Annotated in this window: 54 protein-coding genes (2 of these 54 only partly in view); 33 read left to right on the forward strand and 21 right to left on the reverse strand. The window is 73.1% G+C overall.

The genetic code is table 11. The annotated features are described in order from the left end of the window. Positions 1-315 carry the 3' end of a fatty acyl-CoA synthetase gene (locus NLX94_RS05850; RefSeq protein WP_254381508.1) on the forward strand. The gene continues 1197 nt to the left of window position 1, outside the view, so only the last 315 of its 1512 coding nucleotides appear in the window; the start codon falls outside the window, past its left edge; the stop codon is at positions 313-315. Positions 316-343: 28 nt separating this feature from the next. Here the strand turns inward: NLX94_RS05850 and NLX94_RS05855 are convergent, their stop codons facing one another. The 4 genes from NLX94_RS05855 to NLX94_RS05870 all read right to left on the reverse strand — a co-directional run bounded on the left by NLX94_RS05855 (position 344) and on the right by NLX94_RS05870 (position 5004). After that, a complete protein-coding gene (locus tag NLX94_RS05855; RefSeq protein WP_254381509.1) occupies positions 344-868 on the reverse strand; it encodes a GNAT family N-acetyltransferase in 525 nt (174 codons plus the stop codon). A gap of 74 nt (positions 869-942) precedes the next feature. Then, entirely contained in the window at positions 943-1767 is an 825-nt protein-coding gene (locus NLX94_RS05860; protein WP_254381510.1) for a YhjD/YihY/BrkB family envelope integrity protein, read from the reverse strand. Between the two features lie 115 nt (positions 1768-1882). After that, positions 1883-3193, reverse strand: a complete 1311-nt coding sequence (paaK, locus tag NLX94_RS05865) for a phenylacetate--CoA ligase PaaK (protein WP_254381511.1) — start codon at positions 3191-3193, stop codon at positions 1883-1885. 182 nt (positions 3194-3375) lie between these two features. Next, on the reverse strand, positions 3376-5004 hold the full coding sequence (locus tag NLX94_RS05870; protein ID WP_254381512.1) for an acyl-CoA synthetase: 1629 nt from the start codon (positions 5002-5004) through the stop codon (positions 3376-3378). Positions 5005-5178: 174 nt separating this feature from the next. Between NLX94_RS05870 and NLX94_RS05875 the strand changes: the two genes are divergently transcribed. The 9 genes from NLX94_RS05875 to NLX94_RS05915 all read left to right on the forward strand — a co-directional run bounded on the left by NLX94_RS05875 (position 5179) and on the right by NLX94_RS05915 (position 14610). Continuing rightward, complete coding sequence (locus tag NLX94_RS05875; RefSeq protein ID WP_254381513.1) at positions 5179-5979, forward strand: crotonase/enoyl-CoA hydratase family protein; 801 nt, start codon at positions 5179-5181, stop codon at positions 5977-5979. Positions 5980-6238: 259 nt separating this feature from the next. Continuing rightward, positions 6239-7201, forward strand: coding sequence for an OB-fold nucleic acid binding domain-containing protein (locus tag NLX94_RS05880; protein ID WP_254381514.1), 963 nt, complete (start codon positions 6239-6241; stop codon positions 7199-7201). Next, on the forward strand, positions 7201-8259 hold the full coding sequence (locus NLX94_RS05885; protein WP_254381515.1) for a thiolase domain-containing protein: 1059 nt from the start codon (positions 7201-7203) through the stop codon (positions 8257-8259). Before NLX94_RS05880 ends, NLX94_RS05885 begins: the two co-directional genes overlap by 1 nt. After that, positions 8256-9440, forward strand: a complete 1185-nt coding sequence (locus NLX94_RS05890) for a thiolase domain-containing protein (RefSeq protein ID WP_254381516.1) — start codon at positions 8256-8258, stop codon at positions 9438-9440. The genes NLX94_RS05885 and NLX94_RS05890 overlap by 4 nt, the downstream gene beginning before the upstream one ends. A 141-nt stretch (positions 9441-9581) precedes the next feature. Continuing rightward, complete coding sequence (locus NLX94_RS05895; RefSeq protein ID WP_302168932.1) at positions 9582-9809, forward strand: DUF397 domain-containing protein; 228 nt, start codon at positions 9582-9584, stop codon at positions 9807-9809. A 137-nt stretch (positions 9810-9946) separates the two neighbouring features. After that, positions 9947-10441 (forward strand): hypothetical protein, encoded by a 495-nt coding sequence (locus NLX94_RS05900; RefSeq protein WP_254381518.1) that lies wholly within the window; start codon positions 9947-9949, stop codon positions 10439-10441. 63 nt (positions 10442-10504) lie between these two features. After that, the gene (locus tag NLX94_RS05905; protein WP_254381519.1) at positions 10505-10921 is read left to right on the forward strand and encodes an ACT domain-containing protein; all 417 of its coding nucleotides are present in this window, start codon (positions 10505-10507) and stop codon (positions 10919-10921) included. Positions 10922-11058: 137 nt separating this feature from the next. After that, positions 11059-13773 carry an AAA family ATPase gene (locus NLX94_RS05910; RefSeq protein WP_254381520.1) on the forward strand — a complete coding sequence of 905 codons (2715 nt, stop codon included), beginning with the start codon at positions 11059-11061 and terminating at the stop codon, positions 13771-13773. A 336-nt stretch (positions 13774-14109) separates the two neighbouring features. Next, the gene (locus tag NLX94_RS05915; protein ID WP_150520950.1) at positions 14110-14610 is read left to right on the forward strand and encodes a hypothetical protein; all 501 of its coding nucleotides are present in this window, start codon (positions 14110-14112) and stop codon (positions 14608-14610) included. Between the two features lie 4 nt (positions 14611-14614). Here the strand turns inward: NLX94_RS05915 and kstD are convergent, their stop codons facing one another. The 3 genes from kstD to NLX94_RS05930 all read right to left on the reverse strand — a co-directional run bounded on the left by kstD (position 14615) and on the right by NLX94_RS05930 (position 18055). Then, the gene (gene kstD, locus NLX94_RS05920) at positions 14615-16411 is read right to left on the reverse strand and encodes a 3-oxosteroid 1-dehydrogenase (protein WP_302168844.1); all 1797 of its coding nucleotides are present in this window, start codon (positions 16409-16411) and stop codon (positions 14615-14617) included. Positions 16412-16614: 203 nt separating this feature from the next. Beyond that, a complete protein-coding gene (locus tag NLX94_RS05925; RefSeq protein ID WP_254381521.1) occupies positions 16615-16803 on the reverse strand; it encodes a hypothetical protein in 189 nt (62 codons plus the stop codon). A gap of 127 nt (positions 16804-16930) precedes the next feature. Further along, a complete protein-coding gene (locus NLX94_RS05930) occupies positions 16931-18055 on the reverse strand; it encodes an aminoglycoside phosphotransferase family protein (protein WP_254381522.1) in 1125 nt (374 codons plus the stop codon). Positions 18056-18285: 230 nt separating this feature from the next. Between NLX94_RS05930 and NLX94_RS05935 the strand changes: the two genes are divergently transcribed. Next, positions 18286-19767 carry a hypothetical protein gene (locus NLX94_RS05935; RefSeq protein WP_254381523.1) on the forward strand — a complete coding sequence of 494 codons (1482 nt, stop codon included), beginning with the start codon at positions 18286-18288 and terminating at the stop codon, positions 19765-19767. A 116-nt stretch (positions 19768-19883) separates the two neighbouring features. On the opposite strand, the gene NLX94_RS05940 is transcribed toward NLX94_RS05935, so the two are convergent. Further along, on the reverse strand, positions 19884-21311 hold the full coding sequence (locus NLX94_RS05940) for a PP2C family protein-serine/threonine phosphatase (protein WP_254381524.1): 1428 nt from the start codon (positions 21309-21311) through the stop codon (positions 19884-19886). Between the two features lie 255 nt (positions 21312-21566). After that, entirely contained in the window at positions 21567-21815 is a 249-nt protein-coding gene (locus NLX94_RS05945; RefSeq protein WP_254381525.1) for an SCO4226 family nickel-binding protein, read from the reverse strand. Positions 21816-22139: 324 nt separating this feature from the next. Between NLX94_RS05945 and NLX94_RS05950 the strand changes: the two genes are divergently transcribed. The 3 genes from NLX94_RS05950 to NLX94_RS05960 all read left to right on the forward strand — a co-directional run bounded on the left by NLX94_RS05950 (position 22140) and on the right by NLX94_RS05960 (position 26931). Then, the gene (locus tag NLX94_RS05950) at positions 22140-24398 is read left to right on the forward strand and encodes a xanthine dehydrogenase family protein molybdopterin-binding subunit (RefSeq protein WP_254381526.1); all 2259 of its coding nucleotides are present in this window, start codon (positions 22140-22142) and stop codon (positions 24396-24398) included. Between the two features lie 21 nt (positions 24399-24419). Continuing rightward, positions 24420-24890: a (2Fe-2S)-binding protein gene (locus tag NLX94_RS05955; protein WP_254381527.1), complete on the forward strand. Its 471-nt coding sequence runs from the start codon at positions 24420-24422 to the stop codon at positions 24888-24890. A 67-nt stretch (positions 24891-24957) separates the two neighbouring features. Continuing rightward, a complete protein-coding gene (locus NLX94_RS05960) occupies positions 24958-26931 on the forward strand; it encodes an APC family permease (protein WP_254381528.1) in 1974 nt (657 codons plus the stop codon). On the opposite strand, the gene NLX94_RS05965 is transcribed toward NLX94_RS05960, so the two are convergent. Then, positions 26816-28072: a helix-turn-helix domain-containing protein gene (locus tag NLX94_RS05965; RefSeq protein WP_254381529.1), complete on the reverse strand. Its 1257-nt coding sequence runs from the start codon at positions 28070-28072 to the stop codon at positions 26816-26818. The genes NLX94_RS05960 and NLX94_RS05965 overlap by 116 nt on opposite strands. 155 nt (positions 28073-28227) lie before the next feature. On the opposite strand from NLX94_RS05965, the gene NLX94_RS05970 reads away from it, so the two are divergent. The 10 genes from NLX94_RS05970 to NLX94_RS06015 all read left to right on the forward strand — a co-directional run bounded on the left by NLX94_RS05970 (position 28228) and on the right by NLX94_RS06015 (position 37647). Continuing rightward, a complete protein-coding gene (locus tag NLX94_RS05970; RefSeq protein ID WP_254381530.1) occupies positions 28228-28803 on the forward strand; it encodes a TetR/AcrR family transcriptional regulator in 576 nt (191 codons plus the stop codon). A 135-nt stretch (positions 28804-28938) separates the two neighbouring features. Continuing rightward, the gene (locus tag NLX94_RS05975) at positions 28939-29583 is read left to right on the forward strand and encodes a DUF6461 domain-containing protein (RefSeq protein ID WP_254381531.1); all 645 of its coding nucleotides are present in this window, start codon (positions 28939-28941) and stop codon (positions 29581-29583) included. A gap of 70 nt (positions 29584-29653) precedes the next feature. Next, positions 29654-30607, forward strand: coding sequence for a DUF4304 domain-containing protein (locus NLX94_RS05980; RefSeq protein ID WP_254381532.1), 954 nt, complete (start codon positions 29654-29656; stop codon positions 30605-30607). A gap of 116 nt (positions 30608-30723) precedes the next feature. Beyond that, positions 30724-31032 carry a helix-turn-helix domain-containing protein gene (locus NLX94_RS39290; RefSeq protein ID WP_308402384.1) on the forward strand — a complete coding sequence of 103 codons (309 nt, stop codon included), beginning with the start codon at positions 30724-30726 and terminating at the stop codon, positions 31030-31032. 175 nt (positions 31033-31207) lie between these two features. Then, positions 31208-31606: a hypothetical protein gene (locus NLX94_RS05990; protein WP_254381533.1), complete on the forward strand. Its 399-nt coding sequence runs from the start codon at positions 31208-31210 to the stop codon at positions 31604-31606. Further along, positions 31603-32382, forward strand: a complete 780-nt coding sequence (locus NLX94_RS05995) for a transcriptional regulator (protein WP_254381534.1) — start codon at positions 31603-31605, stop codon at positions 32380-32382. The genes NLX94_RS05990 and NLX94_RS05995 overlap by 4 nt, the downstream gene beginning before the upstream one ends. A 71-nt stretch (positions 32383-32453) precedes the next feature. Beyond that, a complete protein-coding gene (locus NLX94_RS06000) occupies positions 32454-32870 on the forward strand; it encodes a roadblock/LC7 domain-containing protein (protein WP_254381535.1) in 417 nt (138 codons plus the stop codon). A gap of 68 nt (positions 32871-32938) precedes the next feature. Further along, positions 32939-33316 carry a hypothetical protein gene (locus NLX94_RS06005; protein WP_254381536.1) on the forward strand — a complete coding sequence of 126 codons (378 nt, stop codon included), beginning with the start codon at positions 32939-32941 and terminating at the stop codon, positions 33314-33316. Positions 33317-33478: 162 nt separating this feature from the next. Beyond that, positions 33479-37042, forward strand: coding sequence for a bifunctional glycosyltransferase family 2 protein/CDP-glycerol:glycerophosphate glycerophosphotransferase (locus tag NLX94_RS06010; RefSeq protein WP_302168845.1), 3564 nt, complete (start codon positions 33479-33481; stop codon positions 37040-37042). 122 nt (positions 37043-37164) lie between these two features. Next, positions 37165-37647, forward strand: coding sequence for a VOC family protein (locus NLX94_RS06015; protein WP_254381538.1), 483 nt, complete (start codon positions 37165-37167; stop codon positions 37645-37647). A 15-nt stretch (positions 37648-37662) separates the two neighbouring features. Here the strand turns inward: NLX94_RS06015 and NLX94_RS06020 are convergent, their stop codons facing one another. Then, entirely contained in the window at positions 37663-38403 is a 741-nt protein-coding gene (locus tag NLX94_RS06020; RefSeq protein ID WP_254381539.1) for a Sir2 family NAD-dependent protein deacetylase, read from the reverse strand. 61 nt (positions 38404-38464) lie between these two features. Between NLX94_RS06020 and NLX94_RS06025 the strand changes: the two genes are divergently transcribed. Continuing rightward, positions 38465-39343: an ATP-grasp domain-containing protein gene (locus NLX94_RS06025; RefSeq protein WP_254381540.1), complete on the forward strand. Its 879-nt coding sequence runs from the start codon at positions 38465-38467 to the stop codon at positions 39341-39343. Between the two features lie 51 nt (positions 39344-39394). Continuing rightward, complete coding sequence (locus NLX94_RS06030; protein WP_374683919.1) at positions 39395-40255, forward strand: GNAT family N-acetyltransferase; 861 nt, start codon at positions 39395-39397, stop codon at positions 40253-40255. A gap of 30 nt (positions 40256-40285) precedes the next feature. Here the strand turns inward: NLX94_RS06030 and NLX94_RS06035 are convergent, their stop codons facing one another. The 3 genes from NLX94_RS06035 to NLX94_RS06045 form a co-directional block, all read right to left on the reverse strand. Then, positions 40286-40729 (reverse strand): subtilase-type protease inhibitor, encoded by a 444-nt coding sequence (locus tag NLX94_RS06035; RefSeq protein ID WP_254381542.1) that lies wholly within the window; start codon positions 40727-40729, stop codon positions 40286-40288. Positions 40730-40914: 185 nt separating this feature from the next. Further along, complete coding sequence (locus NLX94_RS06040; protein WP_254381543.1) at positions 40915-41373, reverse strand: cyclic nucleotide-binding domain-containing protein; 459 nt, start codon at positions 41371-41373, stop codon at positions 40915-40917. A gap of 110 nt (positions 41374-41483) precedes the next feature. Then, positions 41484-41786 carry a hypothetical protein gene (locus tag NLX94_RS06045; protein ID WP_254381544.1) on the reverse strand — a complete coding sequence of 101 codons (303 nt, stop codon included), beginning with the start codon at positions 41784-41786 and terminating at the stop codon, positions 41484-41486. 369 nt (positions 41787-42155) lie between these two features. On the opposite strand from NLX94_RS06045, the gene NLX94_RS06050 reads away from it, so the two are divergent. Continuing rightward, positions 42156-44885 carry a LamG-like jellyroll fold domain-containing protein gene (locus NLX94_RS06050; protein WP_254381545.1) on the forward strand — a complete coding sequence of 910 codons (2730 nt, stop codon included), beginning with the start codon at positions 42156-42158 and terminating at the stop codon, positions 44883-44885. 88 nt (positions 44886-44973) lie between these two features. Here NLX94_RS06050 and NLX94_RS06055 read toward each other — a convergent pair whose 3' ends face one another. Further along, positions 44974-45300, reverse strand: coding sequence for a helix-turn-helix transcriptional regulator (locus tag NLX94_RS06055; protein ID WP_254381546.1), 327 nt, complete (start codon positions 45298-45300; stop codon positions 44974-44976). 65 nt (positions 45301-45365) lie between these two features. Here NLX94_RS06055 and NLX94_RS06060 point away from each other — a divergent pair, with 65 nt between their 5' ends. Then, positions 45366-47408: a heavy metal translocating P-type ATPase gene (locus NLX94_RS06060; protein ID WP_254381547.1), complete on the forward strand. Its 2043-nt coding sequence runs from the start codon at positions 45366-45368 to the stop codon at positions 47406-47408. On the opposite strand, the gene NLX94_RS06065 is transcribed toward NLX94_RS06060, so the two are convergent. Then, entirely contained in the window at positions 47363-47824 is a 462-nt protein-coding gene (locus tag NLX94_RS06065; protein WP_254381548.1) for a DUF3224 domain-containing protein, read from the reverse strand. The two genes, NLX94_RS06060 and NLX94_RS06065, sit on opposite strands and share 46 nt — an antisense overlap. A 103-nt stretch (positions 47825-47927) precedes the next feature. Between NLX94_RS06065 and NLX94_RS06070 the strand changes: the two genes are divergently transcribed. Then, positions 47928-48917, forward strand: coding sequence for a YafY family protein (locus NLX94_RS06070; protein WP_254381549.1), 990 nt, complete (start codon positions 47928-47930; stop codon positions 48915-48917). Between the two features lie 30 nt (positions 48918-48947). Here the strand turns inward: NLX94_RS06070 and NLX94_RS06075 are convergent, their stop codons facing one another. Beyond that, complete coding sequence (locus NLX94_RS06075; protein ID WP_254381550.1) at positions 48948-49418, reverse strand: hypothetical protein; 471 nt, start codon at positions 49416-49418, stop codon at positions 48948-48950. A gap of 119 nt (positions 49419-49537) precedes the next feature. Here NLX94_RS06075 and NLX94_RS06080 point away from each other — a divergent pair, with 119 nt between their 5' ends. Further along, positions 49538-49855: a hypothetical protein gene (locus tag NLX94_RS06080; protein ID WP_254381551.1), complete on the forward strand. Its 318-nt coding sequence runs from the start codon at positions 49538-49540 to the stop codon at positions 49853-49855. Here NLX94_RS06080 and NLX94_RS06085 read toward each other — a convergent pair. The 3 genes from NLX94_RS06085 to NLX94_RS06095 all read right to left on the reverse strand — a co-directional run bounded on the left by NLX94_RS06085 (position 49822) and on the right by NLX94_RS06095 (position 51866). Then, positions 49822-50367, reverse strand: a complete 546-nt coding sequence (locus NLX94_RS06085) for an adenylate kinase (protein ID WP_254381552.1) — start codon at positions 50365-50367, stop codon at positions 49822-49824. The genes NLX94_RS06080 and NLX94_RS06085 overlap by 34 nt on opposite strands. A gap of 53 nt (positions 50368-50420) precedes the next feature. Continuing rightward, positions 50421-51257 carry a MerR family transcriptional regulator gene (locus tag NLX94_RS06090; protein WP_254381553.1) on the reverse strand — a complete coding sequence of 279 codons (837 nt, stop codon included), beginning with the start codon at positions 51255-51257 and terminating at the stop codon, positions 50421-50423. Between the two features lie 117 nt (positions 51258-51374). Then, on the reverse strand, positions 51375-51866 hold the full coding sequence (locus NLX94_RS06095) for a hypothetical protein (protein ID WP_254381554.1): 492 nt from the start codon (positions 51864-51866) through the stop codon (positions 51375-51377). Between the two features lie 394 nt (positions 51867-52260). Here NLX94_RS06095 and NLX94_RS06100 point away from each other — a divergent pair, with 394 nt between their 5' ends. From NLX94_RS06100 to NLX94_RS06110, 3 genes are all read left to right on the forward strand, one after another. After that, positions 52261-53625 (forward strand): MFS transporter, encoded by a 1365-nt coding sequence (locus tag NLX94_RS06100; protein ID WP_254381555.1) that lies wholly within the window; start codon positions 52261-52263, stop codon positions 53623-53625. Between the two features lie 384 nt (positions 53626-54009). Beyond that, positions 54010-54816 (forward strand): peptidoglycan-binding protein, encoded by an 807-nt coding sequence (locus tag NLX94_RS38830; RefSeq protein WP_308402385.1) that lies wholly within the window; start codon positions 54010-54012, stop codon positions 54814-54816. A 75-nt stretch (positions 54817-54891) separates the two neighbouring features. Further along, positions 54892-55422: an AAA family ATPase gene (locus NLX94_RS06110; RefSeq protein WP_254381557.1), complete on the forward strand. Its 531-nt coding sequence runs from the start codon at positions 54892-54894 to the stop codon at positions 55420-55422. Between the two features lie 74 nt (positions 55423-55496). On the opposite strand, the gene NLX94_RS06115 is transcribed toward NLX94_RS06110, so the two are convergent. Further along, a protein-coding gene (locus NLX94_RS06115) for an SDR family NAD(P)-dependent oxidoreductase (protein WP_254381558.1) crosses the window boundary here: on the reverse strand, positions 55497-55969 show its 3' portion. It continues 271 nt past the right edge of the window; only the last 473 of its 744 coding nucleotides appear in the window; the start codon falls outside the window, past its right edge; its stop codon occupies positions 55497-55499.

A 55969-nucleotide genomic window follows, 5' to 3' on the forward strand; every position in this document is an offset into this window, starting at 1 on the left:
CGGGTGAAGGACGTCATCAACTCGGGCGGCGTACTGGTCGCCTCACGGCAGGTCGAGGACGTGCTGTACACCCACCCGGGCGTGGCCGAGGCGGCGGTGGTCGGCCTGCCGGACGAACGGTGGATCGAGGCCGTCACGGCGGTGGTGGTCCCGCGCGACGGGGTCACGGAGGCGGAACTCCTGGCCTACGCCCGCGAGAAGCTGGCCCACTTCAAGGCCCCGAAGCGGATCCTCTTCGTCGACGCCCTGCCCCGCAACGCGAGCGGCAAGATCCTCAAGCGCACCCTGCGGGACCGCTTCTCGTCACCGGCCTGAACGGGAAGCGGCCCCGGCCCCGGCGGGTTCAGCGGAGCTCGTCCGACAGCAGCCCCATGGTGAACATGTCGTACCAGCGGCCGTCCCGGCGGAAGACCTGGCGCAGGCGGCCCTCCTCGACGAAGCCGACCTTCTCGTAGGCCTTGCGCGCGCCGTGGTTCTCGGTGACCACGGTCAGCGTCACCTTGTGCAGGCGCATGTCCTCGAACCCGTAGCGGCAGATCGTGCGCACCGCGTCGGTGGCGTAGCCGCGGCCCCAGTACTCCTTCTCGCCCAGGTAGATGTCGAGCTCCGCGATGCCCTTCTCGGGCTCCGCGTCGTGCAGCGTCACCAGCCCGATGAGCTTCCCGTCCGCGAGCGCCTCGATGCCGAGGAGCAGGTCTTCGTAGGAATTGCGCGGGCGGTCGGCCAGCCACGTCCGGACGCGCTCCACCGTCTGGGGGTGCTGGTCGTCCATCCACCGCATGACCTCGGGGTCGTGGTTCCAGCGCCACAGGGCCTCGGCGTCCTCGGGGCCCATGGCCCGCAGTTTCACCAGTTCTCCGAGCGCCATGCCCACCACACCTCAGGTTCATCTCGTGATCGTTTCGCGAACTGTGCAGTGGTACCACGGCGGGGATCGCACACTCAATCGAGTTCCGCGAGCTCCGTGGCCCGGAGGCGGCGCAGGACCAGGTGTTCGTGGAAGAGCCGGCCGACCAGAGCGCCGCCGTAGACCACGAAGCCGACGCCGACCAGCCAGGACTGGACGACCAGGAGGGTGCCGAAGGGCCCGTAGGTCACGGCATTGGAGGCGATCAGCGGGGAGAACACCAGCTGGGAGAAGATCCGCAGTCCGAGGAGCCCCAGGCTGGTGCACGCGGCCCCCGGCAGCAGGGCCCGCCAGCGGACCCGCCCGCCGAGCAGGATCCGCTGGGAGGTCCAGAAGAACAGGCAGGTGCCGATGAGGTCGCCGGTGGTGCCGAGGACCGTGCCGACGGCGTCGTTCGAGGGGGCCGGGATGACGACCAGCAGGCCGAGGTAGCAGACCAGCAGGGCGAGCCAGACGACGTGCCGCCACATGGTGTGCCAGCGGGCCGTCGGCAGGTCCCAGACCTTCTCGTACCCGGTCTGCACGGCGGAGCCGAAGGTCAGGCCGAAGACCGCGAGCGCGGCCAGACCGAAGGCGGTGGTGCGCTCCAGCGCCAGGTCCGCGGCGCCGAACAGCATCTCCACCCGCTCCCGGGAGAACCGCGTCACCCCGAGGGCCTGGCCGAGCCAGCGGCCGAAGCCCGAACCGCTGCCCGGCGCGGCGGCCGCGACGACGACGAGCAGCGGCACCAGGGTGAGGAAGCCGAGGGCGGCGAAGCCCATGGCCCGGTGCATCAGCTCCATCTCCCGCCCACGGCTCCACGCCAGCCCGGCCTGGGAGGCCTGGAGCCGGTCGTGGATCCGCCGGTAGGTCGAGGTCACGCCTCTCTCCCTACCCGGCGGGACCCGCGCCTTCCCGGCAGGCCCCCCGAGTGGGCCCGAAGGGGTGGATCCGGCGGCGGTCCGGCCCTCCGTCGGGGGCGCTCGAGGCTCCGGCTCAGGCCTCCCGGAGGTCGACCACCCGCTTGATCTTGCCGACCGACCGCTCCAGGGTCTCCGGATCCACCACCTCCACCGCGACCGAGACGCCGATCCCCTCCTTGACGGCCCGCACCACCGAGGCCGCCGCGGCCTCCCGCTGTCCGGCATCGCTCTCGCGGCGCGCCTCCACCCGTACCGTCAGCGCGTCCAGCCGTCCTTCCCTGGTCAGCCGGAGCTGGAAGTGCGGAGCCAGGGCCGGGGTCCGCAGGAGCACTTCCTCGATCTGGGTGGGGTAGAGGTTCACCCCGCGCAGGATGATCATGTCGTCGCTGCGGCCGGTGATCTTCTCCATCCGGCGGAAGGCCGGCCTCACGGTGCCGGGAAGCAGCCGGGTCAGGTCCCGGGTGCGGTAGCGGATGACGGGCATCGCCTCCTTGGTGAGCGAGGTGAAGACCAGCTCCCCGGGCTCGCCCTCCGGCAGCACCGCGCCCGTCAGCGGGTCGACCACCTCCGGGTAGAAGTGGTCCTCCCATATGTGGAGCCCGTCCTGGGTCTCGGCGAACTCCTGTGCGACACCCGGGCCCATCACCTCCGAGAGCCCGTATATGTCCACCGCCTTGATGTCCAGCCGCTCCTCGATCTCGCGGCGCATCTCCTCCGTCCACGGCTCGGCGCCGAAGATCCCCGTACGGAGGGACGTGGCGCGGGGGTCGATGCCCTGGCGCTCCATTTCGTCCAGCAGGGTCAGCATGTAGGAGGGGGTCACCATGATGACCTCAGGCCGGAAGTCCTCGATCAGCCGGACCTGGCGGTCCGTCATCCCGCCCGAGGCGGGCACGACCGTACAGCCCAGGCGCTCCGCGCCGTAGTGCGCACCCAGGCCGCCGGTGAACAGGCCGTACCCGTAGGCGATGTGGACGATCTGGCCGGGCCGGCCGCCCGCCGCGCGGATCGAGCGGGCGACCACATCCGCCCAGGTCGACAAGTCCCCGTCGGTGTACCCGACGACCGTCGGGCGGCCCGTCGTCCCGCTGGAGGCGTGGATGCGGCGGACTTCGGAGCGCGGCACGGCGAACATCCCGAAGGGGTACTGGTCGCGCAGATCGGACTTGGTGGTGAAGGGGAACAGGGCGAGATCGGAGAGGGAGCGGCAGTCGTCGGGATGCAGACCGGCCTTGTCGAAGGCCTGCCGGTAGAAGGGCACCCGCTCGTACGCCCGGCGCAAGGTCGCCCGCAGCCGGGTCAGCTGGAGCGCCGCCAGCTCGTCCCGGCCCAGCCGCTCGCCCTCGTCCGCACCGCCGTCGTGGCCTTGTGTGTACGTACTCATGCCGCCCACCCCTTGTCCGACCCTTGTCCCAATCAACCCGACCGATCATTCGGTAGATTGCCGGACCCGGGCGGTCAAATCAATTACTCGAACGGGTGATCGTTTGTCGGCATGGCGTCGGACACGCCCGCGGGCCGGGACCCCGAGGGGTGCCGGCCCGCAGTCGTGCGTGGGGAGCGGGGTCAGCCCGCGTCCGCCTCCGTGGCCACCGACTTCGCCCACCGGTAGTCCGCCTTGCCGCTCGGGGAGCGCTGGATGGCGGGGGCGATGACGAGCTGGCGCGGGATCTTGTAGCCCGCCAGCTTGGTGCGGCAGTGGGCCTGTATCTCGTCCAGGGTCGGATCGGCGGCGCCCTCGCGGATCTGGACCACCGCCGCCACGTGGTTGCCCCACTTCGGGTCCGCGACCCCGGCGACCAGGGCGTCGTAGACGTCCGGGTGGGACTTCAGCGCCTGCTCGACCTCCTCCGGGTACACCTTCTCGCCGCCCGTGTTGATGCACTGGGAGCCTCGGCCGAGGACGGTGACGATGCCCTGCTCGTCCACGGTCGCCATGTCGCCGAGCAGCACCCACCGCTCGGAGCCCTTCTGGAAGAAGGTTTCGGCGGTCTTGGCGGGGTCGTTGTAGTAGCCCAGGGGGACGTACCCGCGCTGCGCGAGCCGTCCCGGCTCGCCGACCGGCACCGGCTCGTGGGTCACCGGGTCCACCACCTGCGTGCGCTCGTTGACCTCCAGCCGGAAACCCTTCTCCGGACCGGAGTCGTTCGTGGCGCGGCCGTTCGAGCCGGACTCGGACGAGCCGAAGTTGTTCAGGAGCAGCACGTTCGGCACGAGCGCCTGGAACTCGGCGCGCACCGTCTCCGACATGATCGCGCCGGAGGAGGAGACGCTGAAGAGGGAGGACAGGTCGGTGCCCTTCAGGGGCCCGTTGAGGGCGTCGATGAGCGGCCGCAGCATGGCGTCGCCCACCAGCGAGACGCTGGAGACCTTCTCCTTCTCGATCGTGCGCAGCACCTCCTCGGGCGCGTACTTGCGGTGGATGACCACCCGCTGCCCGTAGTTGAAGGCGATGAAGGACGTCAGCGTGGACGTGCCGTGCATCAGCGGAGGCGCGGGGAAGAAGGTGAGCCCGGCGCCCTTCGACGCGACCCGCTCCGCCAGCTCCTCGGGGCGCTTCACCGGTTCGCCGGTCGGTTCGCCGCCGAAGAGGCCGGCGAAGAAGAGGTCCTCGGCGCGCCACATGACGCCCTTGGGCATGCCGGTCGTACCGCCGGTGTAGATGATGAACAGGTCGTCGGGGGAGCGGGGCGGGAATCCGCGGCCGGGGGAACCGGAGGCCTCGGCGTCCGTGTACGCGACCGGCGCGATCGAGGGCTCCGGGGCGCCCTCGGGCGTCGCCCCGACGCGGATCAGGTGGCGGAGCTTCGTCGTCTGGGGGAGGGCCGCCGCGACCCGTTCGGTGAACTCGCCCTCGAATACGAGTGCGGCGAGGTCGGCGTCGTTGTAGAGGTAGACGAGCTCCTCCTCCACGTACCGGTAGTTGACGTTCACCGGCACCAGGCGGGCCTTCAGGCAGGCGATGACGGTCTGGAGGTACTCGACGCCGTTGTAGAGGTGCAGGCCCAGGTGCTCACCGGCCTTCAGGCCGCTGTCCAGCAGGTGGTGCGCGATACGGTTCGCCGCCGCGTCCAGCTCCGCGTACGTCAGGCGGCGCTCGGCGCCGGTCCCGGGGTGGTCCACGTACACGAGGGCCTCGCGGTCCGGGACCACGTCAACGACCGACTCGAACAGGTCGGCAATGTTGTACTCCACCGGTCCTCCTGACCCAGAAAATCCCATGGCTGGTCTGCTCGGCGGTCATTAGAGCGTCGCCAACCCCAACAAGGAAGGGGACCGTCCAAGAAATCTGACTGGGTGTCAGAAAACTATTGAACTGCACCCGCCCCTACTGCAACCTGTTCTAGGTCTTGAGACGGGAGGACGGCAATGGGTGGGACAGAACACCTGACCGTGGAACGCCACGGCGCCACGCTGGTGCTCACCATGAACAGGCCCGAGGCGAAGAACGCGCTCTCGCTGCCGCTGCTGGTGGGGCTGTACGACGGCTGGCTGGAGGCCGACGCGGACGACACGATCCGCTCCGTGGTGCTGACGGGGGCCGGCGGGGACTTCTGCGCCGGCATGGACCTGAAGGCGCTGGCCGGCAAGGGCATGGCGGGCGACCAGTACCGGGACCGGCTCAAGGCCGACCCCGACCTGCACTGGAAGGCGATGCTGCGCCACCACCGGCCGCGCAAGCCCGTCATCGCGGCGGTGGAGGGCTACTGCGTCGCCGGCGGCACGGAGATCCTCCAGGGGACCGACATCCGGGTCGCGGGGGAGGGGGCCACCTTCGGGCTGTTCGAGGTCAAACGGGGGCTCTTCCCGATCGGCGGCTCGACGGTACGGCTCCCGCGGCAGATTCCGCGGACGCACGCACTGGAGATGCTGCTGACGGGGCGGCCCTACACGGCCGAGGAAGCGGCGCGGATCGGGCTCGTCGGGCGGGTGGTACCGGCCGGGACGGCGCGGGACGCTGCGCTGGAGATCGCGGAGCGGATCAACGCGTGCGGGCCGCTGGCGGTGGAGGCGGTGAAGGCCTCCGTCTACGAGGCGGCCGAGCTGACGGAGTCGGAGGGGCTGGCGGCGGAGCTGCTGCGCGGGTGGCCGATCTTCGACACCGCCGACGCGAAGGAGGGGGCGCGGGCTTTCGCGGAGAAGCGGCCCGCGCTGTATCGGCGGGAGTAGTCCGCTCTGCCGGCCCTTGGCCGTGCCCTTGCCCTTGCCGGGGGTGCCGGACCGCGGGCGGGTGCGGCGCCGTTGCCGGGGACCAGTCCCCGGACCCCTGCGCCTCAAACGCCGGCGGGGCTGAATTTTGCCCGGCGGCGCCGGATTTGCGCGGCGGGGCTTCGTTTTCGGGGCTCCGCCCCGGACCCCTGCGCCTCAAACGCCGGCGGGGCTGAATTTGCCCGACCGTTCCCGGAACCCACACATCGGAGACCCACCCATGACAGCCGCGTCGCCACCCGAGATCCTCCGTGCACCCCTTGTCGTCGAGTTCCCCTTCACCCGCTCCCTCGGCCCCGTGCAGAGCGCCTTCCTCACCGGGCTGCGCGAAGGGGTCGTGCTCGGGGTCACGACCTCCGACGGCAAGGTGATGGTGCCGCCCGTCGAGTACGACCCCGTGACCGCCGAGGAGGTGCGGGACCTGGTCGAGGTCGGGACGACCGGGACCGTCACCACCTGGGCCTGGAACGGCTCGCCGCGCCCCAACCAGCCCCTCGCCACGCCCTTCGCCTGGGTCCTCGTCCGCCTCGACGGTGCCGACACCGCCATCCTGCACGCCCTCGACGCCCCCGGGCCCGAGGCCGTCGCCACCGGGATGCGGGTGCGCGTGCGGTGGGCCGGGGAGCGGATCGGGGCCATCACCGACATCGCCTGCTTCGAGCCCGCCGGGGAGGCGGACTCCGAGGCGCAGGCGAGCCCGCACAGCGGGGAGTTCGCGGACGCCGTCACCGGGATCATCGCCGAGGCCCGCCTGGACTACACGTACAGCCCCGGCCGCGCGCAGACCGCGTACATCGCCGGACTCTCCGAGCAGAAGACCATCGGCGAGCGCTGCCCCTCCTGCCAGAAGGTGTACGTGCCCCCGCGCGGCGCCTGCCCCACCTGCGGGGTGGCGACGACCGACCGGGTAGAGGTCGGGCCGGCGGGCACCGTCACCACCTACTGCATCGTCAACATCAAGGCCAAGAACCTCGACATCGAGGTGCCGTACGTGTACGCGCACATCGCCCTCGACGGCGCCGGGCTCGCCCTCCACGGCCGGATCGGCGGAATCCCGTACGACCAGGTGCGGATGGGGCTGCGCGTGGAACCGGTCTGGACCGAAGGCGGGCGCTACCCCGACCACTACCGCCCCACCGGAGAGCCGGACGCGGACTACGACGTGTACAAGGAGCTCATCTGATGGCCCGATACGCCCGTGAGGTCGCGGTGGTCGCCTTCGCGCAGAGCGACCACCTGCGCCGCACCGACGAGCTCAGCGAAGTCGAGATGGTCATGCCGGTCCTGCACCAGGTGCTGGCCGCCACCGGCCTGAAGGCGGGGGAGATCGGCTTCACCTGCTCCGGATCCAGCGACTACCTCGCAGGCCGGGCCTTCTCCTTCACCATGACCCTCGACGGCGTCGGAGCCTGGCCGCCCATCTCCGAATCGCACGTGGAGATGGACGGCGCCTGGGCCCTCTACGAGGCCTGGGTCAAGATCCAGACCGGCGAGGCCGACACCGCCCTCGTCTACTCCTACGGGAAGTCCTCCCCGGGGTCGGTACGCGACGTGCTGACCCGCCAGCTCGACCCGTACTACCTCGCTCCGCTCTGGCCCGACTCGGTGGCCCTGGCCGCCCTCCAGGCCCAGGCGCTCATCGACGCGGGGGAGACCGACGAAGCCGGGCTCGCCGCGATCGGCGCCCGCAGCCGGGCCTCCGCGAGCGCCAACCCGCACGCCCAGCTCCGCGGCGCCGTCCCGCAGGGCGAGTACCAGGTCGCCCCGCTGCGCACCGGGGACTGCCCGCCCATCGGCGACGGCGCGGCCGCCGTCATCCTGGCCGCCGGGGACGTGGCCCGCCGGCTGTGCGAGCGGCCCGCCTGGATCACCGGCATCGACCACCGCATCGAGGCCCACAGCCTCGGGCTGCGCGACCTCACCGACTCCCCGTCGACCCGGATCGCCGCCGAGCACGCGGGCGTGTTCGAGTCCCCGGTGGACACCGCCGAACTGCACGCCTCCTTCTCCTCCCAGGAGGTCGTGCTGCGCAAGGCCCTCGGACTCGGCGCGGACGTCGCCGTCAACCCCTCCGGCGGAGCGCTCGCCGCCAACCCGATGATGGCCGCCGGCCTGATCCGGATCGGCGAGGCGGCCGCCCGCATCCACCGCGGCGAGTCCGACCGGGCCGTCGCGCACGCCACCTCCGGCCCCTGCCTCCAGCAGAACCTGGTCGCCGTCCTGGAAGGGGACCGAGCATGAGCACCTCCGCCGCGACGGGCAAGGAGCCGGTGGCCATCGTCGGCATCGGCCAGACCAAGCACGTGGCCGCCCGCCACGACGTCTCCATCGCCGGACTGGTGCGCGAGGCGGCGGCCCGCGCGCTGGCGGACGCCGAGCTGACCTGGGCGGACATCGACGCGGTCGTCATCGGCAAGGCCCCCGACTTCTTCGAGGGCGTGATGATGCCGGAGCTGTACCTCGCGGACGCCCTCGGCGCCGTCGGCAAGCCCATGCTCCGCGTGCACACGGCCGGTTCGGTGGGCGGCTCCACGGCGCTGGTCGCCTCCAACCTGGTCGCCGCCCGGGTCCACCGCACCGTGCTGACCCTCGCCTTCGAGAAGCAGTCCGAGTCCAACGCCATGTGGGGGCTCTCGCTGCCCGTCCCCTTCCAGCAGCCGCTGCTGGCCGGGGCCGGCGGGTTCTTCGCCCCGCACGTGCGCGCGTACATGCGGCGCACCGGCGCCCCCGACACGGTGGGCTCGCTCGTCGCGTACAAGGACCGGCGCAACGCGCTGAAGAACCCGTACGCCCACCTGCACGAGCACGACATCACCCTGGAGAAGGTCCAGGCGTCCCCGATGCTGTGGGACCCGATCCGGTACTCCGAGACCTGCCCGTCCTCCGACGGCGCCTGCGCCATGATCCTCACCGACCGTGCGGGCGCGGCCCGTTCGCCGAAGCCGCCGGCCTGGGTGCACGGCGGGGCGATGCGCAGCGAGCCGACCCTCTTCGCAGGGAAGGACTTCGTGTCCCCGCAGGCGGGCAAGGACTGCGCGGCCGACGTCTACCGGCAGGCCGGGGTCACCGATCCGCGCCGGGAGATCGACGCCGTGGAGATGTACGTGCCGTTCTCCTGGTACGAGCCGATGTGGCTGGAGAACCTCGGGTTCGCCGAGGAGGGCGAGGGCTGGAAGCTCACCGAGGCCGGCGTCACCGAACTCGACGGGGACCTGCCCGTCAACCCGTCGGGCGGCGTCCTGTCCACCAACCCCATCGGAGCCTCCGGGATGATCCGCTTCGCGGAAGCGGCGCTCCAGGTGCGCGGTCAGGCGGGGGAGCACCAAGTTCCGGACGCCCGGCGGGCGATGGGACACGCATACGGCGGCGGGGCGCAGTTCTTCGCGATGTGGCTGGTGGGAGCGGAGCAGCCGGGCTCCTGAACGAAAACCGGATTCCGGGCGGAGTGCCGCACCGGCCACGAGTGACCCACCGTGGCCTGTGCGGCACGGCGTGCGATGGCTAACCTGGCCCCGGGACGACGAACCGGGAGTACCGGGAGGAGCACGCACGTGGCAGAGAGCATGACTTCGAAGGCGCCGGCCGGCTGGGGAAAGCCGGACCTCGACCTGACCGAGGCGGACTGGCAGTCGAGCAGCCGGGGAGCGGGTGACGTCCAGATCGCCTTCGTGGAGGGGTTCATCGCGATGCGCAACGGTGACCGCCCCGAAAGCCCCTCGCTGATCTTCGCGCCGGACGAGTGGCGCAAGTTCGTCCTGGGCGCACGGGGCGGGGAGTTCGACCTCACGTAGCGGAGCGGCGGAGCGGAGGAACGCGGCGCACCACCGGGCGCGGAGCCGCCGGCCCGGTGGGGAGCCCGTAATCCCCTTGCCGGCCCCGGAGGGTCCCGGCATCATGGCCGCCATGACGATCACCCGTCGAAAGGGCGATGCCGCGTAGACGGCCCGGCGCGCTGCGCGCCGAACGAGGAACGTACGAGGACCGCCGGCCGCCCGCCTGGGCGCGGGCACTCCCGCCCGTGGACCGGCTGTCACCCGAAGCCGCCGCGGCCGTGCACTGGGCCCGGCCCGGACGGGCCGGTGAGATCGCCGGCCTGCTGGCCCGGTACCGCGTCTTCCTGAGCCGCCCCGGCCGCCACCTGTACCTGTCCCCCTCCCCGTGCCTCGACTGCCCGGGGTGCTCCTTCGCCGACGTCGCCACCGTCCGCGACGAACTGCGCGACCACCACCGGCTGCTGCCGCCGGTCGCCCGTGAAGCCCTGTGCCGCGTGCTGCGCGGCCTGGACGAGGAGTTCCACCGCCGCACGATCGAGGACCTCCGCCCACCGGACTCCCGATGGGCGTGGCACGGCCGCCCGCTCGCCTGGTGGCACCGGCGGCTGCGCGAGGAGGAGCCGGAGCCCGACCGGTCCGAGTACTGGTGACGACGGAGGCGCCGGCCCGGGGTGTCGGACCGGCCGCGGTCCGACCCCGGGTACGGTGGCGGCGTGAGCGGAGAAAACGACCTGCAGAAGCTGCTGAGCGGAATGCGGCCCGAGCTGAACGACGGGCTGTACGTGTTCTGCACCATCCCCGGAGACACCGACCCGGAGGCCCTCGCCGGGCTCACCCCCGTCGCCTCCGTCCTGGAACCGGAAGGGCTCACCCTCGTACTGAGCCAGGAGGACGCCGACGAGGCCGGTCTCCCCTACGAGTACACCGCCGGTTGGATCACCCTGCGCGTCCACTCCTCCCTCGACGCCGTCGGCCTGACCGCCGCCTTCGCCACCGAACTCGGCGCACACGGCCTGAGCTGCAACGTCATCGCCGGGTACCACCACGACCATCTCTTCGTGGACGCCGCCCGGGCCGCCGAGGCCGTGGCCGTCCTGGAAGCGCTCGCGGCCCGCTCGGCGCCGGGCTGAGCCCCCGGGGCGTGCGGCGGCGCATACACCAGCCGGAGGCACCCGAAGGAAGATCAGCTTTATTTGCCGCACCGGGCTTCCCGGGCGCGTGCGCGGGCGTACGCTGAACCCCCGAACAGGCCTGGGGGGTACCAGCCATGACGGAACGCCGGACCCGCAAGCGGCGCACGATGTTCGAACGAGACACGGAGCTCACCGCCGTCGACGAAGCCCTGGACCAGCTCACGGACCCGGGCCCCGACGCCGGTGGAGCCCTGCTCGCCTTCTCCGGACCCGCCGGCCTCGGCAAGACCACGCTCCTCGGCGAAGTCCGCCGCCGCGCCCACGCCAAGGCCTGCACCGTCCTCGCGGCCCGCGGCGGCGAACAGGAGCAGAGCCAGCCCTTCCACGTCGCCCGCCAGCTCATCCAGCCCCAACTGGCCGGCACCTCCGACGCGGAACTGCGCGAGGCCCTCGGCAGCTGGTACTCCATCGTCGGCCCCGCCCTCGGCCTCTGCGCGGCCGAACAGGGCGCCCCGCCCGACCCCCAGGGCCTGCGCGACGGACTGGACTGGGTCCTCACGCACCTCGTCGTGCAGCGCGCCCCCGTCGCCCTCGTCCTCGACGACGCCCACTGGGCCGACCCCGAATCGCTCTCCTGGCTCGCCGCCTTCGCCCCGCGCGCCGAACACCTCCCGCTCCTCCTCGTCGTCGCCTACCGCCCCGACGAACTGCCCGCGCACGCCGAGGCCTTCCGTACGCTGCCCGGCCGCGCGGGACACCGCCCGCTGACCCTCGCACCGCTCACCGCCGAAGCCGTCTCCGGGCTGGTCCGCGAAGCCGTCGGCGAACACGCCGACGAGGCCTTCTGCCGCGAGGCCTGGGCCGTCACCACCGGAAACCCCTTCGAAGCCGTCGAGCTCACCGCGAAGGTCCGCGACAAGGGCCTCGCCCCCGTCGAAGCCAGCGCCCCGCTCCTGCGCGACCTCGCCGCCGCCCAGCGCGGCAGCGGCCTCGTCGCCCGCCTGCACAGCCTCGGCCCCTCCACCGTCCGCTTCGCCTGGGCCTGCGCCGTCCTCGGCACCGACATCCCCAGGGACCTCGCCGCCCGCGTCGCCGGACTCGGCACCGAGGAGGCCGTCGACGCCACCCGGAGGCTGCGCGACGCCCGCATCCTGTCGGCAGCCGCCGAGGAAACGGCCGCCGACGAAGCCGACGAGGCCGGGCTGGAGTTCGTACACCCCCTCATCGCCACCGCCATATACCGCGCGATCCCCGACGCCCTGCGCGTCGCCCTGCACGGAAAGGCCGCCGCGGCCGTCGTCGACGCGGGACTCGGGCCCTCCGCCGCGGCCCGGCACCTGCTGGAGACCCACCCCGAGAACGACCCCTGGGTGGTGCGCACCCTGCGCGAGGCCGCCGGCGAGAACCTCCGGGCCGGCGCCCCCGAAGCCGCCCGCCGCCAGCTCGCACGCGCCCTGCGCGAACCCCCGGACTTCGACGAACGGGCGGCCGTCCTGTACGAACTGGGCTGCGCCTCCCTGCTCACCGAGCCCGCCAACACCGTCAACCACCTGCGCGCCGCCCTCGCAGAACCCTTCGAGGACCCGGCGCTGCGCCAGGGCATCGTCATCCGGCTGGCCCAGGTCCTCTCGCACAGCGACCGGCTCGCCGCGGCCTCGGAATGCCTCGCCCGGGAGATCCCGCACACCCAGGACGTACGCGGCCGGCTGCGGCTGCAGTCCGAGCAGTTCATGTGGGACGCCTTCAACGCCGCCGAGCCGGACTCCCCGGCGCGCTCCAGGCGGCTCGCGAAGCTCGCCGACCGGCTGAGCGGGCGGGACCTCACCGAGCGGTACGTCATCGGGCTGCGCGCCTGGGACGCCTGCCTGCGCGGGGAACCGGTCGACGTGGTCCTCCACCACGCCGGGCGGGTCCTGGAGACCGAGTTCAGCTGGGCCTACGAGGACCGGGGCTTCGAGGTCCCGGTGCTCGTCGCCATGGTGCACATGTACGCCGACCGGCCGGAGCGGGCCGAGGAGCTCTTCGAGGCGGGCACCGCCGAATTCGAGCGGCAGGGCTGGCGCGGGGCGCACCTGTCCTTCGCCTACAGCCTGCGCGCCTACATCCGCTACCGCAGGGGACGGCTCGCCGAGGCGGAGGAGCTGGCGCGGGCCGGACTGCGGCTCGCCGAGCGCGTCGGGCGGCGCACGCCCGTGCACTGGTACGCCATCGCGATCCTCGTCACCACGCTGCTGGCGCGGGGCCGGGCCGACGAGGCCTGGGAGCTGGCCCGGGAACACGAGTACGGGGAGCCCTTCCCCTCGGCGGTCGTCTTCCCCGACTCCCAGACCGTCTACGCGGAGCTGCTGCTGGCCCGCGGCCAGGCCAAGGCCGCCGCGGCGGAGCTGGAGGCGGTGGACCGGCGGCTGACCCCCCGGGGCATCCAGAACCCCTCCTGGTGCCCCTGGCGGCTCCACCTGGCCCGCGCGGTGGCCGGGGAGGACCCGGCGCGGGCGCGGGAGCTGGCGGAGGAGGCGGTACGCCGGGCCCGTGCCTTCGGGGCCGCGTCCGGGATCGGGCAGGCGCTGAGGGTAGCCGCGGAGGTGGCTGCGCCGCGGGACAGGGCGGCCCTCCTGGAGGAGGCGGTGCAGGTCCTGTCGGCTTCGCCGGCGGCCTACGAGCTGGCGCTCGCGCTGGCCGCGCTGGGTGAGGAGCGGGGGGATGCGGAGCTCCTGCTCCGGGCGGTGGCCGGGGCCCGTGCCTGTGGGGCGGACGGGCTGGTGGCCAGGGCCGCGGCGGCCCTGCACGTCCTCGGCGGAACCCTGCCGCGCGGCACCGTCGCCGACCAGGATCCGGCCCCGGCCCGCTGACCGGCCCGGGCCGGCGGGGCCGTGCGTGCCCGGGCGGGGCCCTGCGGGGCGAAGTCCCCTACCCGCCCTTCCACCGTTCCCGGGGCTCCGCCCCGGACCCCGCGCCTCAAACGCCGGCGGGGCTGGAGTTTGCCGCTGCGCCTCAAACTCCAGCCCGCCCGGCGTTTGAGGGCAGGGGCGCGCAGCGCACGTACGGGTCCGGGCGGAGCCCGGGGAACGGGCGAAGGGCGGGTAGGGGACTTCGCCCCGCGCAGCGGCGGCCCGCGCAGCGGGTTCGGGGGCGGCGGGATGAGGGGGCAGGGCCGCGGGACGCGGTGGGGCACGTACCATGGCGGCATGTCCTTCCTCCGCCGCCACCGCGCCGCCACACCCGCCGGCCCGGACTTCGATGTCCTGGCCATGGACCCGGGGGACTGGCCGGGCAATCTCGGGGCCGGGCTGCTGCCCGCGCCCGACGGCAGCTGCCAGGGTGTCTTCCTCCGCTACGACCTGTTCGGCGGACGCGGCCCCGCGATGATCATCGGAAACCTCCCCGAGGGTTCCCCCGCCCGCGACCTCTCCGAGGGGCAGGTCCCCTTCGAGGTGGCCCAGCTCCTCGACGCCCTCGAGAACGACGAGGACGTCGAGGTCACCGGTGCCGAGGACTGCCCCGTCATGCAGGGCGACAACCTCCTCATCGTCCGGAAGATCAAGCTCTCCGAGAGCCGGATCAGCTGCGTGCAGTTCGACCGCAGTGACAACGTGCTGGTCACCATCGCGAGCTGGGACCGGCCGATCACCGACGACCTGTACGCGCTGCTGAAGCCGCTCCCGGCCGAGCTCTTCCAGCAGGGCTAGACCGTCACGCGTCCGCGATGTCGTTCGCGGCCACGTACCCGAACGTCATCGCGGGGCCGATCGTCGATCCGGCCCCCGCGTAGCTGTGCCCCATCACGGCCGCACTCGCGTTGCCCGCCGCCCACAGGCCCCGGATCACGGACCCGTCCGCGCGCAGGGCGCGGGCCCGCGCGTCCGTGACGATGCCGCCCTTCGTGCCCAGGTCGCCCGGCACGATCTTGAAGGCGTAGAACGGCGGCGCCCAGATCGGGGCCAGGCAGGAGTTCGGGGTCACTCCCGGGTCCGTGTAGTAGTGGTCGTAGGCGGTGTCGCCCCGGTGGAAGTCGGTGTCGGTGCCGTTCCACGCCTGGGCGTTGAACCGGTTGAGGGTGGAGCGCAGGGCGGCCGCGGGCACCCCGATCTGGTTGGCGAGGGCGTCCCAGGTCCATGCCTTCTTCGCCGCGCCCGCCTGGTACCAGGAGTCGGGGAAGACGATCGTCGGCAGGACGTCCTTGAACAGGTACTTGTTGCGGTAGTTCTGGTCCACGATCAGCCAGGCCGGGATGTGCGAGCCCACCGCGCCGCGGTCCTTCTCGTACATCACGTGCACCACATCGCTGTACGGGGCCGCCTCGTTGACGAAACGGGCGCCCTTCGCGTTGACCATCAGGCCGCCGGGCAGGGTCCGTTCGGCCAGGCAGAAGTACGGTTCGCCGGGGAGCGGGATCGACGGGCCCCACCAGGCGTCGTCCATCAGCGCCAGTGCCGCACCGGCCCGTTCGCCCGCCCGGATCCCGTCGCCCGTGTTCTCCTTCGCGCCGACCGACCACTGGGTGCCGACCGGCTGCTGCTGGTACTGGGCCCGCATCTGCGCGTTGTGCTCGAAGCCGCCGGAGCCGATGACCACACCCTTGCGGGCCCGCACCACGCCCCGTACGCCCGCCTTCTCCACCACGACGCCGGTGACCGCGCCGCCCTCCTGGACCAGGTCGACGAGCGGACTGTTCAGCCACACCGGCACCCCGGCCTGGAGCAGGCCGGCCCGCAGGCCGGCCGCCAGGGCCTGGCCCATGGTCAGCGGCTTCTGCCCGCACAGCGCGGCCGCCGTGCCGCGGGCCAGGCATTCGGTGGACACCGCGAGGCCCTTGGCGTTCACCGCGGCCAGGTTGAGCCACTTGTAGTCCTGGCTGAAGACCACCATGCCGGCGGGCACGGGCATGTACGCCGGGTTGAGGTTGGCCAGTTCGGCGCCGAGGATGTTCCCGTCGATCTGGTCCGGCTCGATGGAGCGGCCGTTGGGGAGCCCGCCGGGGAGGTTCGGGTAGTAGTCGCTGTAGCCGTCCATGAAGCGGAACCGCAGCGGGCTGCTGGCCATCACGAAGTCCAGCATCCGGGGCCCGTTGGCGAGGAAGGCCGCCTGCCGGTCCGCGGAGGAGCCGTTGCCGACGACGGCCGACAGGTACTGCGCCGCCTTCGCCGGGGTGTCCGGCACGCCCGCGCCCAGGATCACCGAGTTGTTGGGCAGCCAGATCCCGGCCCCGGACCGGGCGGCGGAACCGCCGAAGGTGGGGGCCTTCTCGATCACGAGCACGCTCAGGCCCCGCTTGGCCGCGGTGAGCGCGGCGGTCATTCCGGCGGCTCCGGAGCCGACCACGACGACGTCGTACTCGCCGAGCGAGGGTTCACCGGCCGCGTGCGCCGAGGCGGACGGCAGCACGGTGGCCGCCAGCGCTCCGGCTCCGGCCCCGGCGAGCACCGTCCGGCGGGAGGGGAGAACATCGCTTGGGTCGGGACTCGCTGAGGAGGCGGTTCTCGCGGTCATGGGCAGGCTCCAGCGGAGAGGGGAGTGAGGGGACGGCTCCAGCATTCTGATGCTGAGTCAGAAAAGGTCTTCGGGGGATCATGTGAAGTCAAGGCATACGCGCCAGTCGCACCTCCGGGGCGGACATGGGAAATCCCGTGGTGTACGCACCGGATGTGCGCACCACGGGATTTCGGGGTCCGGGCCGCCCGGCCCGGGTCATGTCACCGGTTGGGCGTGAAGTCCGCCGCGAGCACGGTTGCGTCCCCGCCGCCCACCGGCGCGGAGTTGGCGTACGGAGTGGGCCCCGCGATCACCTGCGCGGATTCCTCCGCCGCCATCGCCGTTGCGGTACCGGCCACCACGAGCCCTGCCGTCAGGGCGACGGCGGCCGCCAGATTGCGTATGCGCATGTTCTGCTCCCCTGTTCACTCCGGCGTGCGCCGGATCGCACACCAGTGTGCGACATGCCGCAGCCCCGCGGCCGGACGGGCCGCGGGGCTACGGGACCCCGGGGTGGCGGAACCCCGGGTGGCGCGGTCAGCGCGTGCCCACCGCCGCCCGGACCGCCCTGCGGGCCATGCCCGCGTCGTCGTGCAGGCGGCGCAGCAGCAGGCGCTGCTCCTCGCCCGAGGACAGTGCGCCCGCCGGGAGTGCCTGGGCCGGGGCGGTCGCCAGCATCGAGCGCTGCACGGCCGTCTCCGACATCCGGATCTCCCGGGTCAGCACCAGCATCAGGTTGACCAGGAACGCGTCCCGTGCGGCCGGTCCGGCCGCCTGCGCCAGGCGGCTGATCTGGGCCCGCGCGGCCGGGGCGTCGCCCAGTACCGTCCACAGGGTGGCCAGGTCGTAGCCCGGCCGGTACCAGCCCGCGTGCTCCCAGTCGAGGAGGACGGGACCCGTCGGGGACAGCAGCAGGTTCGACAGCAGCGCGTCGCCGTGGTTGAACTGCCAGGGGTTGCCCGACATCTTCACGCCGTGCAGCAGCTTCTGCAGATCGCCGAAGTCACGGTCGGTCAGCAGGCCCAGCTGGTAGTCCCGGGCGATCCGCCGGTCGTAGTCCAGCGGCCGCCCGAACAGCTCGTCGGCGGGCCGCCAGCCGTTCACCTGGCGCACCGCTCCGAGCGCCGCCCGCAGGTCGGCCCGCGGCGGGGCCTCCACGGGGTGCCGCTGGAGCGCGGCGACCCGGCCGGCCATCCGCTCCACGATCAGTACGCAGTTCTCCGGGTCGGCGGCGATCAGCCGCGGCACCCGGACCTGCGGGCGGTGCCGGACGAACGTCCGGTACGTCGCTATTTCGTGCCGGTACCGCTCGCGCCACTCGGGCGAGTGATCCAGTAAAACCTTCGCGACGGCCGTCATCCGTCCGGTGGTTCCCACCAGCAGGACCGACCGGCCGCTGCGGCGCAGTACCTGGACCGGCGCGAACTCCGGACAGATGCGCTGCACGGAGGCGAGTGCGGTGCGCAACTGCGCCCCCTGCGGGCCCGACAGGTCGATTCTCCCGCTGAGCGGCTGCGATCCGGTACCCGGCATCCGCCGGGCCCGTACGGCGCCCTGCGACGGGACCCCGGGCCGGCCGGGTTCGAGGTAGGGGCCGCCGCCCGCGGGGAGCGTGCGGTGCGGCCGGACCGGGGCGGACACGGAGGACGTGGCTGCGTACATGGCGTTACGGATCCCTTCGTGCGCCGACGAGTTGCGTACGCCGCCCCGCCGGATCCCGTGCATCACCCTGGGGAGTTCCGCCGGTGACCGGGTCGGGGAGGCGCATTCCTACCTGACACCCGGGCGTGGGTGGCGGACCACATTGCGTGCCCTGGCGAACCCTGGCGAATAGTCGCTCGGCATCTGACGGGGGGTTACTGTCAACTCAGCCGAGAACCTGGGGGCTTGACGTGAGCAAAGGTCCAAACACCCGTCTGAACGACCTGTTCGGCCTGGCCGGCTGGTCCAAGGGCGAACTGGCGAGGATGGTCAACCGGCAGGCGGCCTCGATGGGCCACCACCAGCTGGCCACCGACACCTCGCGGGTGCGGCGCTGGATCGACATGGGGGAGACCCCGCGCGAACCGGTGCCCACGGTACTGGCAGCACTGTTCACCGAGCGGCTCGGTCGTGTCGTGACCATCGAGGACCTCGGGTTCGTACGACAACGGCGCACCGCCAAACAGCAACCGGACGGGGAGCAGGAGAACCCCGACGGAATGCCCTGGGCGCCGGAACGCACAGCCGCGGTCCTCACCGAATTCACGGGAATGGACCTCATGCTCAACCGTCGCGGTCTGATGAGCGCGGGTGCCGCGCTCACCGCCGGCTCTGCCCTCAGCAACGCCATGCACGACTGGCTCCACACCGACCCCGCCCGGGCGAAGGACGCGCAGCGCCACGGGGACGCCTTCCAGGCCGACTCCGCGGGCTACGACCGCTACGAGGCGGCGCCCATCGGCTCCCAGGAGATCGAGGCGCTGGAGCGCTCGGTGGAGGTCTTCCGGGCCTGGGACGCCTCCAGAGGCGGCGGCCTCCAGCGCAAGGCCGTGGTCGGGCAGCTCAACGAGGTCGGCGGCATGCTCGCGTACCACCACCCCGACCACCTCCAGCGCAGGCTGTGGGGGGTGGCGGCCAACCTGGCGGTCCTGGCGGGCTGGATGTCCCACGACGTGGGCCTGGAGCCCACCGCGCAGAAGTACTTCGTCATCGCCGCGCACGCGGCCCGCGAGGGCGGCGACCGGCCGCGCGCGGGGGAGGCGCTGTCCCGCGCGGCCCGCCAGATGGTCCACCTGGGCAAGCCGAACGAGGCCCTCGACCTGATGAAGCTGGCCCAGTCCGGCTCCGGCGAGCAGACCCTGCCCCGCACCCGCGCCATGCTCCACACCATCGAGGCCTGGGCCCAGGCCGCCCTGGGCAAGGGGCAGGCCATGCGCCGCACCCTGGGCGAGGCCGAGGACCTGTTCGTGTCCACCTCGGGGGACGTGCCGCCGCCGTCCTGGATGCAGCACTTCGACGAGGCCGATCTGCACGGCATGCAGGCGCTGGCCTTCCGTACGCTCGCCGACCACGATCCCTCGGCGGCGACCGTCGCGCAGCAGCACGCGAAGGAGGCGCTGCGGCTGCGGAGCGCGGGCCACGAGCGCTCGAAGATCTTCGACTACATCTCCATGGCCTCCGCCTGCTTCATCGCCGACGACCCGGAGCAGGCCGACCGCTACGCCCGCCTGGCGCTGGTCTCGATGAACGAGACCTCCTCGCACCGGACATGGGACCGGCTGCGCGAGATGTACCGGCTGACCGGTCAGTACTCCGGGTTCGCCGGCATCGAGGAGCTCCGGGAGGAGATCAAGCTGGCCCTCCCGAACAGCCCCGCGGCGCGGACGGTCTGAGACGGTGCCGCCGGCTGCCGTTCCCGGTCCGAGGACGAGAAGGGCCGCGCCTTCCGGCGCGGCCCCGAGTCCCTGTCCCTGAGTCCCTGTCCCCGTCCCTGCGGAGCGTCGGCGGCCTAGGAGCCGATACGGGCCACCAGGACGCAGGCGTCGTCCTCGCGCTCACCCTCGCCGAACTCCCCGATCACCAGGCGCACGCAGTCCTGCGCGGACCGGGCGGCGGAGAAGTGCGGTGCCAGGGCCAGCAGTCGTTCGGTTCCGTCGGCCTTGCTGAACTCGATGCTGCGCGGGGTCAGTCCGTCGGTGTGCAGGACGAGGACGTCGCCCACCTCCAGCCGCTCCTCCGCCTGGCCGTACGCGGCTCCGGAGGTCGCTCCCAGCAGGACGCCCTCGGGCGGCAGCAGCGAGCGGCCCTGTCCGTGCCGGAACAGCAGCGGGGCGGGGTGGCCGGCCTGCGCCCAGGAGAGCACCTGGCGCGCGGGGTCGTAGCGGCAGCACACCGCGGATCCCAGCGCGGGCTGGACGGAGGTCTCCAGGAGCTGGTTCAGCCAGCCCATCAGCGGGCCCGGTTCGATGCCGGCCATGGCCATTCCGCGCAGGGCGCCGAGCATCATCGCCATGCCGGAGGTCGCGGTCACCCCGTGGCCGGTGAGGTCACCCACCGTCAGCATCGAGTGTCCGTCGGGGAGTTCGAGCGCGTCGTACCAGTCGCCGCCGATGAGCGCGCTGGTCGCCGAGGGCAGATAGTGCGCCGCGACGTCCAGCGCCCCGGTGATGTCGTGCGGGAACCGCAGGGAGCCGCGCCACGGGGGGAGCACGGCCTCCTGCAGCTCGACCGCCAGCCGGCGCTCGGTCTGCGCGATCTCCTGCCGGCGCTGCAGCGAGTCCCTGGACTCGCGCACCGCCCGCTGGCTCCGGCGCAGTTCACTCACGTCCCGCAGCACGGCCCACATCGAGGCCGTGCAGCCGTCGGAGTCGAGTACCGGCTCGCCCCTCATGTGCAGCGTCCGGACCCGGCCGTCGGCCCGGACGATGCGGAACTCGCCGTCTATCGGCTTGCCGTCCACCAGACAGGCCGTCACCATCGCCGTCAGCAGCGGCTGGTCCTCGGAGAAGAGGGTGGATCCCAGTTCGTCGAGGGGCAGCGCGCCGGCCTCGGGGGAGCGGCCGAAGATCTGGAAGAGTTCGTCGGACCAACTGACCTCGTCCGTCAGCAGGTTCCACTCGGCACTGCCGACCCTGGTCTGCTGGGCCTCGGCCCCCGTCTCGGGGGCGGCCTGCGGCAGCACGGCCGATTCGGGCGAGGCGGGCGGCAGCCCTTCCTTGAGCTGGCCGAGGTGTGCGCGGAGGTCGTCGAGGTGGTGGACCGCGAGATCGCACAGTGCGCGCTGCCAGCGGCCCTGCGCGTCGTCGTCGTCGACCACGGTGTCGCGGCGGACGGCGTCGACTTCTCCCCGGAGCTGCCGGGTCTGAGAGATCAGCGCGTCCACCGACCCTGGCTCGGGGGGCTGCGCGGGGCGGTCCGCGTACAGGTGGGACGGCATCTGAACTCCGATACAGGCGCGGCACGGCCAAGTCTGGGGAGGGACCGGTTCTGAAGGAAGGGCCGGTAACGACTGTTGCACAGCCGGCGACGGCCTGTAAGGCGTTTGGCAACATCTGCGGCGGACTTGCACCGGGCATATGCCTGAGGCCTTCCGGGCCTCCTGGAGTGTGCGAACGAATCCGGTCAGCCCGCGCCGAGGGGCCGGCGGGCGAACCCCGCCGGCCCTTGCCGTCACCGGGCCCTCACCGGGCCGTCAGACGGTGAGCGGTACCGGGTGTATCTCGCTGGCGGGGTGCCCCGTGCGCTCGTGGATGCGCTGGACCGCCTCCGCCGAGGGTGCCTCGGAGAGGCAGTAGACGGTGCCGGACGCGGGGTCGGCCCAGGCGCGCTCGAAGTGCACCCGCTCTTCCTTCTCGATGGCCAGGTCGGCGTTGTGGGCGGCCTTCAACTGGTCCGCCGTGATGCCGGTCATGCCGTAGTGGACGTCCATGAACTTCGTCACTGCCGCACACCTCCTCCATCTGCTCGGTGCGACACAGCCGTGCTCCTTCCATCGTCCGCCCGCGGCCGGAAACCGGCCTTCCGGACGAGGGCGGTCGATCGTACGGCCGAGGTGTACGAGGCCCTCCCCCCGCCGGACCGGCGAAGTTCGGGCCGGACCCGGATCAACACGGCGATGCAGCCGTCCCCCGAACGAGGGACGCCGCACCCCGGACTTCCCCGCCCCCGGACTTCCCCCCGCACCCCCGAATGGCTACTCTACGTGCCGGTAATGAGCCGGGGAGGCTCGATCGTGCAGGCCGCGCAGGGTTGGGGACACGAAGACATGACCGGGCAGAGCCACGCGCCGACCGAGGAGCAGGGTCACGCGCCGACCGAAGGGCAGAGCCGGCGCTCCTTCCTCACCTTCCTGGTGGCCGCTCCGACGCTCGCCCTGGTCACCCGCGCCGGAGCCGACGTCCTCGCCCCGCAGCCCGCGCACGCCGTGATCCCGACCCTGCCCGCCCCCGCCGACCTGGTGGACCTCGGCGACCTGTTCATCCTGGCGGGCGCCCCCACCTCCGCGCTGCTCGCGCTCGTCGTGGAGGCCGACGGAACGATCCGCTTCCGGCTGCCGCGCGAGGAGGTGGGCCAGGGGCTCACCACCGCCGTGGCGATGCTCGTCGCCGAGGAACTGGACGCCCCGCTGGCCGCCGTACGGGTCGAACTGGACGACGCGCGCCCCGAGCTGCTGTTCAATCAGCTCACCGGATCCTCCAACTCCATCCGCTCCCTCTACGGTCCGGTACGCCAGTGCGCCGCCACCGCCCGGGCCCGGCTGGTCGCGGCCGCCGCCGTGCGCTGGAGCCTCCCGGCGTCCACCCTGACCACGGCGAACGGCGCCGTCCGCGCCCCCGACGGCCGCACCGCGGGATACGGCTCGCTCGCCGCGGCCGCCGCCGATCCCGCCCTGATCGTCCTGGGCGCCGGCCCGAAGCCTGCGGCGAAGCACACCCTGGTCGGCAAACCCACCAGCCGGATCGACGCCCGCGCCATGGTCACCGGGGCCCAGCGCTACACCCTCGACCTGGACGTGCCCGGGGCCAAGCCCTGCGTGGTCCGCCGCCCGCCCACGCTCGGCGGCAGCGTCCGCTCCGTCGCCAACCTCGCCGCCGTCCGGGCGATGCCCGGGGTCCTGCACGTGGTCACCGTCGCCACCGGGGTCGCCGTCGTCGCCGAGACCTTCGGCCAGGCCCTCGACGCCAAGGCCGCCCTCCAGGTCACCTGGGGCCCGGGCCCGGCCGACCAGCTCTCCGACGCAGCTGTCCGTACGAAGCTGCGCGCCGCCACCCCGCCGCTGCTCGTGCCGCCGCTGCTCACCCCGCACGTGGACGCCGAGTTCGACTTCGCCTTCGTCAGCCACGCCCCGATGGAGACCAACTCGGCCGTCGCCGACGTGCGCGAGGACCGCGCCGAGATCTGGTCCGGGCTCAAGTCGCCGATCGTGGCCCGCGAGACGATCGCCGCCGACCTCGGGCTGCCCCTCGACAAGGTCACCGTCCACGTGGTGCAGGCCGGCGGCTCCTTCGGCCGGCGGCTCTTCTTCGACGCAGCCCTGGAAGCGGCCCGGATCTCCAAGGCCTGCCGCCGCCCGGTCCGGCTGATGTGGACCCGGGTGGACGACACCCGGCACGGCCGGATGCGCCCGGCCACCCACCACAAGATCCGGGCGACGCACCTGCTGGGCGAGGTGCTCAGCTTCGAACACCGGGTCGCCGCCGCGGAGACCGACTTCCGCCACGGGCTCGGCGAGATCATCACCGCCACCGCCGCCAGCCTCCCGCTCGGCATCGGCAACGCCACCCTCGCGCAGACCCTGTTCCTCACCACGATCAAGTCCCCGTACCACTTCGGGCTCACCACCCAGACGCTCTCCGAGGTCCCGACCGGGGTGCCCACCGGGTCCTGGCGCTCGGTGTACTCGGCGAACACCCGCGGGGCCGAGGAGATCGTGGTCGACGAGCTGGCCGCGGCGACGGGCCGGGACCCGTACCGGTTCCGCCGCACCTTCCTGAAGACGGCCGCCCAGCGCGCCGTGCTCGACAAGGCGGCCACCGAGGGGGAGTGGGGCCGGGCCATGCCGGCCGGCTGCGCGCAGGGCATCGCCTTCCACGAGGAGTACAAGTCCCGGACGGCCTGCCTGGTCGAGATCGACACCCGGGATCCGGAGCACATCCGCGTCACGAAGGCGGTCATCGCCGTCGACGTCGGCCTGCCCGTCAACCCGCGCGGTCTGGAGGCCCAGATGATCGGCGCCCTGACCGACGCGATCTCCACCACGCTGAGGGCCGGCCTGCACCTGGACAAGGGGCTCCCGCTGGAGGGCAGTTACAGCCAGTTCCACTGGGCCCAGCAGCGCGACACCCCGAAGGACGTACGCGTCTTCGTGCTCCCGGCGACCGGCACCGAGCCGGGCGGGGCCGGCGAGCTGGGCGTGCCCGCCGCCGTGGGGGCGATCGCCAACGCCTACGCCCGGGCCACCGGCACCAAGCCGCGCACCTTCCCCCTCGACTTCGACGTCGACTTCACCCCCTACCCGCGCTAGTCCGCCTCCAGGAGCCGAGCCGTGCCCTCGCACACCTTCATCGTCAACGGGCAGAGCGTCACCGTGGACGCGCCCGACGACCTGCCCCTGCTGTGGGTGCTCCGCGACATGCTGGGCGTGCGCGGCCCGAAGTACGGCTGCGGGGTGGACGTCTGCAAGGCCTGCACCAGCCACCTCGACGGGGTGGACGTCCGCCCGTGCGTGGTGCCGGTCTCCGCGTGCGCGGGGAGGACGGTGACCACGATCGAGGGGCTGGCCGACGGCGAGGTCCTGCACCCGGTGCAGGAGGCCTGGCTCGAACAGGACGTCGCCCAGTGCGGCTTCTGCCAGCCCGGCCAGATCATGGCGGCCGTCGCCCTGCTGAAGAGGACGAGCACGCCCACGGACGAGGACATCGACGCGATCGCCAACATCTGCCGCTGCGGAACGTACTTCCGGATCCGGGAGGCCATCCGCAGCGCGGCGGCGAAGATGGCAGCGCTGAACATCTAGGGCCTTCACTCCATGACACAGGGTTTATGTGGGACGAAACGACACGGTTTTGGCTGATCATGCCTGAATGAGGCGTATCAATGCGAAACGTGTGCTGGTCGGCGAACCGCTCGACACCGCGCGCCTGGGCGAGACCCTGCTGCCCAAACGGCTGGCGCTCCCGATCTTCTGCAGCGACCCGCTCTCCTCCGTGGCCTACGCCACCGAGGAGATCCTGCTCATCCTCGCCCTCGGCGGGGTCGCGCTGCTCCACCTCGCCTGGTACGCGGCCGCCGCCATCGTGTTCCTGCTCGTGGTCGTCGTCGCCTCCTACCGGCAGACCTGCTACGCCTACCCGGGCGGCGGCGGCGCCTACATGGTCAGCTCCAAGAACCTCGGCCAGACCGCCGCCCTCACCGCCGCGAGCGCCCTGCTGGTCGACTACGTCATGACCGTCGCCGTCTCCGTGGTCTCCGGCGTCTCCGCCATCACCTCGGCGATCCCCTCTCTCTCCGACCACGAAGTCCCCCTGTCGGTGGGTTTCGTGGTGCTGCTGACCCTCATGAACCTGCGCGGGGTGCGGGAATCGGGCCGGGTCTTCGCCGTCCCCACCTACGGCTTCGTCCTCGTCATCTACCTGATGTTCGCGGTGGCCGCCTACCGGCTCGCGACCGGCGACACCATCCGCGCCGAATCCGCCGAGCTGCCGATCATCGCCGAGGGCAACTACACCGGCCTCGCCATGGTGCTCCTCGCGCTCCGGGCCTTCGCCTCCGGCTGCACAGCGCTCACCGGCGTCGAGGCGATCAGCAACGGCGTCCCCGCATTCCAGAAGCCGAAGAGCAGGAACGCGGCCACCACCCTCGCCGCGATGGGCGCGCTCGCCGTCACCATGTTCGCCGGGATCACCTACCTCGCCATGAACTACGAGGTCCACGTGGCGGCGGACCCGACCGAGCTGGGCCTGGCCCCCGGAACCCCGATGTCCACCGCGCTCGCCCAGATCGGCCGGGCCACCTTCGGCGACTGGCACGTCCTCTTCTACCTGCTCCAGGCCGTCACGGCCGGCGTGCTGATCCTCGCCGCGAACACCGCCTTCAACGGCTTCCCGATGCTCGCCTCGATCCTGGCCAAGGACCGCTACGTACCGCGCCAGCTCTTCAACCGCGGGGACCGGCTCGTCTACTCCAACGGCGTGGTCCTGCTGGCCCTCGCCGCCATCGCCCTGATCATCGCCTTCGACGCCCAGCTGACCCGCCTCATCCAGCTCTACATCATCGGCGTCTTCGTCTCCTTCACCCTCTCCCAGGCCGGCATGGTCAAGCACTGGAAGACGGAGCTCGCCGCCCCGGAGACCCGCAAGGAGGAGCGGATCCACATCCACCGCCGGCTCGCCATCAACGCGGTCGGCGCCGTGATGACCTCCGTGGTCCTGGTCATCGTCCTCATCACCAAGTTCACCCACGGTGCCTGGCTCGTCGTCATCGCCATGCCGGTGCTCTTCCTCGGGATGAAGGGCGTGCGCCGCCACTACGACACGGTGGCCCGGGAGGTCGCCGTCGCCCCCGGGGTCCGCCCCCGCAAGCCCGCCCGCCACCACGTCGTCGTCCTCGTCGCCGCTGTCCACGCTCCGACCCTCAAGGCCCTGGGCTTCGCCATGGGGCTGCGCCCCGACACCCTCACGGCCGTCTCGGTCGCCGCCGACGAGGAGGACGCGAACCGGCTGCGCGAAGCCTGGGCGGAGCACGACCCGGGCGTTCCGCTCAAGGTGCTGCACTCCCCGTACCGCGAGGTGGTCGGGCCGGTGCTGGCCCACGTGCAGGAGCTGGCGGCCGCCGAGGGCACGGACATGCTCTCCGTGGTCATCCCGGAGTACGTGGTGGGGCACTGGTGGGAACAGCCCCTGCACAACCAGAACGCCCTGCGCCTCAAGGCCCGCCTGCTGTTCACGCCCGGGGTCGCGGTGATCGACGTGCCGTACCTCCTGGAGTCCGCGAAGTCCGGGAAGCCGGGGAAGGGGGACCCGCAGGAGGAGGCGTGGACGGGGCCGGGCGCTGGGTGACCGCCGTGTGGGCCAGCGCCAGCTCCACGACGTGGGCGGGATCGGCCAGGGAGCGGCCGGTGAGCGCCTCCAGGCGGCGCAGCCGGTTCGAGACGGTGTTGCGGTGGCAGTAGAGGCGTTCGGCGGCGAAGGTGGTCGAGCCCCGGCAGGTCAGCCACGTGCCCAGGGTGGTCAGCAGCACCCCGCGGTCCTCCGGGGCCAGGGCCAGGACCGGACCCAGCACGACCTCGCGCAGCCGGGCGGCGAGTTCGGGCTCGGCCGCCACCAGCGCCGCCGGGAGCCGCTCGTCCAGCAGGGCGGTGTGCGGACCGCCGGCTCCCGGAGCAGCCCGCAGCGCGAGGAGGGCCAGCCGGCGGGCCCCGGCCAGCTCCCCCGGGGTCTCCACCACCGGGCTCACCCCGGCGCGTAACCCCAGGGGTTCGAGCAGCTCGGTCACGGAGGCGAGCGGCAGCCCGCCCAGCTCCACGAGACCGGTCTCCCCGTCGGCCCGGATCCGCCACAGCACGCGCGGGGCGCCGCCGGCCGGGGCCGCCCGGGCGCCGTCCCCGGAGTCGAGGACCACCACGGCGAACCGGCCGCGCTCCGGCAGCCCGAGCCGCCGCGCCGACTCCGCCGACGCGCCCTCCGGACCGCCGCCGTCGAACAGGGAGTCGAGCAGGGCTCCCCGCAGCTCCCGCTCGCGGTCGCCGCGCACGGCCGCGGCCCGGCGGTAGGCCTCGGCCGTGGCGTCCGCCATCCGGTCGACCACGTCCCACAGTGCGGGCGCCCCGGGCAGCAGCCGCGGCAGCGCCGCCCGGTCGTGCGCCGCGACGGCCTCGGTCAGGACCTGCCACAGCAGCCTCCCGCAGAGCCGGTGGACGCGCAGCAGGGAGTCGAGCGGTAGTCCCTGCCGGGCGCGGAGCTCCCCGTCGGCGCGTGCCTCGCCGAGCTCGGGCGGCAGGCCGCGGGCCGTGCGCAGCAGCCCGTCGACGTCCTGGCGGAGCAGGTGGTGGACCCGCTCGCGCAGGGAGGCCCGGCCGAGCAGGGCCACGTAGACGGCACAGGCCGGGTCCTCGGCCGGTGACCGGTCGGCGAGCCGCTCGGCGGCCACGGCGAGCCGGCGGTCCAGGTCCTCGCGTATCTCCCCGATGATCCGCTCCATGACGGGCAGGGTGGCACGTCGGAGGGGGTGCTGGGGAGGGCCCCGACGAAGCGGTGTCCGCTAGCGTGTCCGAAGCACTGCACGTGCAGTGCATATGCGGCGGTCATACCGGCAGTCGCGTCCACCCGTCGCGTCCACACGGTCAGGGACCACCCATGCGCCAGAACCCGGAGCGCCGCGCCGCGCTGCTCGACGCCGCCATCGAAGTCCTCGCCCGCGAGGGTTCGCGGGGGCTGACCCTGCGCGCGGTGGACGCGGAGGCCGGGGTTCCCACCGGCACCGCCTCCAACTACTTCGCCCACCGCACCCAGCTCCTCACGCAGATCCTGCACCGCACCCGCGAGCGGCTGACCCCCGATCCCGCGGACCTGACCGGCCCGTTCGACACGAAGGTGCTGCTGCGCCGGCTCCTGGAGCGCATGCGCCGCGAGCGCAGCGTCCACACCGCCATGCTGGAACTGCGCCTGGAGGCCACCCGGCGCCCCGAACTCCAGGAGGCACTGGCCGGGTTCCAGGGCGCCGAACTGGAGGCGAACATCGCCTGGCACCTGGACGACGCGGGACTCCCGGGGGACCGGCAGGGCGTGATCCTGATCTACCTGGCCATGCTCGGGCTGATCGTGGACGACCTGACCGTGCCCGGACTTCTGGACCCCCGCTCCCCCCACGGGGTCGAAGGGCTCATCGACACCATGGTCGAGCGCCTCCTCCCGGAGGGCCCCGCCGACTGACTATCGTGCCGGTAGGGCTGGTTCCGGCCGGACGGGCGGCACCGGCAGAACCGGCAGCACAGGTACGACCGGCAGGACAGGCACGACCGGCAGGACCGGCTCGCATCGCGGAGATCGGGGGAGGGGACCGTGGCAATGGCGGACATCACGGGGCAGGGCGCGGGCGACGGCACCCGCGGCCACGACGACGGCATCCAGTGGCTGGCGGACTGGAGCGCCTGGTACGTCGGACTCACCTTCGCCCGGGGCATCGGCCCCGAGGAACTGGCCGTCCGGCTCGGCGCCCTGCCGGACCTGCGCCCCGGACCGCTCGGGGCCATCGACGCCTGGAGCATGGTCACCGAGACGGTGGACGGCGACGGGGTGGCCCGGGTCGGCAGCTGGGGCGGCTGGTCCTTCGCCGTGGAACACGGAGTGCCCGCCGGAGCGCACCGCCTCGCGGAGGTCTCCCGCTCCGGGGCCGAGGCCGTGTACCTCGACCCGCAGCCCGACCACCCGCCCAAGCAGTTCGCCTACGCCCGGGACGGCGAGCTGGTCTGCTGCTTCGGCATCGGCGAGGAGCACTGGCGCGGCGGTCACCGGCCCGACTTCCTCCTGCCGGAGCTGGTCGAGGCCAAGATCCTCACCCCCGACGGCTGCTACGCCCGCCCCGAGGACGAGCCTGCCGCGGAGCGCGACCGCCTCACCCTCGCCGTCCTGGAACACCGCTTCGCCCTGTCCCTGCCCCGCCACCTCGTCGAGGAGACCCCGCTCCCGGCCTTCGTGACCTGCACGCAGTAGCAGGCCGGCCCCGGCCGCCCGGGGATGGACGGTTTTGGTCGGGGAGCGTGCGTCTTGTGACACTACGGGGGTGAACGCGACCGACTTGTTCCACCAGACGCTGCGCGAGCGGATCGCCCCGGCACTGCGCGCCGCGGGTTTCACCGGCACGGGGCTGGAGTACCGGCTCCGCGAGGCCGAACCCGACCACGCGCTGCTCGGCTTCCAGCGGAGCGCTTCGTCCGGGCCCGCCGAATGCAGGTTCACCGTCAACCTGCGTGCGGTCCCGTACGAGGAACACGAGGCCCTGCGGCGGCTGCGGCCGGTCCTCGGGACCAGGCTCAGCGCCAACCGGGTCGGCCCCGTCGGCTGGCACGCCAGGATCGGACGCCTCCTCGGCCACCCGCACGACCACTGGTGGAGCATCACCGACGAGCGCTCCGCCGCCCGCGTCGCGGACGAGGTCACGGACGTGGTGCTGCGCCACGCCGTCCCCGCCCTGTGGGGCGAGGTCACCGACCGGCCCCCGATGCCGGGACCCGTGGTGGATCCGGTGCCCGACTGCCTGGACCCGGTGTGCATGCGGGTGGACAGCGGTCCGTTCCCCGTGGCGAGCGGGGTGGCCCCGCTGCCCGTGGACCTCGAAGGGGCGCTCGTCCTGGAGACCGGCGAACGGCGACGCGCCTCGCCCTTCCTCACCCTCCACGACGAGCTGACCGACGCGGAGGCCCGCCTCGTCATCGACGCCCCCTGGCGGCTGGAGCAGCCGCTCTTCGGCTCGGTCCGGGTCGGCATCGCCGCCGACGGCGACGTCCGGGTCTCCGCCAGCCCGGGCAGCATGCTCCCCGGTCACCCGCTGGCGCTCCTCGGCGAACTGGCCCTGTGCCGGATCGACACCGCCGAGGTCACGGGCAACGGCTCCCTGCGGCTCACCTTCGAACGGGGCACCCCGCGCGAGGCCTGCCTCACCGTGTCCGGCGCCCCGCACGCGCTGACCGTCGGCGAGCCCTGGCACATCGAGGGCTGGACGCCGGCCCGCATCTGACGGCCCGGGCCGGGAGCTGATCTTATGCTCAGGTTTACGCGAGTCCGCTGGTTTTGAGGCCGGTGAGCGACTTTGATGGGTTTGCCAGGCCTCGTACCGGAGCAGGGGGACCATTCATGGGTAGCGAGCACAGCCCGAAGGACAGCACCGACGGCACCGACGGCACCGACAACGGAGACGGCGCGGACACCACCGACAGCGCACCCGCCACCGCACCCACCCTCATCGGTTCCGTGCAGCGGGCCCTGCGGCTCGTGGAGGCGATGTACGCGGAGGGCGGGGCGACCGCCAAGCGCCTGTCCCGGCTCACCGGAATCCCGCTGCCCACCGTGTACCACCTGCTGCGCACCCTCAGCCACGAGGGCTACGTCCAGCGCGAGGGCGGGGCCTTCCGGCTCTCGGAACATCTGCCGCTCGCCTCCTGACGGTGGCGCAATGATCAAAAGTGGTGGCGTTCCGGCCAAGCTGTCACGTGCCATCGCGCATGTTCCAGCGGAAAATGCCAGAACGCCCTTCCGTACTGTGGAAGTTGAGTAAGTTCCCTTCTGTCGCGCCGTACGACCGTGCACCACGCACGGTCCGGCCGGGAGGGGAGCCCGCGTGCCCGGGATCGACGAATGCCTGCTCGAAGCCATGGCCCTGCCCGGTGCCAGGGGGGCCGCGCTGGTCGACTGGAGCAGCGGACTGGCCCTCGGCACCGCCGGGGAATCACCCGTGGGGGACCACGAGACCACCGCGGCCGAGACGGCCGAGCTGGCCCGGGCGGCCGCCGAGTACGAGTCCTTCGCCCCGGACGGTACCGAGGCGCAGGACGGCGCCGGGCCGCCCGTGGAGGACCTGATCGTCACCACCCGGACCGGCTACCACGTGCTCCGCTTCGTCGAGACCAGCTTCGACAGCAGCGTGTTCCTGCACCTGTGGCTCGACCGGGCCGACGGCAACCTCGCCCTCGCCCGCCACAGACTCAGGGCCCTGGCCGAGGAGCTGGTACTGAAATGACCGCCGTCGCCACGGTCGCCGTCTCCCCGCTGCTCACCCGGCTCGCCGCCGAGCGGGCCACCGGCGCCCTGTTCCGCGAGCGCGGCACCCTCTTCCTGGAGGACGGCCGCGTGGTGCACGCGGAGAGCCCGGCCACCCCCGGACTCGACGTCCTGCTCACCACCGGCGGGGGACTCACCCCCGAGCGCTGGACCGAAGCCGTGAACGAGGCCGGCGCCCGCCGCCAGGTCGCCCGCTTCCTCGTCGACAGCGGCGGGCTCGCAGGCGGCGAACTGGAGATATGCCACCTCGCCGCGATCTTCGACGCCGCCTTCTTCGCCCTCTCCCCAGGCAGCGGCCCCTCCCGCTTCCGGCGAGGGGCCACCCACTGGATCGGCTCCGTCCGCTCCGTTCCGGCCGCCGCCGTCGAGCGGGAGACCTGCCGTCGCCGCGAACTGCTCGACGCGGTCTGGCCCTACCCGCTGCTGGACACCTCTCCCGTCGTGCCCCGCCCAGCCGCGCCGGGGCAGACCGTCACCGCCCGCCAGCGGCTCCTGCTGGAGCGGGCCGACGGGGTGCGGACCCCGGCGGACCTCGCCTGGGTGCTGGGCCGGCCGGCCTTCCACACCCTGCTCGACGTACGACGCCTCGCGGCGGCCGGGCTGGTCGAGACCCCGCACGCGCCGGCACCCGCCGCCGCCGCGGAGGCGCCGCTACCCGACTGGATGACGCAGGCCCAGTCCCCGGACGTGGCGTTGCTGCGCCGGTTACGCGACGCACTGGAGGCAAGCCTGTGAGGCTCCCCCTGCGAGCCGCCCAGCGCGGTGACCGTTCCGAGCGGCGGCAGTCCGAAAGGAGAAGGTCCGACATGAGTACGGTGCCCGCCGAAGCCGAGGCCGAGATACTCGCCGAGCTCCGACGGCTGCGGGCCCGTGTCCCGCAGCTGGGCGGGGCTCTCGCCGCGAGCGTCGACGGCCTGGTCCTGGCCCACGACAGCGCCGCCACCGAGGCGGAATCCGTGGCCGCCCTGACCGCCGCGGCCCTCGGGGTGGCCCAGCGGCTCAGCGACTGCACCGGGCAGGGCGGGTTCCGCGAGCTGCTCGTGCGCGGGGAGGACGGGTACGTCGCCACCTACGCGGCGGGCGACGCGGCCGTGCTGACCCTGATCGCGGAGCCGCGCGTCAACGTCGGCCGGCTCCACCTGGAGGCCCGGCGTTCCAGTCTGCGCATAGCGGAGCTGATCGACCACAGCCTCGGCCGCCGCGGCCCCGGCCCGGGCTCCTGATCCACCAGACCACGTACATCCGTACCGACCGAGAACGCTCAGGACACCGAAGAGAAAGAGGAACCGCCATGGCCAACGTGGAGACATCGCTCAAGGAAGCCACCACCAGCATCGACGGCGTGCTCGGCGTCGCCCTGGTCGACTGCAGCAGCGGTATGGCCCTCGGCACCATCGGAGGCGGAAAGGACCTCGACCTCACGGTCGCCGCCGCGGGCAACACCGACGTGGTGCGGGCCAAGCTCCGCACCATGGAGATGCTCGGCATGAAGGACGAGAACATCGAGGACATCCTCATCACCCTCGGAACCCAGTACCACATGATCCGGCTCCTGAGGAGCCGGGGCTCCGCGGGGCTCTTCCTCTATGTCGCGCTCGACAGGAACCGGGCCAATCTCGCGATGGCCCGGCACCAGCTGAAGAAGATCGAGGCTGAGCTGGAAGTGTGATCCGATGACGGCGAGGTGGCGGGCGGCTGAAATCCTTGCCGCCCGCCCCGGCGGCTTCTTCCTTATGTCCGAGACGAGCGGTTTTTATCATCTCGTTACAGAGTAAGATGCTGTAATCGGCTGATCATCAATAGTGTTATTGAGCTGGAGAACTCGCCACCCATGCCCCCGCGCCTGAGTATCGTCGTGCCCGTCTACAACGTCGAGCTCTATCTCGACGAGTGCCTGGAGTCCATTGCGGCACAGGAATTCGACGACTTCGAGGTCGTTCTCGTGGACGACGGATCCACCGACGGCAGCGCGGCAATCGCCCAGGCCTTCGTCGACCGCGACGACCGCTTCCGGCTGGTCCTCCAGAAGAACGCCGGACTCGGCGCCGCCCGCAACGTGGGCGCCCGGCACATCAGCCCGGACACCGAGTACCTGGCCTTCGTCGACAGTGACGACACCATGCCGACGTACGCCTACCAGCGCATGATCGACGCCCTCGACGAGACCGGCTCCGACTTCGCCGCCGGCAACGTCAAGCGTTTCCGGTCCGTCGGCATGCAGCAGTCCTGGGGACACCACGTGGCCTTCGCCACGACCCGGCTGAAGACCCACATCTCCAAGTTCCCGGCGCTGGTCACCGACCGCACCGCGTGGAACAAGGTCTACCGGCGCAGCTTCTGGGACGAGCACGACTTCCAGTACCCGGAAGGCATCCTCTACGAGGACGCCCCCGTCTCCATCCCCGCGCACTACTTCGCCAAGAGCGTCGACGTCCTCGGCGACTGCGTCTACCACTGGCGCGTCCGCGAAACCGGCGAGCGCTCCATCACCCAGCGTTCCACCGACCCGGTTTCGGTCATCGACCGGGTCACCTCCGTCCGCATGGTCCGCGAGGCCCTCAAGGGCAAGCAGGGCGCCACCTACGCCCGCTACCTGCGCGACTACGACCGCAACGTGCTGAGCGAGGAACTCCCGCTCATCTACAAGTACGTTCCCGAGGCGGGCGACGACTTCCGCGCCGCCTTCGCCAAGGAGGCCGGCGGCCTCGTCCGGGAGATCGGCACCGGACCGTGGCCCGACCTCACGGTCGCCGACCGGCTCAAGGCGTACCTCGCCGGAGAGGGCCGCATCGAGGAGTTCGTCGCCCTCATCGAGCACCAGCGCGACTTCCACTACAGCGTCCCGGTCAAGGGACTGGCCCGCCCGCAGGCCGACTACCCCTTCCTCAAGGCGCCGGTCCCCGCGAAGGTCCTCACCCTCGGCCCGCGCGAACGGCGCGTCGTCAGCCGCGTGGAGCAGGCCCAGTGGTCCGACGGCAAGCTGCTGCTGCGCGGTTACGCCGTCCCCGGCCACCTGGGCGCCGAGAGTCGCCTCGGCTCGCGCAAGATGCTGGTCTTCCGCGAGAACGGCAACGGCCGCCGGACCGTCGTCACCACCCGTACGGTCGCCTCCCCGATGGCCACCGTCGCCACCCCGCACCTCGCCCTGCGCCACGCGGACTGGGCCGGATTCACCGCCGTCATCGATCCCACCATCTTCCAGACGGGCGGCAAGTGGAACGAAGGCCTGTGGAGCACCTCCGTCGCCGTCACCGGCGCCGGCGGTCTGCACCGCGCCCGGCTCAAGGGCGGCGAGCACGACAGCGGACAGAACCCGCCCGCGCACTGGGTCGCCCCGGACGTGCGGATCGTCCCGACCACCACCGGTTCCTTCGGCATCCAGGTCGAGATCGTCCGCGCCCGCGCCCTGGACGTCCGCCCGGCCGGTGACGACGCCGTCGAGGTGTCGGGCGAGCTCGCCGCAGAGATCGGCGCCGGAGCCACCCTGCGCGCGACGCACGTCGACACCGGAACCGTGCTCGAGTCCCCGGTCGAGACCGCCCCCGCCGTCACCGGCGGCCGGATCCCCTTCACCGCGCGCGTGCCGCTGGCCGGTCTGGCCGCCGTCCCGGACACCCCGGGCGTGCCCGGTCAGTGGACCCCGAAGCCGTGGAGCCTGACCGTGATCGGCGCCGACGGCTCCGAGCACCGGCTGGCACACGACGAGCGCGGCGGGTTCGCCGGACTGGTCGTCCCGGTGCCCGGCGAGGAGACCGGCCGTGCGCTCTTCGCCAAGCGCGGCAACACCGGACACCTCACCCTCTCGATCCAGCTCTCCCCGCCGCTGGTCGACACCGTCGAGGCCCGGGACGGCGCCCTGACGCTCCGGGGCCGCTTCGTCGCGCCCCTGGACGAGGCCCACGAGCTGGTCCTGCACGATGCCTCCGGCGCGGAGTTCAGCTACCCCGTCACCCGTGACGGCGACACCTTCGAAGCCTCCTTCGAGCCGGTGCTCGACGAGAGCCGCGCCGGCCGGACCCCGCTGCCGCAGGGCCGGTGGTGGCCCACGCTGCGCCCGGTCTCCCAGGGCGGAGCCACCGCGGGTCTGCTCGGCGTCGACCGGGGCGCCCCGCTGCAGTTCGCCCCGACCGCCCTGCACGCGGGACCCCACGCCGTCACGGCCCGGGGCCGCCGGATACGCGTCGAAGCGCGCCTCTACGACCGCGTCGCGTTCATCGCCGATCCGATGATCAGCCCGCACGACCGCTCGCGCTACGCGCAGCGGATCGCGCGCGATGTCACGTACCCGGCGCAGAGCGCCCTCCCGGTCAAGGACATCGTGGTCTACGACGCCTTCCAGGGGTACGGCGCCGGTGACTCGCCCCGCGCCATCCACGAGGAACTCCTGCGGCGCGGCGAGAAGCTCGAACACGTCTGGCTGGTCCGCGACGGCCGCGCCGAGGTCCCGGAGACCGCCCGCGCGGTCCAGTACGACAGCCTCGAATCCTGGGACCTGCTCGCGCGGGCCCGGTACTACGTGGTCAACGACAGCGTGCCGTTCGCCTTCACCCGGCGCCCCGGCCAGACCGTCGTGCAGACGTGGCACGGTACGCCGCTGAAGCAGATCGGCCACGACTTCGTGCACGACTACTACACCAGCCCCGAGGTGCTGGAGGCGCTGGCGCACGACAGCGCGCAGTGGACGCTGCTCGCCTCCCCGGGCTCGTACGCCACCCCGGTCCTGAAGCGGGCGCTCGGCTACGACGGCGCGGTCGTCGAGTCCGGCAGCCCGCGCACGGACGCGCTGGTGCGGCCCGACGCGCAGCGGATCGCGGAGGTCCGCCGGCGGCTCGGCCTGCCCGAGGGCAAGAAGGTCGTCCTCTACATGCCCACGTGGCGGGAGAACCGCCTGGGCTGGTCGGTGTCCTCCGGCTACAAGCTCGACCTGCAGATCGACCTGGACGCGGCCCGCCGTGAGCTGGGCGAGGACCACGTCCTGCTGATCCGCGGCCACCACAAGGTCACCGAGCAGGTGCGCGAAGGCGTCCGCGACGGCTTCGTCGTCGACGTGTCGCGCTGGCCCGACGCCACCGACCTGCTGCTCGTCGCCGACGTGCTGATCTCGGACTACTCCTCCGCGATCTTCGACTTCATGCACACCGACCGGCCGGTCCTGCTCTTCGCCCACGACCTGGAGCACTACCGGGACACGCTCCGCGGGTTCACCTTCGACCTGGAGAAGAAGGCCCCGGGCCCGCTGCTGCGGGATTCCGCGAGCCTGATCGAGGCCGTGCGGAACGCGGACGCGGTGGGCGCGGAGTACGCGCAGGCGCGGGCCGCGTTCCGGGAGGAGTTCTGCGACCTGGACGACGGCGAGGCGGCCCGCCGGGTCGTCGACCGCATGCTCGAGATGTAACCCGCCCGAGTGCATTCCGGACGGAATGCGGACCGGTCCCGGCCCCACCGATGAGTTTCGGGGCCGGGACCGGTCCGTATGTGTGGCAGGGATTCCCCCCGCCCCACTCCCTGGAGGCCGTCATGGCGAGCAACCCCTTCACCACCTGTCTGTGGTTCGACGGTGCGGCGGAGGCCGCCGCCGACTACTACCTGTCGGTCTTCAAGGACGGCAGGCGCGGCCGCGTGGGCCTCTATCCCGAGGGGAGCCCCGGCGTCGCGGGCGAGGTCATGGTCGTCGAGTTCGAGATCAACGGCCAGCGGTTCGTCGGCCTCAACGGCGGCCCCCAGTTCCCCTTCACCGAGGCCGTCTCCTTCCAGATCCACTGCACCGACGACGCCGAGGCGGACTACTACTACGAGGCGCTGACCAGCGACGGCGGCCAGGAATCCGCCTGCGGCTGGGTCAAGGACAAGTTCGGGCTGTCCTGGCAGGTCATCCCGGCCGGGGCCATCGAGCTGATCTCCGACCCCGACCCGGGGCGGGCCGCGCGGGCGACGGCCGCGATGATGCAGATGAAGAAGCTCGACGTGGCGCAGATGCGGCGGGCGGCCGACGCCGGCTGAGGCGGGGCGGGCCGGTCAGGAGAGCACGCCCTGCGAGGCGATCCGTGCCAGCAGGGCGGGCAGCGCCGTCCCGATGGGCTCGCGGATCACCTCGTCGGCGAGGGAGTCGTACGGGGTCTCCTCGGCGTTCACGATGATCAGGCGGGCCCCGGCCTCCGCGGCCATCCCGGCCAGCGAGGCCGCGGGCTGCACCTGGAGCGTCGAGCCCACGGCCACGAACACCTGGCACCCCTTGGCGACCGCGACGGCCTTCGCGAGCACCTCGGGGTCCAGCCGCTCCCCGAACATCACGGTCGCCGCCTTCAGGATCCCGCCGCACGCGAGGCAGGCCGGATCCGGTTCCCCGGCGGCGATCCGGGCCAGCGCCTCGTCCATGCCGGTCCGCGCACGGCACACCGTGCACACCACGGACCGCGCCGTGCCGTGCAGTTCGAACACCTTGCGCGCCGGGGTTCCGGCGAGCTGGTGCAGCCCATCCACGTTCTGCGTGATCACCCGCAGCGGGATCCCGGCACGCTCCAGTTCCGCGACGGCGAGGTGCGCCGCGTTCGGCCGCGCCCCCAGGGCCCCGATCTCGGCGCGCATCAGCCAGGACCGGCGCCGGATCTCCGGATCGGCCATGTAGGACGCGTAGGTCACGAGCTTCTCGGCGTCGGGCTCCCGACGCCACAGCCCCTGCGGCCCCCGATAGTCGGGAATCCCCGAATCGGTGGACATCCCGGCCCCACTGAACACTGCGACGAGCGGCTTTCCCATGCGCCGACTCTAAGGAGCCCGCACCGACTTCTCCACGGGTTTCCGGCCGTAGGGTGGCGGCATGCCGACCACCGTCCTCTACTGCTCCGATCCGCTGAACGGGCGCCGCCCCGATGCCCACTTCGCCGAGGAGGCCCGCGCGGTGCGCGCCGCCGGGGGCGGCATCGGGCTCATCGACCACGACGCGCTGCTCGCCGGCGAGACCGGCCGGGCCGTGGCCGCGGTCCCCGCCGGGGCGGGGCCGCTCTGGTACCGGGGCTGGATGATTCCGGCGGGCCGGTACGCCGAGCTCGACGCGGCGCTGCGCGAGCGCGGCGCCGCCCTGCGCGTCACCCCGGACGCCTACCGGCGTGCCCACGAACTCCCCGGCTGGTACGAGGCGTTCGCCGGACTGACCCCGCCCAGCCGCTGGCTGGCGACGCCCCCGGGAAGGACCCCGGAGGCGGACCGGCTCGCGGAGGCCGCCGCCGCACTCCCCTGCCGCGCCGGGATCGTCAAGGACTACGTCAAGTCCCGCAAGCACGAGTGGGCCGAGGCCTGCCACCTCCCCGACCTCACGGACCGGGACGCCGTCCACCGCGTGGTGGACCGCTTTGTGGAACTCCAGGGCGAGGACCTGACCGGCGGGGTGGTGCTGCGCGCCTTCGAACCGTTCACGGCGGCCGGGGGCGTGGCCGCCGAGGTGCGGGTCTGGTGGCGCGACGGGGAGCCCCGGATGGTCACCGCCCACCCCGACAGCCCGTACGCCGAGGCAGCGGCGCCGGACCTCGGAGCGGTGCGGGCGGCCGTCGCGGAGCTCGGCTGCGGCTTCGTCACCACGGACCTCGCGCTGCGCGCGGACGGGGTCTGGCGGGTCGTGGAGGTGGGCGACGGGCAGGTGAGCGATCTGCACCGGGAGGCCGATCGCACGGCGTTCGTCCGCCTCCTGACGGGGGGTTGAGTCCGCACGGGAGGCGGGAGCGGATCTGGTACAACAGCGGACATGACGGGATTGACTGGGTTCGAGATCAACGGCGCGAGCGCCGCCGACATGGCGCTGATCCGGGACTGGGCCGACGAGGAGGGCTGGAACCCCGGGGACTCCGACCGGTTCGCGTTCGCCGTCGCCGATCCGGGCGGATTCCTCGTCGGACGGCTCCGCGGGGAGCCGGTGGCCTGCATCTCGGCCGTGCGGTACGGCACCGGGTTCGGCTTCGTCGGCTTCTACATCGCTCGCCCCGAGGTCCGCGGCCAGGGGTACGGGATCCGGCTGTGGAGGGCCGGGATGGAGCGGCTCGACGGGCGGCTCGTCGGGCTGGACGGGGTGGTCGAGCAGCAGCAGAACTACCGCAAGTCCGGCTTCCGGTCGGCCTGGAACAACGTCCGCCACGAGGGGGTCCCCCGGGCGGCGGGGGAGCCCCCGCAAGCGGCGGCGCCCGGGGTGCGGATCGTGGACGCGGCCACCCTGCCCTTCGGGCAACTCGCCGCCTACGACCGGAGGTTCTTCCCCGCGCCGCGCGACGCCTTCCTCGCCGCCTGGGTCGGGCTGCCCGGCCGTACCGCCCTCGCCGCGGTCCGGGACGGCCGGGTCGAGGGGCTCGGAGTCGTCCGGCCGAGCAGCGGCGCCTCCCGGGTCGGCCCCCTCTACGCCGCCACCCCGGAGATCGCCGCCGCCCTGCTGCTCCGGCTCGCGGAGCGGACCTCCGGCGGCGCGGTCGCCGTGGACGTACCGGACGCCCACCCGCGCGCCGCCGCCCTGCTGGGCGGGCTGGGGCTGACCCCGACCTTCGAGACCGCCCGGATGTACACCGGCCAGGAGCCCGACCTCGACCTGATGGGCATGTACGGGGTCACGAGCCTGGAGCTGGGCTGATCCCGGATCTCAGATCTCGGAATTCGGATCTCAGAGCGTGAAGATCGTGCCCGTGCTGTTCCACAGGGCGCACGGGTTCGCGTAGGTGTAGGAGTAGTTCAGCCGGCGGCCCTGCCACACGCCCTCCGCGGTGACGGTCACCGGGCTCCACTCACGGGTACACGCCGCGCCCGGGCGGGGCTCGGCGAGTCCGTCGAGCTCGGGGGCGTGGGCCTGTAACTCGGCGCACGCGGCGTCCGGGTCCGGGTGGGTGCCGCCGGGCCGGGGCGCGCAGACCAGGGTGACCGCGCGCAGCACCGTACCGGCCGCCGCGTCCTCGCCGTCGGTGACGCTCAGGACGAGCGCGGACGGGGCGTACAGGCTCTCGCCGCCGGAGGGCGCGGCTCCGGCGGCGCCCGAGCCGGCCAGTGCGGTGAGGGCGGTGAGCCCCATGGCGGCGGACGAAAGTGCCAGGGTCCTGGTGACGGATCGCATGTCGAACACTCCTCGCGTCGTTGGGTCGGATAACGGACGCGAGTCTTGCCCATGCGGAACCGGAACGCCCGTTCGCACCTCCACTTCTCGTCACGCACCGCGCACGCATGACCGCAGACCGCAGCGGTGCGGAGTGGCTGACCTGTGGGGGAGCAGCCGGCGGAATCGGCCCGAACCCGACCGGATCAGCTCGCGGCGAGGCGCGGGGCGTACGTGTCGAGGAGCCGGGTCCGGGTCTGGTGCAGCCGCATCGCGAGGACCCGCCCCACCCAGTGGCCGAGGGCGGACCCGAAGGCCGGATCGGCGTCCATGAGCATCCGTACGGTCGTGGCGTCGAACTCGTACGCGCGGACCGGCGTCATGGCCTCGGCGCCCAACTGCCACACGTACGGCGGGAACAGCCACGACCAGCCGACCAGTTCACCGGGGCCCAGGCTCTCGATGGGGGTGGGTCGGCGGCCCGGTACCGGGATCTCCAGGGTCACCGTGCCGGAGCGCACGATCCAGAAGGACTCCGCCCGGGTGCCCTCGTCGAAGATCCGCGCACCCTCGTGGAAATTGACCTCCCGGGCGTGCGACATCAACCGCCCGCGATGCTCGGTCGACAGGACGGCAGCGATCCGGATGGGGGAAGGTGTGCTCACGACGGCCTCCGATCGGGACCCCCCGCTCCCACCAGTGTCGCCGACGCCGGGCCGATTCCGAGGTGTCCGTCTCCGGCGGATTCGGCCCGCTTCCGTCTGCTTCCGTCCGGTTACTCTTCGGCGCCGGCTTCGAGGCAGGCCAGCTCCATGGCGTCGAGGACGGCCTCGTGGCTGCGTCCGCTCAGTTCGGAGACGTTCTCGATCTGCGCAGTCGCCCAGGCCGCCAGGGTCATCACCAGCACGCGGAGCCCGTCGGTGCCGTATTCGGCGAGGATCTCGTCGGCGGTGTCCATCGCCTCCACCGGCACCCGCTCCGGTGGTTCCAGCCCGGCCAGCCCGCGGAGCAGGGTCAGGGTGCGGCGGGAGATCTCGGGGGTCATCCTCGCCAGCCGCGTGTCTTCGTCTTCGCTCATCCCGCTCCGCCCCTCCGGTCCGCGCCCGCGCCCGCGTACGTCCCCGGGCGTGCGCTCCTGCCCGTGCCTGTGCCGTCCCCCCAGGGCACCGTAGAGGGTGCGGGCCCGGGTGGGGCGGCAATCGCGAGAACGGGCCCGGCGTCCCACGTTCCGGACGGGCGGGTACGGGTTCCCAGTGGTCCGGCGGCTCCTCGGCGCGGGGTGTCCGGAGCGATGCGATTTGGCATCAGATGGGTCAAGTGCGTTGCCCGGGAACGGGGTTCCCCCCGGGTGCCCGTGGCCGCGGGGGTGCACGTCTGTTTGATAGTTTCCGGCCATTCCGTTTTTCACGGTCCGTCATTCCGCATTCCATATCGAACTGGGGGGTTCATGCGTAGATCCAGAGGGCTGGCAACCGCTCTCACCCTGGCCCTGGCCGGCACCTGCACGGCCATGGGCCTCGGCCTCACCGAAGAGGCCGCGGCCATCACCCCGCCGGTGGCCTTCACCGCCGACGAACTGCCCACCTGGCAGGCCAACGGGGTCGTCTGGGCCATGGCCGAGGCCGGCGACCAGGTCTTCGCCGGCGGCACCTTCTCCGTGGTGCGCCCGCCGGAAGGCACCGCCGGAACCGAGCAGGAGGCGGTGAACTTCGCGGCGTTCGACACCGCGACGGGCTCCCCGACCTCCTGCAAGCTGTCCTTCACCGTGGGCTCCGGCATCGCCACCGTCCGCGCGCTCGTCCTGTCCCCGGACAAGGCGACCCTGTACGCCGGCGGCTACTTCGGCGCCGTCAACGGCACCGCGGTCTCCAGCATCGCCGCCATCGACGTGGCGAGCTGCACCGTGAAGACCGACTTCCGGCCCGCCTTCGCGGCCACCGTCCGGGCCCTCGCGGTCACCGGCGACACCGTGTACGCGGGCGGCGACTTCCTCACCGTCGCGGGCCAGCCCCGCGAGCGGTTCGCCGCGGTGGACGCGGCCGACGGCACGCTGAAGCCGTTCACCGCGAACGCCGACGAGCCGGGCCGGGCCATCGAGCTGACCCCGGACGGGCAGCACGTGCTGCTCGGCGGCGACTTCTTCACCGTGGGCGGTACGAACTCCCACGCGCTCGCCGTCGTCGACGCGACGACCGGCGCCGTCACCAAGGCCTACCCCGGGTTCATCGAGACCAACTCGGTGGTCAAGGACATCGCCACCGACGCGACCGGCTTCTACACCGGCAACGAGGGGACGGGCGGAGGCGTCTTCGACGGCCGGATCGCCCTGAACCTCAGCGACTTCGGCCAGCGCTGGCGCGACACCTGCCTCGGGGCGACCCAGGCCGTGCTCCCGTACCAGGACGTGCTCTACAGCGCCTCGCACGCGCACGACTGCTCCGGCATCGGCGAGTTCCCGGACGGCCGGCGCTACCACCTGCTGGCCCAGCCGACCACCGCGACCGGCAAGCTGGGCTGGGCTCCCGACACCAACGACGGCATCGGCGAGGGCATCGGTCCGCGCGTGATGGCGGTCGGTTCCAAGGGCGGCGTCCAGTACATGTGGGTCGGCGGTGAGTTCACCACCGTCAACGGCGCGGCGCAGCAGAGCCTGACGCGCTTCGCCTCCACCGGGGACACGGGCGCGCCCAGCGTCCCGCTGGCGAGCGCCGTGAGCTTCAAGCCCGGTGAGGCGCAGGTGCGCTGGCGCACCAGCCTCGACCTGGACGACAGCACCCTCACCTACAAGATCTACCGCAACGGCTCGGCGACGCCGATCGCCACCGTCGCGGCGGACTCGCTCTTCTTCCGCCGCCCGCAGGCCTCCTGGACCGACACCACGGTCGCCGCGGGGCAGTCCTACACCTACCGGGTGACCGCCTCCGACGAGGCCGGCAACACCAGCGCCCTGTCGGCGACGGCGAGCGTGACGGTGCCGAACTCGGCCGAGGCGTACCCGAGCGCGGTCCGCGCGGACGGCGCCCAGCTGTTCTGGCGCTACGACGAGTCGGCGCTGCCCTTCGTCGCGGACTCCTCGGACGGCAACCAGAACGGTGTGCACCTGAACGCCCCCGCCCTGCGCCAGGCGCCGGGCGCGGTCTCGGGTGCGAGCACGGCCATCGGCTTCAACGGCACGGACACCCAGGTCTACGGGGACAAGCGCCAGAACGTCGGCTCCGCCTACAGCATCGAGACCTGGTTCAAGACGAACACCACCACGGGCGGCAAGCTCATCGGGTTCGGCAACAACCAGGCCCGCGGCAGCAGTCAGTACGACAAGCACATCTACATGACCAACGACGGCCGGCTCGTCTACGGCGTGTACAGCGGCGGCACCCACACCGTCACGACCACCGCCGCGTACAACGACAACCAGTGGCACCACGTCGTCGCGACCCAGGGTCCGGGCGGCATGACCCTGTACGTGGACGGAGTCCAGAAGGGCACGCTGGGCTTCACCGGGCACGAGAACTTCGCCGGCTACTGGCACGTCGGCGGCGACAGCCTCGGCGGCTGGCCGGACCGTCCGGTCAGCGAGTACTGGGCGGGCCAGCTGGACGAGACCGCCGTCTACCCGACGGTCCTGAGCGCGGCCCAGGTGCAGAACCACCACGCCCTGGCCTCCGCCCCCGCCGACTCCGTCGTCGAGGTCCAGGCCGCCGAGGACACGTACGCCAACGCGGGCGCCCCGGGCACCAACTACGGGACCTCCGCCTCGCTCGCGGTCCGCGGAACCTCGTTCTACGCGAGCTACCTGCGGTTCAACCTGCCCGCGGCCCCCGCCGGCACGGTGCTCAAGGCGGCCACGCTGAGCGTGAAGACCAGCACCCAGACCGGGGCCGGTACGACGGACACGGTCTCCGTGCTCCCGGTCACCGGCTCCTGGACGGAGGCCGGGACCACCTACACCAACCGCCCGGCGCTCGGCGCTCCGGCGCTCGGCAGCTTCGCGGGCTTCGCGGAGGGCTCGGCCGTCCACACGACCGGCCTGGACAAGGCCACCCTCGCCGGGGCGCTCGGCGGCGCCTACAGCCTGGCGCTGACCAGCGCCGGGACGGACGCGCTGTGGCTGTGGTCCTCGGAGGCCCCGGCCAACGAGGGCTCGCCGAAGCTGACCCTCACCTTCGGCGCGCCGTAGCCGGAGGGGTTCTCGTACGCGGCGGCCGGGGCGGTTCCTTCGCCCCGGCCGCCGCTGCGATTTCCCCGCCCGGCCGCCGCTGTGGCTCCTACGCCCGGCCGCCGTGGTGGACGTGTGCCAGGACCTGGCGCAGCAGGGCGGCGACGTGCGCGTCGTGGAGTTCGTAGATCACGCTGCGCCCGTCGCGGCGGCCGCTCACCAGGTCGAGGTGGCGCAGGAGCCGCAGGTGGTTCGAGACGGTGGGCTGGCCGAGGTCGAGCGCCTCGGCCAGCTCGCCGACCGAGCAGGGGGCGTGCAGCAGGCGGGCGAGGATGCGGATCCGGGCCGGGGAGGCCAGGCCCTGCAGGACCTCGGCCACGGCCGCGGCGTCCGCTTCGGTGAGCGTTTCCGGGTCGGTGGGCGGTTCCGGTTCCATGCCGGCCACTTTAGATCAGGGCATCTCCAGGTTCATATATTTCAACATGCTGATATGTTGATGTCATGACTGAGACCGAGAACGCGACCACGAGCGGTGGTGTGACCACCCACCGCCACGGATTCCTGGGCGAGCGCGCGGAGCTGGTCAGCGCCCTGCTCGCCCTCGCCGCCTACCTCACGGGCCTCACCCTCCAGCTCACCGGCCACGGAGGCCCCGTCCCGCAGTCCCTCTTCATCGCGGCGTACGCCTTCGGCGGGTTCTTCACCCTCCGCGAGGCCCTCGTCGCCGTACGCGCCGGCCGCTTCCAGGTCGACTTCCTCATGCTCGTCGCCGCCGCCGGCGCCGCCGCGATCGGGCGCTGGGAGGAGGGGGCCGTCCTGCTCGTCCTGTTCAGCCTCGGCCACGCCCTCGAGGGCTACGCCATGGGCCGGGCCCGCCGCTCCATCGAAGCCCTCGGCGAGCTGGCCCCCCGTACCGCCCTGGTGCGCCGCGGTGCGGGGGCGCCGGTGGAGGTCCCGGTCGAGGAGCTGGTCGTCGGCGACACCGTCGTCGTCCGCCCCCACACCCGGGTCCCGGCCGACGGATTCGTCGCCGCCGGCACCAGCAGCGTGGACCAGTCGCCCATCACCGGCGAGAGCGTCCCCGTCGGCAAGATCCCCGTCGCCGACCGGGCCGCGGCCCTCGCCGACCCGGGCGCGGCCGGTCCGGACAGCCGCGTCTACGCCGGCACGGTCAACGGCTCCGGCGCCCTCGACATCGCCGTCACCCGGCTCGCCGGGGACAACACCCTGGCCAGGGTCGTCAAGCTGGTCCAGGACGCCGATCAGCGCACCTCGCCGACCCAGCGGTTCACCGAGCGGTTCACGAAGTTCTTCGTACCCGGTGTCCTCGTGCTCGTTGCCGTGCTGCTCGCCGTCGGCGCGCTCACCGGCGAGCCCTTCGCCGACACCTTCTACCGCGCCATGGCCGTCCTCGTCGCCGCCAGCCCGTGCGCCCTGGCCATCGCCACCCCGGCCGCCGTACTCAGCGCGGTGGGCCGGGCGGCGCGCGGGGGAGTCCTGGTCAAGGGCGGGGCGCCGCTGGAGGAGTTCGGCCGGCTGCGGACCATCGCCTTCGACAAGACCGGCACCCTGACCGAGGGCCGGCCCCGCCTCACCGAGATCGAGCCCGTCCACCCCGCCGGGCGCGAGGAGCTCCTGCGCACCGCCGTCGCTGCGCAGCGCCTCAGTGACCACCCGCTCGCGCAGGCCGTGGTCCGCGACGGCACGGGCCTCCTGGAGGGGCAGCAGCCGGCCCCGTCCGGGGCCGTCCCCTCCACATCCGAAGCGGGGAACCTGCGGGCCGTCATCGGCCGCGGCATCGTCGCCGAGCTCGAAGGGGAGGCCGTCCACATCGGCAGCCTGGCCTACGCCGACTCCCTCGCGGGTCCGCCCGTACCGGCCGGGCTCCGCGACCGTACGGAGGAACTCGCCCGGACCGGCCGCACCACCATGCTGGTACGCCGGGGCGACCGCTGGCTCGGCACGCTCGGGCTGATGGACGCCCCGCGCCCCGAGGCCGCCGCGGCGGTGGCCGCCCTGCGCGGGCTCGGGGTGCGGCGGACCGTGATGCTGTCCGGCGACGACCAGCGGGTGGCCGACGCGGTGGGCCGCGCGGTCGGCATGGACGAGGTCCGGGGCGGCCTGCTGCCCGAGGACAAGGTCGCCGAGGTGACCCGGCTGCGCCGCAGGGACCGTACGGCGATGATCGGTGACGGAGTGAACGATGCCCCGGCCATGGCCGGCGCCACGGTCGGCGTGGCGATGGGCGCGGCCGGGTCGGCCGTGGCCCTGGAGACGGCGGACATCGCCCTGATGTCCGACGACCTGCGCCGGCTCCCCTTCATCACCGGCCTCAGCCGTCGCGCGAGCCGCATCATCCGCCAGAACCTCTGGCTGAGCCTCGGCATCGTGGCGGTGCTCGTCCCGGCCACCGCCCTGGGCCTCGGCATCGGCCCGGCGGTCCTGGTCCACGAGGGCTCCACCCTCGTGGTCGTCGCCAACGCGCTGCGGCTGCTGCGCTACGCGGACCGGTCCGAGGGGGTGGACGTGTCGTCGAAGGCGTAGTCGAAGGTGTACTCCACCGAGGTGTCGCCGTAGCGGTGGGCGAAGGAGCCGGAGCCGCCGAGACCGGTCAGGCCACCGGTGCCCGAGCCGGGGAGCACGGTGAAGCGGCAGTGGGTGCCGGTGGCGTCGAAGGTGCCGTGTTCCTCCAGGACGAAGGCGCCTTCGCGGCCGTCGACGGTACCGGTGACCAGCTCCAGGCCGGTGAAGGTGCCGGTGCTCTCGCCCGTGTAGGCCACGGTGTAGGCGCAGGCCGTGGCGGGGGCGGTGAGGGCGCCGGTGAAGGCGTTGGTGACCGTGGCGCGGGCCAGGCGGGGGAAGACGCCTTCCGGGCCGACCGGGTGCTCCTCCCAGTCCTTGAAGGTGAAACCGTTGGCGGTGGGTGCGGTGGGTGCGGTCGTGCGGGCGGTCGTGGGCACGGGGGCCTCCTGGTGTGGTCCTGCGGGCCGGCGGCGGCCCGTCCGTCCACAGCCTGGTGGGCATACCTGCCACCTCCTGTCAGGTATGCCGGACAATGACCGCATGCGCGCCGACCGGCTCCTCTCCCTCCTCCTGCTGCTCCAGAACCGCGGCCGGATGACCGCCCCCGAGCTCGCCGCCGAGCTGGAGGTCTCCGTCCGCACCGTGTACCGGGACGTCGAGGCGCTGGGCGCCTCCGGGATCCCCGTCCACGCGGACCGCGGGCCCGCGGGCGGGTTCCGGCTGGTCGACGGCTACCGGACCCGGCTGACCGGTCTCACCGATGTCCAGGCGGGCTCCCTGTTCCTCGCCGGAGCCCCGGGCCCCGCCCGCGACCTCGGCCTCGGCGCGGACCTCGCCGCCGCCCAGCTGAAACTGCAGGCCGCCCTCCCGGCCGAACTCGCCGACCGGTCCCGCCGGATCCAGCAGCGCTTCCACCTCGACGCGCCCGCCTGGTTCCGCGACGCCGACCCCGTGCCGCACCTCGCGCAGATCGCCGAGGCGGTGTGGGAGCAGCGGATCCTGCACACCCACTACCGCCGCTGGAGCGGAGCCGTCCACCGGGTGCTGTGGCCGCTCGGCCTCGTCCTCAAGGGCGGCATCTGGTACTTGGCGGCCCGCGCGGCGGAGCCCGGGGCGGCGGAGGACACGGCCGCCGCCGTGCGGACGTACCGTGTGGGGCGGTTCCTCGCCGTGGACACCCCGGGCGAGCGCTTCGAACGCCCCGAGGGGTTCGACCTCGCCGCGTACTGGGAGGAGTCCGCCCGCCGCCTGGAGGCGGCCACCCGCCGGCAGACCGCCGTCGTACGGCTCTCCCCGCGCGCCCGCCGCCTGCTGCCGATGCTGTTCGGAGCGGCGGGCGTCCGCGCCCTCACCACCGCGGGCCCGCCGGACGCGGACGGCTGGGTGGCCGTGGAACTCGCCGTGGAGTCCGAACCGGTGGCCGTCGGCGACCTCCTCCGCCTCGGCACGGAGGCCGAGGTCCTCGCCCCGCCGGCCCTGCGCAAGGCCCTCGCGAACACGGTGACCGAACTGGCCGGCCGGTACCGCTGAGCACCGGGTCGGTGTGCTTTCCCCGAGGGCTCAGGGGGTCGGGGGCGGTTCGACCTCCAGGAAGCGGCGGTGGCGGGGGCCGCGGTACAGGAGGCAGGTCCAGCCGAGGTGTTCGAGGGTGGCCGCGCAGGCCGTGAGGCGTTCCTGTTCCTCCTCGGCCGCGCCGCTGCCCGGCGGGCCGAGCCAGGTCACCTCGACGCGGTTCTCGCCGGAGGGTGCGGGGGCGACCCGGTACCCGGTTCGGGTGCGCGGTCCGTCGGGGGTTTGCTGGTTCCGCGCCGACGGCGGGATGCCCGCCGCCTCCAGGGCGAGGGCCACCGCGCGTGGCATCAGGCGGAGTTCCCACGGGGCGGGAACTCCGGTGCCTGCCGGGCCGTTGACGAGGCGGCGGATCTGGAGCAGGCCTTCGTAGGCGGTACGGAGCTCCGCCGCGCGTCCGGCCGCCGAGGGCTCGGGGCCGTCGCCGGTCGCCGGTTCGAAGCCCTGACCGGGTGTGTTCACGTACGGCCGTCCCCTCGTCCGGTACGGGCCCGGGCCGGCCCGTTTCTGAGTACCTCACACCCAACGGCCTGAGTATGCGGCCCGATTCCCGGGACGGCCTCCGCTGATCGAATGGGGGCATGACCTCCGAGACCGGCATCGCCACGGCCACCGCACCCGCCGCGAGCCGCCCGCGCATGCAGCAGCACATGACCACCGCCGGCTCCGCGCTGGCCGTGGCCCTGGTCCCGCTCGTGGTCGGGGTCCTGGTGGCGAAGGGGCTCGCCGCGGACCCGCACGCACCGGTCAACGCCCTGATCACCGGCGGCGGCCAGCGCGCCGGCCTGCCGCGGGCGGAGTGGCGCCGCCGCGGGCACGCCACGATCCGCCGGCTGCGCACGGTCCGGCGCGGAGCCGTGCGTCCTCAGGGGAGGAGCGGCCGGCCGACCGGTCGCTGACTCCGCAGCCAGGCTCCGGCGGCCTTCGCGGAGCGCAGCCGGACCACCCGCAGCGGGGCGTACCGCGCGTCCGCGGCCAGCCGGCCGATCTCCGCGCGCCGGGCTCCGTACTGGGACCAGGCCCACCACGCGGGATGGTCGGCGCGCAGCCACTCCCGCCACCGCTCCCGGTTGCCGCCGAACAGCCGCTCCCGCAGCAGGCTCCGCCGCAGGGAGCGCAGCAGCACCCGGCGCATGACGGTACGGCGCGGCTGGTCCAGCCACACCACGGTGTCGGCCCGCCGCCACAGCCGCTCCCGCGCGGCCTCGGGCCCGTGGGAGTCGAGGATCCACCGCTCGCCCTCCGCGATCCCGGCCAGGTCCGCCGCGTAGGACGGGCTGACGGCCCACCCCGGCCCGGAGAAGTGCAGGGCGTCCACCTCGTGGTACGGGAGGTCGCGCAGCAGTCCCAGCTCCCGGGCCAGGGTGGACTTGCCGGCTCCGCTGATGCCGACCACGAGTACGCGTTGCATCAGCGGAGACTAGCCGGGCCCAGCCCGGGCCCGCGCGGGGATATGGGCCGTCCTCAGGCGCCGAGCGGTTCCTGGAGTTCGGTGACCCACTCGTCGCGGTCCTCCGGGCAGGCCAGGGACACCTCGCGGGCATAGCCGCCGGAGCGCTCCCCGTTGGCGTCGATCCACTGGGCCAGGGCCTGCTCGGCCGGCAGGATGGAGTCCATCGAACCCCGGTGCACGACCGTCGCCGCCCGCTCGACGGCGGGCAGCACGACGATGCGCACCTCGCCCCCGAGGTCCTCGGCCCGGACGTCCGCCGCCACCGTCACTCCGGCGTGGACCAGGACGGCACCGGGCCGCGCCGGGTCGCCGGCGTCCTCGTAGTACGCCACGCCGGGGCCCGCCGGCGTGACACCGGCGGCCGCGGCACGGCTGAACAGCTCGTCGTAGAGCGGGCCGATGACCGGGCCGATGTCCTGCCCCTGGTAGCTGGCCGCGACCCCGCTCAACTCGGCGAGGCGGACGGGCGGAAGGCTCTTGACGACGATGTCGATGGAAGACATGGATCCCTCGTTCTCGATGATCCGGAGCCTCGTCTCGACCTGGGCCAGCCGGGCCGCCGCAGCGGCCATGGCCGATTCCAGTTCCGCCTGCCGCAGCCGCAGCATGCCGCGCAGCTCCTCCGCGCCCACCAGCTCGTCGAGTATCGACCCCACCTGTTCCAGGCTGAAGCCGAGCTCCTTGAGCGCGATGACACGGTTGAGGCGGGCGAGCTGCCCGGCCTCGTAGTAGCGGTAGCCGCTGGCGGGGTCGACACGGGCCGGGTGCAGCAGTCCGAGGGCGTCGTAGTGACGCAGCATGCGGACCGATACCCGGCCGTGCTTGGCGAAGTCTCCGATGGTGAACATGACGCCTTCCAGTGCAGGCCCTGACACGGTGTGAGAGTCAAGCGTGCCCAGAGTATTCGGCCATCGGGCCAGGTCAGCGGCTCGGGTCGGAGGGGCGGGTCGGGTCGGAGGGCCCGGTCAGCGGCCGGTGGCCTGGCGGATGCAGAGATCGACGATGGACGGCGGCAGGGCGCCTTCCGCGGCCGAGCAGAACTCGTCCGCACGGGGCAGCGGCGGTACGGGATCCCGCGCGGGGCGGTCGGGCCGGTCGGCGGTGCTCCTCGGCGGGTGTGCGCGGCGCGGCGCGGCTGGCTTCGCGCGCCGTTCGGCCGTCGGGCGGGGGGCCTTGGCGGCGCGCCGGGACGGTTCGCGGCCGCTGTCCCGGTCGGTGGCGGCCCGGGCGGGGGCGGCCTCCGCCGGGAGTTCGCCGAGGGGCAGCGGCTCAGCGGGGCGCCCGGCCGGATCGGCTGCGGGGGACACGGCGTCGGGCCGGCTCAGATCCGGCGCGTCGACGGGGGGTACGGCATCACGCGCGGGCGCGCCGCCGTCCCGCGGGCCTCCGACCGACACGCAGCCGGTGCTTGCGAGGAGGGCGACGAGGGAGAGGGGCAGGGCCCGGAGCAACCGCATCGCACCACCATGCAGCACGGGCGGACGGGCCGGTTCCCGTCCGCGGGCGGGCGGCCGCGGGCGGGGGAGCAAGGGGGAGGGCCGAGGGGGCCGGGGCGGGCGCCGCGGAGGCTGCTGAAACGGTCCTCCTGGCTCACCGTGATCGTTCCTGCCGCGCAGGAAGGTTCACCGGTCCGGGAGAACGCGCACGTGGACGGGGGTGGACCTGACGGAGGAATCCCGACAAGGTTCGGAGGGGAACGGCAGTACGGATCCCGGGGGAGGCGCGACCCCCGGTGCTCCGCGTTGCCGTGCCGGCTCCCCGGACCGGGCCCGCCCGTGCGGCGGGATCGCTCCGGTGGGCCGCCCTGTGTGCCCGCCCGTCTGTCTGTCTGCCCGTATGGAGTTCCGCCCCATGAACGCAGCCCCCGCGCCCGGCAACGAACCCGATGTCCCGGAGCCGAAGCATCCGCTGAGCTCCGATCCCGAGCCCGATCCCGATCCGGATCCCGCCCTCGTCCCCGGGCGACCCCCTGCCGCCGGGTGGCGGGGATGGGGGGCGGTGGGGGCGGTGGCGCTCGGGATCTTCTGCCTCATCACCTCCGAGTTGCTGCCCGTCGGCCTGCTCACCCCCGTGGGCGCCGATCTCGGTGTCTCCGACGGCACCGCCGGGCTGATGGTCACGGTGCCGGGGCTGGTGGCGGGCTTCTGCGCGCCCCTCGTCACCGTGGGCGCCGGCCGGCTGGACCGGCGGTGGGTGCTGGTGGTGCTGATCGCCCTGATGGCCGTGGCCAACCTGGTCGCGGCCCTCGCTCCGGGCTTCGGCGTGCTGCTGGCCGCCCGGCTGCTCGTGGGCGTCAGCGTCGGAGGGTTCTGGGCCATAGCCGGCGGCCTCGCCGTCCGCCTCGTCCCCGCGCACCACGTGGGCCGGGCCACCGCGCTCGTCTTCGGCGGGGTCCCGACGGCCTCGGTGCTCGGGGTCCCCGCCGGGACCCTGCTCGGCGAACTCGGCGGCTGGCGCTTCGCCTTCGCGGCCGTGGGCGGGCTCGGGCTGCTCACCCTGGCCGCACTGCTCCTGCTGCTCCCGCCGCTGCCGCCGACCCGGACCATCACCTTCGCCCAGCTCCCCGCCCTGCTGCGGCGCAACCGCGCCGTCCGGGCCGGGGTGGTCGTCACCTTCCTGCTGGTCACGGGGCAGTTCGCCGCGTACACGTTCGTACGGCCGATCCTGCAGGAGGTGTCCGGGGTGAACGCCGCCTACGTGAGCACCCTCCTCCTCGGGTACGGAGTCGCGGGCGTGGCCGGCAACTTCCTGGCGGGAGCGCGCGATCCGTACCGGACCCTGTTCACGGTCGGGGCCTCCCTCACGGTGATCCTGGCGCTGATCGCCACGGTGCCGGGAGCGCTCGCCGGGACCGTGCTGCTGCTGGCCTGGGGGCTGGTGTACGGCGGGGTCTCGGTCAGCCTCCAGAGCTGGATGATCAAGGCCGCACCGCAGGACGCGGAGGCCGCCTCCTCGCTGATGGTGGCGATGTTCAACCTGGCCATCGCCGCGGGTGCGCTGTCCGGCGGTCTCGCGGTCGACGGGATCTCGGTGCCCGCCGCCCCCCTGGCCGGGGCCGTCCTGATGGCCCTGGCGGCCGTCACGGTCCGGGTCACCTCCACGTCCCGCAGGGCCGGACGGGCGGTCGCGGCGTCCGCGGTGTCCGCAGGAGGCGGCACCGGTACCGGAGGCGGCCCCGCCGAGGCCCGCGACGCCTCACCGGCCGACCGGCGATAGTCCGGCGGCGGACCAGCACCGGGCCTCCGAGCAGGAGTTGACCGTCCGCAATCCGGACGGTCAGCCGGCCGGCCCGGCAGAGGAGCCGCTCCGGGCGGTGCGGGTTCCGATGAAGAGGTCATGCCAGGACGGGGCGGATGGTGCGGATCGGACATCCGGCTTGACCCGGGGCATGTCCTGGAGAAAGAGTGCGCCGGTCGGACATCACCACCCGGACCGACCCGCCCCTGTTCCGGCCGCCGGCGCCGGCAGCCGGAACGGTCCTGCCGCCCGGCGGCGCAGGACCTGACCGGCCGGGTGCGGGGGCCGACACCGCACCGCCGCGCCGGCCCCCGTACCCGCCGGGAGACACCCGTGTCCCCTGACCCCTATGAGAGTGGGATCGTGCCCGACGACGATCGCTTGCTCGTACGCCCCTACGTAGCTCCCTCGGACCCGCTGCCCGGGTCTCCCTCGCCGGCCTGGCCCGAGGAATCCGGGCGGATCTTCGTACCGACGCACTTCGGGCCGCCGGCCGAGGAGCCCGGGGGCCCGCGCCTGATCGGGGCCCCGCCCGTGCCCGGGTCTGCGCACGTGCCCGGGCCGGACTCCGCTCCGCCCGCCCGGCGGACCGGACCCCCCGAGGCCCCGGCCGCCGACCGGCGGGGCAGTCGGCTCCCGCTCGTGGGACTCGCCCTGCTCGGACTCGGGGCGGCGGGAGCCCTCGCGTTCCTCCTGCGCGGCCCCGACCGGGAGCCGCCGCGCGCCGTGATCGCGCCGAACCTGTCCGTGCCGGTCCTCCCCGCGCGCAGCCCGGGGGCGGGCGAGGAGCCCTCGCCGACCGGGGGGTCCGGCGGCGCGCCCGCGCCCGGAACCCCCTCCGCGACGGCTCCGCAGGCCACGGACCGGCCCTCCTCCGGCCCGTCGCCGAGCACGAGCCGGGACCCGGGGCCCACGGGCCCGACGGGCACCCGCCCGACGCCCGGCGGGGGCGGGGACGGCACCCTGGGCCCCGGGGACCGCGGGGCCGAGGTGCGGGCCCTGCAGGAACGGCTCCACGGGCAGGGTTTCACGTACGTCTCCGTCACCGGCGTCTACGACGAGCAGACCCGGCGCGGCGTCCTCCAGCTCCAGCAGAACAGGAGCATCAAGGGCGACCCGCCGGGGGTCTACGGCCCGGCCACCCGCGCGGCCTTCGCGACCGAGGACTGACACCGGGACACCGGCCCGTCCTCGACCCCTGGGGCCGGTTCGTGCGGTGCGCGTGCGCGGTGGCAGGGTGCGGTCATGGATCAGGCGGAGATATTGCTCATCGGAGGGCGCGCGGGGGTCGGCAAGACGACCGTGGGCTGGGAGGTTTCGGCCCGGCTGCGCGCCGCGACGGTCGGCCACTGCGTCATCGAAGGCGACTTCATGGGGCAGGCGCATCCCGCTCCGGAGGGCGACCCCGGCCGAGAGGGGATCGCCGAACGCAATCTGACGGCGCTGTGGTCCAACTACGCCGAGCTCGGGTACCGGCGCTTGATCTACACGCACACGGTGAGCGTGCTGGCCGAGCGCGAGGGCATGTTCCGGCGGGCCATGGGGACGGACGTCAGGATCGTGCGGGTCGTGCTCACCGCCTCCGACGCCACCGTCCGCGAGCGGCTGACCGGTCGGGAACGGGGCTCGGAGCTGGAGAGCGAGCTGGAGAGCAGCGCCCGCAAGGCGCGGATCCTGGAGGAGCGGATGCCCCCGGACGCGGTGCGGGTGGCGACCGACGGGCGTTCCGTGGTCGACATCGCGCGCGAAGTGGTGGGCGCTACCGGCTGGCTGTAGTGGTGGTGCTGACGACCGGCTGTCCGGCGGTGCGGGTCGGTGACCTTCCCGCCGGCCCCGGCGCCGGTGACCGTTCAGCGGCCGCCGGCGACGCGCAGCACCGTACCCGTCGTGTACGCGGCGTCCGCGGACAGCAGCCAGGCGATGGCCGCGGCGACCTCCACCGGCTGGCCGGCCCGTCGGAGGGGGATCTCGGCGGCCGCGAGCGCCGGGCGGTCGGGGTCGCCCATGGCGGCGTGCATGTCGGTGTCGATGATGCCGGGGGCCACGGCGTTGACCCGGATCCCGTCCGGGCCCAGCTCCTTCGCGAGGCCCAGGGTCAGGGTGTCGGTGGCGGCCTTGGTGGCGGCGTAGTGGACGTAGCGGCCGGGGCTGCCGAGGGTGGCGGCCGCGGAGGAGACGTTGACGATGGCTCCGCCGCCGGACTCGGCCATGTCCCGGGCGGCGCGGCGGCAGCAGAGCAGGTACCCGAGGAGGTTGACGTCGAGCACGCGGCGCAGGTCCTCGACCTGGATGTCGGCGAGCCGGCCCGGGGTGCCGGTGACTC

The organism is Streptomyces sp. TBY4 (assembly GCF_024213195.1).
GTDB lineage: Bacteria > Actinomycetota > Actinomycetes > Streptomycetales > Streptomycetaceae > Streptomyces.

What these genes read in the sequence shown, in the direction of transcription:
- NLX94_RS06100 (WP_254381555.1), top strand. Translation starts at nt 52,261, where the DNA reads ATGAACGCAGCCCCCGCGCCCGGCAACGAACCCGATGTCCCGGAGCCG.
- NLX94_RS05975 (WP_254381531.1), top strand. Translation starts at nt 28,939, where the DNA reads ATGGCGGACATCACGGGGCAGGGCGCGGGCGACGGCACCCGCGGCCAC.
- NLX94_RS05885 (WP_254381515.1), top strand. Translation starts at nt 7,201, where the DNA reads ATGGCCCGATACGCCCGTGAGGTCGCGGTGGTCGCCTTCGCGCAGAGC.
- NLX94_RS05875 (WP_254381513.1), top strand. Translation starts at nt 5,179, where the DNA reads ATGGGTGGGACAGAACACCTGACCGTGGAACGCCACGGCGCCACGCTG.
- NLX94_RS06025 (WP_254381540.1), top strand. Translation starts at nt 38,465, where the DNA reads ATGCCGACCACCGTCCTCTACTGCTCCGATCCGCTGAACGGGCGCCGC.
- NLX94_RS05880 (WP_254381514.1), top strand. Translation starts at nt 6,239, where the DNA reads ATGACAGCCGCGTCGCCACCCGAGATCCTCCGTGCACCCCTTGTCGTC.
- NLX94_RS06080 (WP_254381551.1), top strand. Translation starts at nt 49,538, where the DNA reads ATGACCTCCGAGACCGGCATCGCCACGGCCACCGCACCCGCCGCGAGC.
- NLX94_RS06005 (WP_254381536.1), top strand. Translation starts at nt 32,939, where the DNA reads ATGGCCAACGTGGAGACATCGCTCAAGGAAGCCACCACCAGCATCGAC.
- NLX94_RS05910 (WP_254381520.1), top strand. Translation starts at nt 11,059, where the DNA reads ATGACGGAACGCCGGACCCGCAAGCGGCGCACGATGTTCGAACGAGAC.
- NLX94_RS06050 (WP_254381545.1), top strand. Translation starts at nt 42,156, where the DNA reads ATGCGTAGATCCAGAGGGCTGGCAACCGCTCTCACCCTGGCCCTGGCC.
- NLX94_RS06020 (WP_254381539.1), bottom strand. Translation starts at nt 38,403, where the DNA reads ATGGGAAAGCCGCTCGTCGCAGTGTTCAGTGGGGCCGGGATGTCCACC.
- NLX94_RS06015 (WP_254381538.1), top strand. Translation starts at nt 37,165, where the DNA reads ATGGCGAGCAACCCCTTCACCACCTGTCTGTGGTTCGACGGTGCGGCG.
- NLX94_RS05950 (WP_254381526.1), top strand. Translation starts at nt 22,140, where the DNA reads ATGACCGGGCAGAGCCACGCGCCGACCGAGGAGCAGGGTCACGCGCCG.
- NLX94_RS05900 (WP_254381518.1), top strand. Translation starts at nt 9,947, where the DNA reads ATGCCGCGTAGACGGCCCGGCGCGCTGCGCGCCGAACGAGGAACGTAC.
- NLX94_RS05925 (WP_254381521.1), bottom strand. Translation starts at nt 16,803, where the DNA reads ATGCGCATACGCAATCTGGCGGCCGCCGTCGCCCTGACGGCAGGGCTC.
- NLX94_RS06090 (WP_254381553.1), bottom strand. Translation starts at nt 51,257, where the DNA reads ATGTTCACCATCGGAGACTTCGCCAAGCACGGCCGGGTATCGGTCCGC.
- NLX94_RS06085 (WP_254381552.1), bottom strand. Translation starts at nt 50,367, where the DNA reads ATGCAACGCGTACTCGTGGTCGGCATCAGCGGAGCCGGCAAGTCCACC.
- NLX94_RS06110 (WP_254381557.1), top strand. Translation starts at nt 54,892, where the DNA reads ATGGATCAGGCGGAGATATTGCTCATCGGAGGGCGCGCGGGGGTCGGC.
- NLX94_RS06055 (WP_254381546.1), bottom strand. Translation starts at nt 45,300, where the DNA reads ATGGAACCGGAACCGCCCACCGACCCGGAAACGCTCACCGAAGCGGAC.
- NLX94_RS05855 (WP_254381509.1), bottom strand. Translation starts at nt 868, where the DNA reads ATGGCGCTCGGAGAACTGGTGAAACTGCGGGCCATGGGCCCCGAGGAC.
- paaK (WP_254381511.1), bottom strand. Translation starts at nt 3,193, where the DNA reads ATGAGTACGTACACACAAGGCCACGACGGCGGTGCGGACGAGGGCGAG.
- NLX94_RS06045 (WP_254381544.1), bottom strand. Translation starts at nt 41,786, where the DNA reads ATGAGCGAAGACGAAGACACGCGGCTGGCGAGGATGACCCCCGAGATC.
- NLX94_RS05965 (WP_254381529.1), bottom strand. Translation starts at nt 28,072, where the DNA reads ATGGAGCGGATCATCGGGGAGATACGCGAGGACCTGGACCGCCGGCTC.
- NLX94_RS05995 (WP_254381534.1), top strand. Translation starts at nt 31,603, where the DNA reads ATGACCGCCGTCGCCACGGTCGCCGTCTCCCCGCTGCTCACCCGGCTC.
- NLX94_RS06070 (WP_254381549.1), top strand. Translation starts at nt 47,928, where the DNA reads ATGCGCGCCGACCGGCTCCTCTCCCTCCTCCTGCTGCTCCAGAACCGC.
- NLX94_RS05960 (WP_254381528.1), top strand. Translation starts at nt 24,958, where the DNA reads ATGAGGCGTATCAATGCGAAACGTGTGCTGGTCGGCGAACCGCTCGAC.
- NLX94_RS06060 (WP_254381547.1), top strand. Translation starts at nt 45,366, where the DNA reads ATGACTGAGACCGAGAACGCGACCACGAGCGGTGGTGTGACCACCCAC.
- NLX94_RS06010 (WP_302168845.1), top strand. Translation starts at nt 33,479, where the DNA reads ATGCCCCCGCGCCTGAGTATCGTCGTGCCCGTCTACAACGTCGAGCTC.
- NLX94_RS05890 (WP_254381516.1), top strand. Translation starts at nt 8,256, where the DNA reads ATGAGCACCTCCGCCGCGACGGGCAAGGAGCCGGTGGCCATCGTCGGC.
- NLX94_RS06095 (WP_254381554.1), bottom strand. Translation starts at nt 51,866, where the DNA reads ATGCGGTTGCTCCGGGCCCTGCCCCTCTCCCTCGTCGCCCTCCTCGCA.
- kstD (WP_302168844.1), bottom strand. Translation starts at nt 16,411, where the DNA reads ATGACCGCGAGAACCGCCTCCTCAGCGAGTCCCGACCCAAGCGATGTT.
- NLX94_RS05940 (WP_254381524.1), bottom strand. Translation starts at nt 21,311, where the DNA reads ATGCCGTCCCACCTGTACGCGGACCGCCCCGCGCAGCCCCCCGAGCCA.
- NLX94_RS05915 (WP_150520950.1), top strand. Translation starts at nt 14,110, where the DNA reads ATGTCCTTCCTCCGCCGCCACCGCGCCGCCACACCCGCCGGCCCGGAC.
- NLX94_RS39290 (WP_308402384.1), top strand. Translation starts at nt 30,724, where the DNA reads ATGGGTAGCGAGCACAGCCCGAAGGACAGCACCGACGGCACCGACGGC.
- NLX94_RS05895 (WP_302168932.1), top strand. Translation starts at nt 9,582, where the DNA reads ATGACTTCGAAGGCGCCGGCCGGCTGGGGAAAGCCGGACCTCGACCTG.
- NLX94_RS06035 (WP_254381542.1), bottom strand. Translation starts at nt 40,729, where the DNA reads ATGCGATCCGTCACCAGGACCCTGGCACTTTCGTCCGCCGCCATGGGG.
- NLX94_RS05930 (WP_254381522.1), bottom strand. Translation starts at nt 18,055, where the DNA reads ATGTACGCAGCCACGTCCTCCGTGTCCGCCCCGGTCCGGCCGCACCGC.
- NLX94_RS05970 (WP_254381530.1), top strand. Translation starts at nt 28,228, where the DNA reads ATGCGCCAGAACCCGGAGCGCCGCGCCGCGCTGCTCGACGCCGCCATC.
- NLX94_RS06000 (WP_254381535.1), top strand. Translation starts at nt 32,454, where the DNA reads ATGAGTACGGTGCCCGCCGAAGCCGAGGCCGAGATACTCGCCGAGCTC.